This window comes from Paenibacillus dendritiformis (assembly GCF_015845845.1).
GTDB classification, from domain to species: Bacteria; Bacillota; Bacilli; order Paenibacillales; family Paenibacillaceae; genus Paenibacillus_B; species Paenibacillus_B dendritiformis_C.
Genome location: NZ_LDIG01000204.1, coordinates 1 through 46,212 on the forward strand (window position 1 = coordinate 1; position 46,212 = coordinate 46,212).

A 46,212-nucleotide genomic window follows, 5' to 3' on the forward strand; every position below is an offset into this window, starting at 1 on the left:
GGCGAAACGATGCTGGATCTGCTGCCGGGTAGGAAACTGGAGGAATTGCGTGCCTATGCCCAGGCGCATCCCGACTTCCTTCGGCTGAATCCCAAAGCAGTGGTCATGGATTTGGCCCAGGCTTACCATACCTGGATCAGCGAGTGTTTCCCGAATGCGATTCGCATCGCAGATCGCTTTCATGTCCACGGTTATGTAATCGAAAGCGTGCAAGAAGTTCGAAAAACGGTTCAGCATACCTTATCGCCGCGAGCGCGAGCGTATTTGAAAGCGAACCATCGTTTGCTGAATCCTCCAGCGGAATCGCTGAGTGAAGAAAGCAGAAAACGACTGGAAACGCTACTGAATTATTCTTCGCTTCTGCGCAGCGTGTGGGAGTGGAAAGAAGCCTTCACAACTTGGTATGACCGCTCGCCCAGCTATGCTGTTGCCCGACTCGGATTTGAGCGTTGGTGCGAGCAAGGCGATCAGATCGACCATGCAACGGTACGCAGCACGCTGGGGACGATGCGAAATTGGAAAGAGGAAATCGTGAATTATCATCAATGTCGCTGGACAAACGCGACCGTAGAAGGCCGTCATAATCGCATTAAAGCGTTTCAACGTCGCCATTACTTTATGCGAAATCCCAATCGTTATAAAGCAGGTATTCTTATCGAATGCAACCGTCACCGGTTGATATGCTGATAGTCAAGCACTGATTTTGAGATTGAGCCTTAAAATGGAATGATTTAAACTTTAATACCAATCAAATACGAATTACCAAAACGCTCTATAACGAAAAAAACAACATGAAGCTCTACGAACTTGTTACGCCGAAAACCAAAGGTTCCATACGCACCATCGATATAGATGAAAGCGTAATGAAATTACTTAAGGAGTTTCAGGAACGGCAAAATAAAATCATGGCCGAGGCCAAAAAGCTGACCCCTGATTTTCATGATGCAAACTTCGTATTCTGCCGAGAAAAAAGGATACCCATTCGTTCAGAAGAACGTCTTAATACGGATGGAAAGGCTGCTTAAAAAGACGTCTATAAAAAAAGAAGCTACACCTCACATCTTTCGGCATACACACATCAGTATGCTTGCAGAAGCTGGAGTTGATCTAAAAACGATTATGCAGCGGGTCGGTCACGATAATCCAGACACCACATTAAGAATTTATACCCACGTAACGGAGAAAATGAGAAAAGACGCGAATGAGAGAATTCGAATACACTTCGCCGATATTTTGAACTTCAATTTCAACAATATCGATTCCGCACCTGATCCGATTTTGCGAGAAATGTGATTTTTTCGTGATTTTATTGAAGAAGGCTCCCTTTCGGGAGCCTTCTATCATGCGGTATTACAGGGTTTTTAATCCCCTTATTACATCATGCCGCCCATTCCGCCCATGCCGCCCATGTCAGGCATGCCTGGCTTTTCTGGTTCCGGCTTGTCAGCGACAACCGCTTCGGTCGTCAAGAACATAGCCGCTACGGAAGCAGCGTTTTGCAGTGCGGAACGAGTAACCTTCGCAGGGTCGACGATACCCGCTTCGATCATGTTCACCCACTCGCCGGTTGCGGCGTTGTAGCCAATGCCTGTCGCTTCGTTCTTCAGGCGCTCAACGATGATGGAGCCTTCTTGGCCTGCGTTGTCGGCGATTGCGCGAACCGGAGCTTCCAGCGCGCGAAGAACGATGTTCACGCCTGTCAACTCGTCATCGGAAGCACTTACCGCTGCAACGGCTTTGTATACGTTCATCAACGCCGTACCGCCGCCGGCTACGATACCTTCTTCCACAGCCGCGCGAGTCGCGTTCAGCGCGTCTTCGATGCGGAGCTTGCGCTCTTTCAATTCGGTTTCCGTCGCAGCGCCGACTTTGATAACCGCTACGCCGCCGGCCAATTTCGCCAGGCGCTCTTGCAGCTTCTCTTTGTCGAACTCGGAAGTCGTTTCTTCCAATTGCGTGCGGATTTGGTTCACGCGAGCATCGATGTCGGCTTTGTTGCCGTTGCCGTCTACGATGATCGTGTTTTCTTTCGTTACGCGAACTTGGCGAGCGGAGCCCAGTTGATCGATCGTAGTCGATTTCAGCTCAAGGCCGAGTTCTTCCGTAATGACTTGGCCGCCAGTGAGGGCAGCGATATCTTGCAGCATTGCCTTGCGGCGGTCGCCGAAGCCTGGAGCTTTGACAGCCACGCAAGTGAATGTGCCGCGCAGTTTGTTCACAACCAAGGTAGCGAGCGCTTCGCCTTCTACATCTTCAGCGATGATGACGAGCTGCTTGCCTTGTTGAACGACTTTCTCCAATACCGGCAAGATTTCTTGGATGTTGGAGATTTTCTTATCCGTGATCAAGATGTAAGCATTGTCGAGAACGGCTTCCATCTTGTCAGTGTCTGTAATCATGTATGGAGAAATGTATCCGCGGTCGAACTGCATTCCTTCCACAACTTCAAGCTCGGTGTTGAAGCCTTTGGATTCTTCTACCGTGATTACGCCGTCTTTGCCGACTTTCTCCATCGCTTCCGCGATCAGCGTGCCCACTTCATCGTCAGCAGCGGAGATAGCTGCGACTTGAGCGATGCTTTGCTTGTTCTCGATTGGCTTCGCAATTTTCTTCAGATCTTCAACAGCGGCTTTCACTGCTTTCTCGATCCCTTTGCGAACGACCATCGGATTCGCGCCAGCCGTCACGTTCTTCAGGCCTTCGCGAATCATCGCTTGAGCCAGAACCGTAGCGGTTGTCGTACCGTCGCCGGCAACATCGTTTGTTTTCGTAGCTACTTCTTTAACCAGTTGAGCGCCCATGTTTTCAAAAGCGTCTTCCAGTTCGATTTCCTTCGCAATCGTCACACCGTCGTTCGTGATAAGCGGAGAACCGAATTTCTTCTCCAATACGACGTTGCGGCCTTTCGGTCCAAGTGTTACTTTCACCGCGTTAGCCAGAGCGTCAACCCCGCGAAGCATGGAACGGCGTGCGTCTTCCGAGAACTTGATTTCTTTTGCCATCGTGAAACCCTCCTCAATACATTCAGAATGATACGGCGTGCATATATGTCCGTCTGGGAGTCTTCCATATCCGGAAAGACTCGATCGTACCTATGTTGGTAAGGCTGTTCCGCCGGGCCGATTAGCCGATTACGGCGTGAACGTCGCTTTCTTTCATAATCAAATACTCTTTGCCTTCATACTTCACTTCAGTGCCGGCATATTTGGAGAAAATAACGCGGTCTCCTTCTTTCAGATCGAGCGGCACACGTTGACCGTCTTTCCATACCCCGTTACCTACCGCGACAACCTTGCCTTCTTGCGGCTTCTCCTTCGCCGTATCCGGCAGAACGATACCGAAAGCTGTAGTTTCTTCCTTCGCGATTGGTTCGATCAATACGCGCTCACCTAATGGTTTGATCATGAAAAATAGCCTCCTTTGAACAAGAGTTTATAAGGTGAAGAATTCTCCGGCGCCTGAGACAGACAGCGGTAGAATCCTCAAAAACGAAGCATTCGCCCGGTGTTAGCACTCGACGATGCTTAGTGCTAATAACCAATTCCTATGATACTGATTTTGGGTTTACATTGCAAGAGGGTTTCGCGTGAAAAAATTATTTTTCCGATCCGGCGCTCCGCAAGCACACCTTACCCATTTTATCCAAAAAGGCTCATAACATTCCACCCCGCCGCGCCCCGCGCGCCTGAATTCGCCCCCGGGCGCAAAAAATGCAGGCACAACAAGATGAACGCTCATGCGAACCTGTTATACCTGCACAACTGACTTCATGATTAGACCGCCGTCGTATCCGCGCCTTCTCCGAATTCCTTCTCCCAGGCCTCTTGCTCCAGCAGCTGCTTCCGGTAGACGATCGAGGACATGAACACGCTGATCTCATATAAAATGAGGAGCGGTATCGCCACGAGCAAATCCGAGACAATATCCGGGGGCGACAGCATCGTCCCGAGCAAGATCAGGACAAAGTACGCCACCCGCCGCATTTTCCGCAATCTCAGCGGGTTCAACAGCCGGATCCGGGTCAGGAACATAATGACGATCGGCAGCTCGAAGAGCAGCGAAATCGGGACCAGCAGATTGAACATGAACGAAAAATACTGCGTGATGCCGTACGTCTCGGTCAAGTTCATATGCTTGTTAATGCCCGACGTAAAAGAAAACGCCATCGGAAAGACGACGAAATAGGCGAAGGACAGCCCTAGCAAAAACAGCACAAATACAAAAGGGACGTACCGGAGGGCAGCACGCCGTTCTATTTCCCGGAGGCCGGGGCTGACAAAAGCCCACAGCTGGTACATCGCAAACGGAAGCGTTACAGCCAATGCAATAATGAAGGCGAACTTCATATATATCCCGATCCCGTCCCATAGCGAGAAGCCGTGAAGCGGCATCTGATTGGCCGGCTCCGTATTGCGCAAATATTCGTAAATCGGATCAGCGGCGAGGAATCCCGCCACCAAGCCAATGACGAGGACGATGATGATATAGACGACACGTTTGCGAAGCTCCGTAATATGCTCGACCAGTGTCATTTGTTCTTCCGTTACCTTCGACATGCCTCACCAACCTGTTCCTTCCATGGTAAAAGCGGGGCCGCCCCGCTGAACATAACAGACAACGTCTTGTTACTCAGGGAGGCGGCGCTGATTGGCGCTGTTCGCTTCGCCGGACGCCTTGGCCGGCTCCTGGCCAGCAGGTTCGACGTCCACCGTCTGAATTTCTTGGCGGGCAGGCTTCGCGCTCGGCTCATCCCCCATAATATCGCGAGCCCCTTCCTTGAATTCCCGCAGGGTGCGGCCGAAGGCCCGTCCCAATTCAGGCAGCTTATTCGGTCCGAACAATAATAGCGCAATGACCAAGAGCAGAAGTATTCCCGAGACGCCAATGCCGTTGAACATAGCGAAAATATCTCCTTTCTGCAGATCCTAGAATAGAGTGCTTGTGAACTACATCATATCATATGCGCCATCCGTAATATACCAAATAATCTGTAACAATATTATGAAGGGTTCTATTCCGCTCCCTTATGATCCCCGTTCAGCACGGCGAGCGCATGCGGAATCTGATCCATAATCGGCAGCAGATTCTCATGCACGCCCTTCGGGTCTCCAGGCAGATTAATGATAAGCGTCTGCCCCCTTACCCCGCACACGCCGCGGTTCAGCATCGCCCGGCGCTGCTTCTGCATCGAGGCGAAGCGCATCGCTTCCGCCATGCCCGGCACCAGCCGATCGACGACCTTGAGCGTCGCCTCCGGCGTCACGTCCCGCTCCGCCATGCCGATACCGCCTGTCGTAATAATCAAGTGGGCCTGAAAATAATCGGCCATCTCGATAAGCGACGCGGAGATCTCATTCATCTCATCCGGCACAATCCGGTATTCCACAATCTCACCATGGAGTTCTTCTTCGACGAGTTCCCGAATGACCTGGGCGCTCGTATCCTCGCGCTCTCCCCGGGATCCTTTGTCGCTCGCCGTCAATATTGCTACTTTCCAGCGCATCAGGTCTCCTCCTCCCGCCTAGCCGGCAACAACCGGCCTTCTTCAATATATTGGCATGCGCAGGAAGGACGTCCATCCTTCTTCCGCATGCGATGTCATCCTATCCACACTTACTCGCGGCCGCCGTTCTCCCCGGTTAGCGGCAGCTCTGCGCCGGCTGCGCAAGCGATGATCTCATCCTCGGTAATCAGCCACTCGACGGCGATATCATGCGCTTCCATCGGCACGCGCTCCGCCAGCTGCCACGCATAGATGCAAGCCAGCCGCACGGCCCGATCGCCGCGTCTGCGCTCAAGCGGCGCGCGGTCCAGCGCCTCCAGATAGGCGTGCCAGAACCGGTCATAATATCCTGCGCCCAGCCCGAGCCGTCCGCCCTGCCGATCGTAGGCGATGCCGGGAACGAAAATCGCGTCCAGCCTGTCCCAATGCTCCGGATCGAGCCGCTCTGCCTCGGGACCCGGCTCCTGCAGGCCGAAGGTCCCCGTCGTAAATGCCGTATGCTCTGTCCACGGGTGCAGCGACATCGTCCGCGAAGCTGCGTCCGTGCGCGGAAGATAGACGACATCGCCCCTCTTCCGGCAATCAAGCAGCAAGGCGGTAATATCCAGCTCATTGCCAAACGGAAAATAGGCGCACAAATGCAAGGGACGGCCATGCCGCTCTCGCAGCGCTTTCAAGAATGGGTAAGCCCGCCGGCATACGGCTTCGCTGCTGGCCTCCCGCTCCTGCGGGGCGACCGCCTGCCTGCGCGCCTTATATTGCAGACGAAGCATTCGCTTCTCCTCCGCTGCCGTCAACGTTCCCGCCCCTTTCTATTTCGGCCCTGAAGATGTATCGGAATTCCGCAGGGCAATCTATATGATATGTACTTAATTTTCATTCATTTTTCATTATTTTCAACCTTAGTTTACCATCCTTCCCCCGTTAGCGCCACCATCCGGCCCATTTTTGCGCGGCAAACCGATGCCGCATGTTCTCCGCGATTCATATACGCGAATAGAACGATAACTCAACCAATTCGAAAACCCCTGCGCAGCGCGCAGAGGGAGGACTCGCGATGCTCGGTTATTCCTAATCAAGCACGCCCTTATTTATCTCACATTGCCGCCAGTGTCTGCCGCCATGGCGATGTCGTCCTTATGAACATGGACGCTCAGCACCAATCCGATGGACAGCATATTCGCCAGCAAGGAGCTGCCCCCGTAACTGATGAACGGAAGCGATATGCCGGTCAACGGCATCAGGCCGATATGCATGCCGATGTTGACGAAGATTTGAAACAGCAGCATGCCGGCCAACCCGACAACGAGATAGGATCCCGCCAGATCCCGGCTCTCCCGCGCGATAAACAGCATGCGGAAAATAAGCAAATAAAATAAAAGCAGCAGAACCGAGGAGCCGATAAATCCGAATTTCTCGCCAATGACCACGTAAATGGAATCCGAATACGCGTACGGAATGTAACCGCGATCGACGTAGAAGCCGGAATTCCCGCTCATTTGACCCGATCCGATCGCGTTCATGGCGTTATTGACATGCCACGATTTATCAGGATCGAGGCCGGGTTCAAGAAACGTCTCGATTCTCGACAATTGATGGGGCTTCAACAGGTTGGCCAGGATGTCATAATTCGCAAAATACAGCCAGCAGACGCCCCCGACCGGCAAGGCCATCGACGCCAGCAGCAGCATATGCAAGAGGCGAATATTCCCCATCCACAGCATGACGGGCAGGACGGCGGCGAACACGAGCGCCGTGCCCAAATCCGGCTGCTTCATCACGATGAAGGCCGGAACGAGGAACACGGCGCCAGTCGGCAGCAAATCCTGAAGGAACCGGAGCTTGTTGCCGGATCGCTTTTGCAGCAGATTGCAGGTGACAAGCACGGTAGCGATTTTAACCAGTTCAGAGGGCTGAAGCTGGAAGCCTCCGATTCTTATCCAGCGTACCGCTCCGTTAATATTTTCTCCGGTGAACATCACGAAGAGAAGCAGGGCAAGTCCGATTCCATATAAAATATAAGCGGCTGCGCCTGTGAAAATCGAGTAGTCGAGCAACGCGATCAGCAGCATGGGGAGAAGGAAGAGAACGAAAAAGACAATGCTGTACATGTACAAGCCGTCGAGATTCGTGCCGGAAGTGGCTTGATCCACGGCTACCGTCCCTAGAATCATCAGACCGAGCAGCACAAGGAGCGTCGGTTTGTCCAATTTTTTCAGCTTGCGAATATAAAACATCATGTGAGTACCTCTAGTTCGCAGATTGTGTAAGAAGGCTTGCCTATTCGCGCTGTCTCCGATCATTATCGCGCGAAATATTTAACAGAATGCCGGTGCTGGCCATGCATAACAAGAGAGAAGAGCCTCCATAGCTGATGAACGGAAGCGGTACGCCCTTGATCGGCATCGCCCCGGTTACCGCCCCCAGGTTGAACGCGAATTGGGCAAATATCATCGTAATGATGCCGGTTCCGAGCATAATCCCGAAGGGCTCATCGCTGCGGAGGGCTGCCATAAGGCCCCGCCAAAAGAAAAGAAAAAAACAAAATAAAAGCAGTAATCCGCCCACAAAACCGAATTCTTCTCCGATGACGGCAAAAATAAAATCGGTGTGCGCTTCCGGCAAATAGAAAAGCTTCTGCACGCTCTGGCCGTAACCCGTTCCGGTCATCCCCCCGTGAGCCAGCGCGATCAAAGACTGAATCAATTGATAGCCGGCCCCTTGCGCGGCCTTGCTCCATTTGCGAAACGGAATATTCATGAACACGAACATAGCGACAAGACCGATGAGAGCGAACATGATTTGCTTCGACGCATAATAGGACGGATTCTCATATTTCAGGCTGACCACGGCCGAGCTTGCGCTGTATATCATCGCCAATCCGAACATGACCAGCAGCAAGGTCACAAAAAGCAGCAAAAAATCCGGCCGGCCTTTGATCGTTTGCTTCAAATGAACTCACCTCTTGCATCCCGCAAAATTAAACCGTGAAAATGATTGACGCTTCGCCCCGCGCCGCTCCCGCGACACTACTTCAGTGTATTGACTCCTCCCCCAAAAGAGGTTATGAAAAGGTTAAAGTTGTTCTCTGGAGGTTGACAACATCCGAAGCCGGTGTTAAGGTTGACAATGTCATAAAGACCTTGTTAGGTGAGGCTCCTATGCAAACATAGGCCACTGCCCAGAAATATCGAAAGATGCCCATGGGTAGAACAGGAATTGCCGGATTAAGGCTTTTCTTAACGTGGCTAAGAGAAGAAGGCTTCTCTTTACGTTGCATAGTGCTAAAACTCAACTAGGGGGCGCAGGAATGTTATATTTGCGTGCATTCATCGAACCCTCTAGGACTCCTGGAGGGTTTTTATTTTATTCTGCAAAGGGGGGAGAACACTCAATGGATAGTAGTTCCAGTATTCCGTCATCGAATCAAGTTCATAATCTTGTGAAGAGGGAGAACGAGGTTCTCTTTACCCTTAACTGTGATTCATACTGTATTCATCACGCTGTCCGCTATGGGGGCAGGTGTATTTAAGTATGCGTAGATGTAAGCAGTGAGCGTAATGAGAACAGGAACTACAAGCTCTTCCTAAGCGCAGGGAGAGCTTTTTTGTGTCTGTTTCACGAATCGAGAGTAAGCGACAAGACGCGAAAGGATGTTTGCGATAGGAGGAATAAACATGGTTCAAAAATGGATGATTGAAGACTTGAAAGATAGACTGGCCGAACAAAAGCGGGATGCCCTCAATGATTTCCTCGCCCGGTTCCAACCGTATGATTTAGCCGAGATGTTAATGGAGCTTGAGGAAAGCGAGCAAATTCAATTTATTGCCAAGCTCCCGGTTGCCTTGGGGGCGGAAATTTTGGAATATGCCGAGCCCGAATTGCAGTATCGAATTTTGGACCGCGGGACCAAGGAGACAGCCGCTTCCATGCTGAATGAGATGTCCAGCGATAAAGTGGCCGATCTGCTGCTGGCCATCCATCCTCACCAAGCCGGAACTTTATTGGAGCTGCTGCCTGCCGATTACCGGGAGAAAATCAGCGCTCTGATGCAATATCCGCCAGAGTCGGCGGGGAGCCTGGCTACGGTCGATTATATTGCGGTCCGGAATTATTGGACGGTGGAGCATACCCTGCAGCATGTCCGTAAAGTCGGGCAAGACGCGGAAATGGTTTCGTACTTTTATGTGCTGGACAATAACGGCAAGCTGGTCGGGATCGTGTCGCTCAAGCAAGCGATCCTCGCCAAGGCCGACGCCAAGCTGGAGGAAATCATGCTCAAGGATTTCGTGTCGGTGCCTGCCCGGATGAACCAGCGGGAGGTTGCGACGATTTTATCCAACTATGATCTGGTGGCTCTTCCCGTCGTAAGCGAGGAGCAGCGAATGATCGGGATTATCACGGTCGACGATTTAATTGACGTTATCCATGAAGAAGCGACGGAAGATTTTCAGAAAATGGGCGGAAGCCAGCCTTTAGAAGTGCCGTATTTTAAAAATTCCTTTTGGAAGCTATTTCGGAAGCGAATCGCATGGCTGCTTGTCCTATTCGTAGCCGAGGCCTATACGGGGAACGTGCTTCGATATTTTGAAGATACGCTCTCGGAAGTCATCGCGCTCGCATTCTTTATTCCATTGCTGGTCGGGACGGGAGGCAATACGGGAACCCAGACCGTAACGACTCTCGTTCGCGCTCTGGCGCTCGGAGAAGTGAAGCCGAAGGATATATTCAGAGTCGTTCGCAAAGAGGTGGCGACCGGTTTGGTTCTCGGACTCTGTATGGGCGCAGCCACGTTTCTTCGCGCCCAACTGCTCGGAGTAGGCTTTGATATCGGAAGCGTTGTTGCCGTCACGGCTATTTTCATCGTGATCTGGGCCTCCCTCATCGCGGCTGTGCTGCCTCTGGTCCTGCACAAGCTCAGAGTCGATCCGGCCGTCGTCTCCGGCCCGTTCATTACCACCCTGGTGGACGGCACCGGACTCATCATTTACTTTACGTTGGCTAAACTGATGCTGAACTTGTGATAGGGACCGATCCAATCCCGCATCTGCTCGCTCGCCATCACGAATCTCGCTTTATCGCTTTCACGGCCGGATTGATTAGACAAATTTCCCCCGATCGGCGAGAATAGAAAATGGGTCAGGCCGACGATAAGGAATCTCCGATTCCCCTCTGCCTGACCGCCTAGCCCCATGGCATAGCAACAGATTGAAATGATGTCATCACCGGCTATGGTATAATTTCATTATTTTCGAATCGCGATACGAGATTAGCTTGTGATTAACGGAGGAGATACCCCTATGCTGCTTCAAGTGAACGGCATGAGCAAGAGTTACGGGATAACTCCCGTATTGTCGAATATTACGCTGCAGATTCTGGAGCGCGAGCGGATTGGACTGGTCGGCGTCAACGGGGCCGGCAAATCGACGCTCCTGCAGCTCATTGCCGGAGAGATGTCCCCGGACAGCGGGACCATTTATAAAGCCAAAGAAACTCGCATCGGTTACCTGGCTCAGAACAGCGGACTGCAATCCGACCGCTCCATCTGGGACGAAATGATGCTCGTATTCGCTGCTTTAGTGGAAGCGGAGCAGGAGCTGAGACAGCTCGAGCAGGAAATTGCCGACCCGGAGACCGCCGCCGACGCCGCCCGCCATGAAGCGGTGATGCGCAGATACGCCGAACGCTCGGAATGGTTCCGCATGCAGGGCGGCTACGAGATGGAGACGCGGGTGCGGAGCGTGCTTCACGGAATGGGCTTCGGCCAGATGGATCCGGGGACGCCCATTCATACGCTGAGCGGCGGCCAGAAGACCCGGCTGGCCCTGGCCCGCATTCTGCTCCAGCAGCCGGATCTGCTGCTGCTGGACGAACCGACGAACCATCTGGACATCCATACGCTGACGTGGCTCGAGAATTATCTCCGCTCCTATCCGGGAGCGGTGCTGGTCGTGTCCCACGACCGTTATTTCCTGGATGCGATGGTCACCACCATTATCGAAATTGAACGGCATCAGGCGAAGCGCTACACCGGCAATTATACGAAATATATGGAATTAAAAGCGGCCGAGTACGAGCAGCAAATGAAGCTGTACGAAAAGCAGCAGGATGAGATCGCCCGGCTGGAGGATTTCGTCCAGCGCAACCTCGTGCGCGCATCGACGACGAAGCGGGCGCAGAGCCGGCGCAAGACGCTGGAGAAGATGGAGCGGCTGGAGAAGCCGGCCGGCGAGCTGAAGAAGGCGCATTTCCGCTTCGAGACGGCAAGGCAGAGCGGCAAGGACGTGCTGCAGGTGCAGGAGCTGTCGGCAGGCTATGACACCGCGGAGCCATTGTTCCGCCATGCCGAATTTGATCTGAAGCGCGGCGAGATGGTCGCTCTTATCGGTCCGAACGGAATCGGCAAGTCGACCTTGCTGAAGGTGCTGATCGGCAAGCATCCCCTTCGCGAAGGAAGCGTCCGCTGGGGCACCAATGTCTCGATCGGCTACTATGATCAAGAGCAATCGACGCTGAATCCGAACCATACGGTACTCGAAGAGGTGTGGAGCGCCTATCCTCATCTGGAAGAAGTGCGGATACGGACCGTATTGGGGAACTTCCTGTTCAGCGGGGATGATGTGACGAAGAAGGTCGCCTCCCTGAGCGGCGGGGAAAAGGCGCGTGTCGCCCTGGCCAAGCTGATGCTGCAGCAGGCGAACGTGCTGATTCTCGACGAGCCGACCAACCACCTCGATCTGTTCAGCAAGGAAGTGCTGGAATCGGCGCTGTACGACTATGAAGGCACGCTGCTGTTCATCTCCCATGACCGCTACTTCCTGAACAAGATGGCGGAGCGCATCATTGAGCTGGATGCGGACGGAACCCACCCATATCTCGGCAACTATGACGACTATATGGCCAAAAAGCAGGAGCTTGCCGAAGACGCGGCAATTCGCGCCTCCCAGCAGCCGGCGGCGCCAAGCAAGCCGGCTGCGTTCATGGGCCGCCCCGCAGCGGACAGCGCGGCTGATGCGGGCCTGAGCGCGGCGGAGGCCTATGAGGCCGACAAGCAGGCCAAACGCGAGGAGCGGGCCCGCCAGCGGAAGCTCGAGCAATTGGAGACGCAGATTGCCGCGTTGGAAGCGAAGATCGCCGAGCGCGAGCTGGAGCTTGCCGAACCGGACGTGTATAACGACTATGTCCGCGTCCAAGCGATCCAAGCGCAGCTTGATGAAGACAAGGAAGCGTTGAACGCGATATACGCCGAATGGGAACTGCTGATGGAAGCCTAGACAGCCTATAAGAAGAAGCTCGTCCATCTGCGTGCCGGCCTGTCCAAAGAGCAAAGGGCTGCCCGGGTCTTATCGGACCCGCAGGGCTGCCCTTGATTGTGTCCCGGAAGAATCCCCTCGGCAGCCTAGACGACCGGCATCACCCGTCCGCCCGTCATCCCGATGAGCTCCTTCGGCGTAAGCGGAAAAACGGCGTGCGGATGTCCCGCCGCGGCCCATATCTCCTCATATTGAAGCAAATCTTCATCGATCAGCGTCATCATCGTCTCCTTATGCCCGATGGGAGGGATGCCTCCGATGACGAATCCGGTATGCTCGCGCAGGCTCTCCGTTTTCATACGATGAAGCCGGGGACGGTCCGCGCACATGTAAATCACAACTTATACACAGCTCGCGAAGGAACGAGCGGCTGCTGGCTCCATGCTTCATGTTCATTTTATTACTGTCATACCAATGGTTTGCGGGGAATCCCCAGCATTATCCACTGTTTTATCCACATTATCCACAACTTACAGGGCATATATTGAAAAATCTATCCTCTTTTTCACCTGGATCCAGACCTTAGTCCCAGAGGGGAGTAAGCGTTTTATCCCCATTTTCAACAGGATATGTGGATAACTTTGTCCACATCCGCCTCAGGATGCATCGTGACGCCGGGCGGACACGAGCTCCGGCTCTTCCGCCGGCTCTCCATGAGCAGCGGCGCCTCGAAGCGCCTGATTGCAGGCGGCCATATAGGCTTGAGCCGCGGCAAGCACGATGTCCCGATGCGTCGCGCTTCCCTGATATACCTGATCATGGAGCGATACCGTCACGACCGCTTCCCCAGACGCCTCCTCCCCGGAAGAGAGCGAGTGCAGCTCCAGATCCTCGAACCGGACTGGCTCCCGGACAGCTTGGGACAAGGCGCGAATGACCGCTTCAATCGGACCGCTGCCCACTCCCGCATACGTCTGCTTCTTGCCGGTCGCCTGCTCCTGCACCGTCACGGACGCCGCCCGCTTGCGGTCATTGCCCGCCACCACTTCGACATCAAGCAGACTCAACGGCTCCAACTGCTCGTTCAGCGTCTCTCCGATGCATTGCAGCAGCTGATCGTCGGTCACGACCTTCTGCGCATCGGCTACGCGCTTGAAGCGGTCGTACACTTCGTTCAACTGGTCGGGATTGAGATGAACGCCGTACTGCTCCGCGCGGTGCTTCAGCGCGTGCCGCCCCGAATGCTTGCCGAGAATAATCATATGATGCGGAATGCCCAGCTTCACCGGATCCATAATCTCATACGTGTTGCGGTTCTTGAGCAGGCCGTCCTGATGGATGCCGGACTCATGCTGGAAGGCGTTGCGGCCGACCACCGGCTTGTTGTAGGCAATCGGGAAATGCATCATCCGGCTTACCGCGCGCGACGTCTCGTATAAATATTCCGGCCGAATGCGGGTCGCGGCCCGCAGGGCATCGCCGCGCGTGTCGAGCGCCATAATCAATTCCTCCAACGCGCAGTTCCCCGTCCGCTCGCCGACCCCGTTGACCGTAACCTCGATCTGGGTCGCCCCGGCTTGAATCGCCGCCAGGCTGTTCGCGACCGCCAGCCCCAGATCGTTGTGGCAGTGCGCGCTGAACACCGCATGCTCGGCCCCGCGAGCGCCCTGGCGCACCTTGCGGAACAGTGCCCCGTATTCCTCCGGCAGCGCATAACCGACCGTATCCGGCAGGTTGATAATCGACGCGCCTTCCTCAATCGCCGTCTCCACCAGCTCGATGACGAAGTCCGCATCCGAGCGCGTCGCATCCATCGCCGTGAATTCAATGCGATCGGCGAACTGCTTCGCATAGGCCACCGTCTCCCTCGCCATCTGCTTCACCTCGGCGCGCGATTTGCGAAGCTGATGCTGAAGATGGATATCCGACGACGAGATGAAAACATGAATCCGGCGCCGGGCGGCATCGGCCGTCGCCTTCACGGCCGCGTCGATATCCTCCCGAACCGCGCGCGCGAAGCCGCAGATTTCCACTTGCGGATAGAGGCGGGAGATGCGCTGCACCGCTTCGAATTCACCCGGACTCGAAATCGGGAAGCCCGGCTCAATCACATCAACCCCGAGCCGGACGAGCCGCTCCGCCAGCTCCAGCTTCTGCAGCAGCGTCAAGGCCGCGCCGGGAGCCTGCTCGCCGTCCCGCAGCGTCGTATCGAAAATCTGAATCATCCGCTTCTCCTGATCTTGCGGAACTCCTGCCTGCACCGAATTGCCTTGTGTATGAGTACCCATCGCGATTCCTCCCATAATCCATCTTTTCCTGAAAATAAAAAAGCCTGCCGTCTCAAAAGAGACGACAAGCTCTGCTCTGCCGCGGTACCACTCTCGTTGGAAGATCATCCGCAAACCGCAGGATCCTCCCCCTCGGCCTGATAACGGTCAGGTACCGTAGCCGCCTACTTCCCTTCGGCATCCTTCCGGACGCCATGAGCCTGTTCAGCCGCTCCACTCCCGGGCGAGTTCAGACATTCCGCCGCTGCGTCGCACCACCCCGCAGCTCTCTGATCGGCTTCCGTGTCTTACTGCTCCCGTTCTACGCGTTCGATATATGCATGCTCGTTGATAACAAAAAAACCTGCCATCTCGTTAGAGACGACAGGTAGATGCCGTGGTACCACTCTAGTTGACGACCTTCATCTTCGCGCTCAAGATGAAGCGTTCGTCCGCTTATGCGTCACACCGCCGGATCCGGATCATGGCGATGCGCGCGCCCGATGACGGGGGCTCCGTAACGGCATACCGCCGCGCTTGAGAGATCTGCGTCCGCTTCCGTACGCATCCCAAGCCGGCATTTCCGCCGTTCCGCTCCCAGGCGAGTTCAAGGCAACCGCCGCTGCGTCGCACCGTCCCGCAGCTCTCTGATTCCGACCGTTATCCTCTACTGCTCCTGTTCATTGCGTGTCAACCGATATTCCCATTCCATGGAAGGATTGAGGTTTGATGACTATTATATTGTCCCGGTACATACGAGTCAATACCTATTTTGAAAAAAGCTCGCTCCCCCCCTGCCGTCCGGCAGCGATGGGCAGCTATTCCACCGACCACGCCTCGAGCGAAAACAGCGGCTGCGCCTGGAAATCAAGCGGCGTAAACTGCCCGTGCTTCCACTTGAGATGCGCCGCGGCCGCGATCATCGCCGCATTGTCCGTGCAGTATTCGAACGGCGGAATCAAGAGCGGCACGCCTTCGGCCTCGCAGCGCTCGGCCAGCGCCGATCGCAATCCGCGGTTGGCGGCCACGCCGCCGCACAACAGCAATTGGGCCGCGCCGTATTCCTTCACGGCGCGCATCGCTTTCTCCGTCAGCACGTCGATGACGGATTCCTGGAACCCGCGGGCGACGGCAGCATACATCGGCGGCTCGCCCCGCATCTTCGCCTGATTGACGACGTTCAGCACGGCGGACTTCAGTCCGCTGAAGCTGAAATCATAGGAATCAGGCTCCAGCCAGGCACGCGGCAGTACGATCGCGTCGTCCGCGTCGACGGCGAGGCGGTCGATATGCGGACCGCCCGGATACGGGAAGCCGACCGCGCGGGCTACCTTGTCGTAAGCCTCGCCGACCGCGTCGTCGCGCGTGCTTCCGATGACGCGGAACACGCCCTCCCGCTCCAGATGAACCAGCTCCGTATGCCCGCCGCTGACGACGAGCGCCATGCATGGATATGCCAGCTCCTGCACGAGCCGGTTCGCATAGATATGCCCGGCGATATGATGCGTCCCGATGAGCGGCACATCCAAAGCCATCGCCAGCGACTTCGCCGCCACGATGCCGACGAGCAGCGAACCGACAAGCCCCGGCCCCTGCGTGACCGCGACGGCCGTAATGTCAGACAGGGCAATGCCTGCCTGCTTGACCGCTTCCTCCAGCATGACGGTAATCGTCTCCACATGCTTGCGCGAAGCGATCTCCGGCACGACGCCGCCGAAGCGCTGGTGAACGTCGATCTGGCTCGACACTTGGTTCGCCAGCACCTCGCGCCCGCCGCGAACGATGGCGACGGACGTCTCGTCGCAGCTTGTCTCGATCGCGAGTATGACGTCCGCTTCCGCCGGATTGGTATGAGAACTTGGTATATTCACGAATGTCACCTGCTTTATTCCGCTTGTTGAAAGGAAGAGGCGGCCAACGCCTTCAGGTCCGTCCACATAATGAGCGCATCTTCCTTGTTATCCGAATAGTATCCTTTGCGCACGCCCGCTCCCTGAAAGCCGAACTTCGCATACAGCCGCTGGGCGATATGATTCGACACCCGAACCTCCAGCGTCATCGCCTCCATGCCGTAGGCCATCGCCCGAACCACCATCTCCCGCAGCAAGCGCTCCCCGAGCTTCTGCCCCCGGAAATCGGGATGAACGGCAATATTGGTAATATGAGCTTCATCCACGACCGTCCACATGCCGGAATAGCCGATAATGCGATCGCCATGAAGCATCACCGTATATTTGGCAAAATGGTTCTGCGTCAATTCATTCCGGAACGCATCCATCGTCCACGGCACCGTGAACGAAGCGTGCTCCACCTCCAGCACGCCGGGAATATCCTCAAGCCGCATCGGGCGGAACTCCACTCCGCCGGATGCTTCCCGTCCATCCTCATCGTACTCAGGCCGTTGTCCCATCTGACATGCTCCCTTCTATTACTGCTGCCTCCGGTCCGCCCGTTCCTTCGCCAGCAGCTTCGCTTCCGCTTCCGCCAACTGCGTATAGTTCGGTTCGAGCCGATGGGTATCCGTCCGCTCGCCCGCGGCATAGGCGCGCAGCCCGAGACGGCCGATCCAGCTTGCCTCCATCCCGCACGGGATGACCCGAACCCGCTCTCCCCATTGCGCCTGCAGGCCATGTAGCGCTTCCTGCTGCGCTCCGGTATCGCCGACGAACCACACTGCGGCGGCCGCATGCGCATGATCAGCGCCTTCCGCCTCCGCTTCCAGCGCCCGGGACGCCTCCTCGGCGACCAGCGAGAACAGGCGAATCCCGTCCTCGCCATGCCGCTCCACGCCGTCCGTCAGGGTCTCGGCCCCGCTTCCGTTCCAGGCGAAGGGAGCCGTATAGACCTGCCCCCTTCTCGCATCCATCAGCGGGTAGACGAGGATGCGCCCAGCGCGGCCCGCTTCCCCTCCGATCTGCCTGGCCTGATGCGCGCCGGAGAGCGCCAAGGCCTCCAGACTGGATACGCCGAGGACCGGCTTGTCCCATGCCCAGGCCATCGTCTTCCCGGCCGTGACCGCGATGCGCACCCCCGTATACGATCCGGGGCCGACACCGACGGCGACAAGATCCGTCGACTTCCCGCTCCACCCGTTATCCGCCATCAGCGACTGCACCGTCGGCAGCAGCTTGATCGAATGATTGCGCTCGGCCTGGGAATGGCGCTCGTCCACGACCGCGCCCCCTTCGAGCAGGGCAACGGTCAGAGCGGCCGTCGACGTATCCAGGGCCAGCACCCGCGTTCTGTTATGATCCTGTTGATCCACGATGTCAGACTCCCATCCGTTTAAGTTCATTAACCCAGCTTACATAAGGCTCCCCGTAGGCGGTCAAGCGAATGATCCGCTCCGTCTCGCCTTCCGTCTGCATAAAAAGATGCAAATAACGCGGCGGCAGCAGCGGCGTAATCAGGCTTGACCACTCGACCAGCGACACGCCGTCGCCATACAGGTACTCATCCAGCCCCAGCTCATCCGCTTCCGCCATCGAGATGCGGTACACATCCATATGATAGAGCGGCAGCCGGCCGCTGTCATATTCCTTAATTATCGTAAACGTCGGACTGTTGACGATCCCCTCAATGCCGAGCGCACGGGCGACCGCCTGCGAGAACCGGGTCTTGCCCGCCCCCAGATCCCCATCGAGCGCGATGACCGTGCCGGGCTCGCAGCGTTCGGCCAGCTTCGCGGCCAGCCGTTCCGTATCCGCTTCGCTCGCGGAGTAAAAGGCGAATTCCGCTGATTGGTTCATAATTCCCTCCACGACATTCAACTGTTACTGACACCTCATTATAGCACAAAAATGCCGCCTCACCTTACAAGCGGCAGGACCAAGCAGAGAGCCCCCGCTGCTGACGGAGGCCCGTCCCCGGGAGTCTATGTTTTGCAAGGTGTCTTCCTTTTTACATTTATTCCCCTTATCTTGCAGCAAGATTGGAGCAGGAGCAAGATCGATCTTGAACTGGACTCGGAAGTGAAGCCCAACGGGAGCTGAGCCTCGGATTTTCTATCGCCAGTCCCCCTTTACACTACAGGATTCAAATGATATGATATTACTAACTAATTAGTTAGTTGGGAGGGGGTTGGCCTATGGCACGGAACACTGCGCAGGAGAGCAAGCGCAAGCTGATGGAATCGGCCGAGAAATTATTTGCCACCAAGGGGGTGCGCGGCACGAAGGTCAGCGACATCGTTGCCGGGGCGGGCTTGACTCAAGCCGCTTTTTATCTGTATTTCAAAAGCAAGGACGATCTTGCCGCTCAGCTTTTGCAGCAGTTCAATGAGCAGTTGCTGCGCCTGGGCAACGCCGGTTCGGAGGTGAAGCATCTCCCCGCTTCGGATGTCGAGAAGTTTATCGTCTCGGCGCTAACCGGCTTGTTCCGTTTGTTCGGGGAACACCCGCAGCTCACGAAGATCGCGCTGCAAATCTCCGACGACAGCGAGCAGGTGCGGGAACGCATCGTTCGCCAGATCGTCGCCAACATGCTTCATAATCAATCGCTTGACATCGTCAAACCGGATATCGATCCGGAGCTGGCGGCCGAATCGATCGTCGCCGCGATAGAGAGACTCGTCTACCGCTATATAGAAACCGGAGAGAGAACGCCGGAGGAGCTGGGCGCTCATACCGCACGCTTATTCCTTCAAGGCATGCTGCTTCATTCGGGGAAGGAGGGGAACCGATGAACGAGGCAATCATCGGCTGGATAGCCGCTCATCTCGATGCGGTCACGGTCATGTGGCTGTTTCCTATCGTGTTCATGTTCCATGATTTCGAAGAAATCCTCTATGTCGAGCCTTGGCTTCGCCGTCACGGCGACCGCATTCTGGGGAAGATGTCCCCTGTTGTCGGCCGCTTTGCCGCGAGCAGCTTGAAGATGACGACGCGGGATTTCGCGGGCGATGTATTCTGGGTTTTCCTCGTCGTCGTTGCGGCGACGCTGGCGGCCGTCATGTTTTCCTTATACGACCTGTATCTGATTTTGCTCCTTATTTTCTTCCTGCATGTCTTCACCCATATCGGATTGTCCGTCTATACCCGCAGCCTGATGCCCGGCGTCATCACCGCCGTACTGCTCGTCCTGCCTTACTCCGGCTATGCCTTCTTCCGCCTGTTCGCGGATCGGGTCATCGCGCCGGAACGGCTGCTGTGGGACGTTCTCGCCGCCATCGTGCTGCTCCCTGCCACGTTCCTCATCATTTCCCGCTGGCGCAGCCAATTCAGAATCGCGCGCTGACGACAAGACGGGAAGGCCGATGCCTGACAACGCGCCTTCCCCTGCTCCCGCTCCTGTGCCTGACGCGGAATGTCCAACTCCTGCCGTTCCCTTATTGCTGCGGCTCCTTCAACCGGTCAACCGCTACCGTCTCCGTATTGAGCGGGTTGTTCCCGACCTGCACCGTCGCCATCCCATTGGCGACATCCACGCTCTCAATCCAGACCGGCTGCTCGCCGTCCAGATGGACAGGGACGGTGTCCTTCATTTCCAAAATATGCTTCGCGCGATGTGCATCCATGTTCAAAACCTCCCTTCCCGTGCATCTAAGCCTTAACGTGACGCAAAGGCGGCTTTTTCATGCATGCGTAGAAGAAAGCGAACTATCGCATACTTACCTGTAGAGGTTGTCCAAAAAGTCGTATTTCGAACAATGACATACAGGCAGGAACTCCATGAATATGGTGATAGAGATGCCGCACAGCGATGTGCAGGCGAATGAGTGAAGAGGCGCAAGGAGGATAATTGATGCATACGGTCTGGAAAGGGGCAATCAGCTTCGGCTTGGTCCATGTCCCCGTCAAAATGCATACCGCCACCGAAGACAAAGACATCTCGATGCGAATGATACACAAGGAATGCGGCAGCCCGCTCTCGTATGTCCGCTCCTGCCCGGTCTGCAAGGAAGAGGTGGGCTGGGACGAGATCGTGAAGGGCTATGAGTATGAAAAAGGGAAATTTGTCCTGTTCGACAAAGACGAGATGGAACAACTGCAGGATGATGCAAGCCGGGCGATCGCGATTCTTGATTTCGTCGACTTGGCCGAAATTGATCCGATTTATTATCAGAAGACGTATTATTTATCCCCCGATCAGGCCGGGAACAACGCCTATCAGTTGCTGCGCGAGGCGTTGGTGCAGACAGGCAAGATCGGCATCGCCAAGGTGACGATCCGGGCCAAAAGCAGTCTCGCGGCCATTCGCGTCATCGAAAACTGCCTCGTGATGGAGACGATGTTCTATCCGGATGAGATTCGGGCGGTCACGCAGGTGCCGAATATTCCGGAGCATGTGGAGGTCAATCCGAAGGAGCTGGAGATGGCGAAGCTGCTTATCGGCCAGCTCTCGACCGCCTTCGAGCCGGAGCAGTACACCGATGAATACCGTCAGCGCTTGCTGGAGCGGATCGGGCAAAAGATCGCGGGCGAGGAAGTCCGCACCGCTCCGGCCGCCCAGCCGGCCGCCAATGTCGTCGACCTGATGGCGGCGCTGCAGGCCAGCATCGAGGCGATGAAGGGGCCGCGGCCAATCGGCACCGACCCGGGCCCGGCGGCGGCTACAGCCGCAGCGGCGGAACCGAAGCGGCGCAAAAAAGCCGCCCCTGCGGCAGCGGCCGATACGGCTGCCGAAGAAGCCGCCCCGCGGCGCAAGAAGACGGCCCGCAAGGCGGAAGCCGGCGCGCAGAAGGCGGCCAATGACGGCGAGGAGCCGGCTGCCACAGGCGGCACGCGGCGCAAGCGGGCGCGGACGGAGTCATAATGCCGCGGCCGCCGATGGAAGACTCGGGACAGCCGCCGGAGCGGGAGGACCGAAACGCCGGTTACTTCTCCGAGGCGCTCCCACCTTCTCTGGCGCTGCCCTCGGCGCCGATGTCCCCGCTTCGGAGCGACCGCATCCCCACGGGCGAGGAATGGCTTCATCAACTGAAATGGGACGGCGTCAGAATGCTCGCCGTGTGCGTGCAGGGCCGGGTGCGGCTCTTCTCCAAGCGGATGCTGGAGAAAACGTCCATCTATGCGGACGTGACGGCCATGATGGAAGCGCGGCCCGAGCTTCGCGGCCGGACGCTGCTGCTCGACGGGGAGGTCGTCGTCTTCGATCCGAAGCTGGGACGGCCTTCTTTTCCGTTGGCGCTCCAACGGGAGCGGATGCGCCAGCGGCCCGACGGCGCCCTTCCCGCCGTCTACGTTCTCTTCGACGTGCTCGGAATCGGAGAGCGGAATGTAAGGAGGCTGCCCTATGAGGAGCGGCACCGCTTGCTGCTGGAGCTGTTTCCCGAGAAGCATCCCGCCTGCTTCGTAGCGGATATTTTCGAGGATGGCGCTCCATTATGGGAATGGGTGGAGCAGCACGGCTGGGAAGGCGTCGTCAGCAAAAGGCGAAGCTCCCCCTACCAGGAGGGGAAGCGTCATCAGGACTGGTTCAAGCATAAGAAGGATCTTCTCGTCGATGCCTTGACGGTCGGCTATATGATCAATAACGGCCGTCCGGCCAGCGTCGTCCTGACCGACTTGGAAGGACGCTATATCGGCAAGGCGTCCATCGGACTCGATGAGACCCGCCGGCAGCTGCTGGAAGGCTGGGCAGGGCGTTATCCGGCCGCAGGCCCCCCCGGAGGACCGATTCCGTCTCTCCGCCGGGAGCCGATCGTCTGGATGAGCGTGCCGATTCCGTGCCGGGCCGCGGCCTTGGAATATACGCCGACCGGGCAGCTCCGCCATCCGCGCATCGATACGCTGCCGCTGCTGAAGTAATGGAAGAAGCGAATTCGCGTTAGAAGGAAAAAGTCAGATTGCGAGATTGCGAGAAACGGAATCAAGCAACAGGAAGGTGGGACTATGGCCAGCAAAGAACCGCCCGCGTCCTTAATGGTGGAAGGGCATGAAATCCAAATCACGAATCCGAACAAGCTGTTGTGGCCGGAGGCGGGCATAACGAAGACGGACTATATCCGGGAAATGATCCGGCTGAGCCCTTATTTGCTGGCGGCGTGCCGCGACCGCTTCCTGACGACGATCCGGTATCCGCATGGCGTTCCCGGGGAATTTTTTTACCAAAAAAACGTGCCGCCTGGGGCCCCCTCCTTCGTCGAGACGGCGATGTCCGGGGATATCCGCTATATCGTCCTCCAAAATGTGCCTACGCTGCTGTGGCTGGCCAATCTGGCCTGCATCGAGTTCCATCCCTCGCTGCACCGCATCGGCGACCCGCTCCCGGCCGAGTGGATTATCGACCTGGATCCGTCCGTTCGGGAAGAGGAACGCATTATGGAGGCCGCCTGGATCGTGGGAGAGGCGATGGAACGGATCGGGATCCGGACGATCCCGAAAACATCCGGCGCAACCGGCGTGCAGCTTATCGTGCCGATCAAGCGCGGCCCGACCTTCATGCAGCTCCGCGAGCTGGGCGAGATGCTCGCTATCTACCTGTGTGAACTGCACCCGAAGCTGTTCACGATCGAGCGGCTGAAGAAGAACCGGGGCACCCGCATTTATATCGATTACATGCAGCATGATGCCTCCCGGACAATCGCGGCGCCCTACACCCCGCGGGCGACGCCGTACGCTTCGGTCTCGATGCCGCTCACCTGGGATGAGGTAAAGCGCAATCCGAAGCCGCGCGATTACCATCTGCTCAATGCGGCCGATCGGCTTGCCCAGGTCGGCGATCTGATCCGCGAAGCCGAGCCGCTGGCCCTCGAGCCGATTCTGGAGGCCTTCTCCAGCCAGATTCAAGCCATCCGGTCACGAAAAGGCTAACTTCCGTACGTGCCTGTCAAGTTAGCGAAAGAAGCTAGAGCAGAGGCGACAGCAGCCGCATGACCGCTTCGGCGGCGCGCTGTCCGCGGGAACGGGTCACGAACTTGTTGTAATCGAGCTCGACGCTGTCTTCGAAATCGCGCAAAAAATCTTCCTCAATCCGATCGACCGCCGATGCTTCGAACAGCACCGCGTTGACCTCGAAGTTGCTGAAAAAGCTTCGCATATCGAGGTTCGCCGTTCCCACGCATCCCAAGGTCCGGTCCATGAGGAAGGTTTTGGCGTGGGCGAAGCCTTTCTGATACTGATAGAAGCGGACGCCCGCCTGCAGGAGCTCCTCCACGTATGACAGGGATGCCCAATCGACGAGACGCGAATCCGACTTCCCCGGAATAATGATGCGGACATCGATCCCGCTGACGGCGGCCGTCTTGAGCGCGAGCCGCACGCTGGCATCGGGTACGAAGTACGGCGTAATGATCCACATCCGCTCCCGCGCAGAACCGAGCACCCCGAAGAACAGCTCCTGAATGGCATCCCAGCTTGCGTCCGGCCCGCTCGAGATCATCTTCACCTGCTCCTTCCCCTTGCACTGATGGGGCGGGAAGAACTCCCCAAGCGACAGTGACTGCTCGGTCACGAACGTCCAGTCGTGCAAGAAAATGGCCTGGAGCGCATATACCGCATCTCCTTCGACCTGCAAGTGCGTATCGCGCCAAAAGCCAAGCTTGCGGTCCAGCCCCAAATAATCGTCACCGATATTCATTCCGCCGACAAAGCCGATCCGGCCGTCTACGATAAGCAGCTTCCGATGATTGCGGTAATTGAGGCGGCGGCGGAAAAACGAAACCGACAGCGGCAGGAACCAATGGAATTCCACGCCGGCTTCCTTGAACGTCCGCAAATATTTGCGCCTCAGCTCGATGCTGCCGACGCCGTCGGCCACGATGCGGACTTGGACCCCTTCCTTCGCCTTGGCGATAAGCGCCTGCTGGAAGACGGTGCCGATGCCGTCGTCCCGTAATATATAAAATTCCATATGGATATGATGCTTCGCTTCCCGGATAGCGGACAGCATCGCTTCGAACGTCGCTTGCCCGTTCGTCAGCACCCGCGTCTCGTTGCAGCTCGTAATCGGGCTTTCCGACAAAGAGGAGATGAGCGCGAACAACCGTTCCTGGGTATGCATTTGCGGGTTGTTCAGCTCGTCCGGACGGTTCACCGTCTGGATGCCGACGACACGGGTCCGGTTCTCGGGGTGCCCCCAGCCTCCCCTTTTCCGCACCCGCCGCCGGGCCGTATATTCCTGGGCGAGGAAGTAGTACATGACGAAGCCGATCAGCGGGAAGCAGAACAAGATCAGCAGCCAGGCGACCGCCTTGGAAGGCTGTTTGTACTCCAGCAGCACGATTGTAAAGATCTGAAATATATATATGAGCAAGGCGACTACCAGCCATAACATCAATTTTTCTAACCTCCGCCTGTCATTGACCTCGTTGCCTTTGCAGGGCTTATTTCATGTATTACATCAGAGCGGACCTCCTGTCAACTCTGCCCGTTCGGCATCCCGTTCCGGTTCGGCTTCCCATCCTTCCAATCCCCTCCGGCTGTCCCTGTCCTGCTCTTGCGGCCCCATTCTTCCACTCCTCCGGCTGTCTCTATCCTGTTTTGGTGGCTCATCCTTCCAGCCCCCCTCCGGTCACCCCTATCCTTCCAGTATTGTGTATTTTTCGGCGCAATCATACGTGCAAAATCGTTCATTCGGACAGATATCCGTTCTGTATAGCGGGACATTGGAATAGAGTGCAATAGGTAGACTTTGCAGGATTACGCGGAATCTGAGGTGATGTGATGAAAGGGCGTTGGTGGAATGGCCGTATGACACTGCTCGTCATCCGCGACGCGGAGCAAGCGGTCAAACAGATGAATGTGCCGAAAATGCTCGCTGTCTCCGTCCCGATTGCCGCCGTCTTGTCGATATCGGGTCTGGTGCTGAGCATGCAGTGGAAGGCCGCGGCGGAGATCCGCGAGCTGGAAGGCCTGCTGTCTAACCAGTCCGAGGCGCTTGAAGTTACGGTCAAGAATAAGGACGAAGCGATTCAACGGCTGCAAAATGAGATCATCCGCCTCTCTTCGGAGACCGAGACCGTCAAGCAGCGGATCAATCACATGAGCAGTCTGGAGAAGCAATTGGAAGACTTCGTGGAAGGAAATTCCGGGGGCTCCAAGGAAAGCGGCGAGAAGCAAGCCCGCTTCGCCCGCATCACCGGCTGGAACGAGCAGCGGCAGGTCGGCGGCGAGGAGATTGGCGTCGGTACGGAGCAGATGCTGGAGTTGGCCGAGCGCTCGCGGCTGGATCTCGTCCGGATGAAACGCATGCTCTCCTCCATACAGCGCAATGCGCCGGCCGTATTGAATCAAGCGCAGAAGAAGCAGGAACTCATCGCGGGAACGCCGTCCGTCTGGCCGACAAAGTCACGTCGCCTGACCTCCAGCTTCGGGTACCGGAAGGACCCGTTGACCGGATATGCCGCATTCCATGCCGGCATCGACATTGGCGGCGAGACGGGCGACTCCGTCCTCGCAGCGGCCGAGGGAGAAGTGATCGAAGCCGGGTTCAACGCTTCGCGGGGCAATTATATTATTATCCGGCATGTCAACCAATTGGACACCTGGTATATGCATCTTCAGCGGATTCACGTCTCCGTGGGCGACAAGGTCGGCAAAGGCGATAAGATCGGCGCGCTGGGCACGACCGGCCGCAGCACCGGGCCTCATCTCCACTTCCAGATTGTCCAGCGGGGCGAGCCGATCGATCCGCTTCCGTTCCTGACGGAGGCGTCCGCGGACACCCCGGCGGAGGGACGGCCCGTGAAAATCTCCGCCGCCTCCGGCGCTGCCGGGAGTTCTCAGGGTTCTGAAGGGGCCAGGATTTCCGGAGGCAAGAAGGGTTCAGACGCTTTCGGCGGTTCGGGGAGTCTTGGAAGTTCCCGGACATCCGGTTCCGGAAGTTCCGGTCCTGGGTATTCCCCGTCCTCACCGGCATCTGTCACCAGGCTGTCTCCCCTCCCGATGTGGATAACGGAAAATAGGCCAGCCTACGGAACATAAGCCGGACGCATGCAAGCCAAATCTGTCAAAGCAGGAGGGATTACGATGTTTCAACGCTCATCCCAACGCATCAAGCCGACGGACACGTTCATCGGCCACGGCACCGATATGAACGGCACCATTCATTCGCAGTCGAATGTGCGCATCGACGGCAAATTTACGGGCGAGCTGAGCAGCAGCGGCACGATCACCGTCGGCGAGCGCGGAGAGGCGCACTCCACCTTGATCGCCCGCCATGTCGTCGTCGCGGGCACCGTCGTCGGCGATATCAAGACGACGGGCAAGCTGCTCATCACCTCGTCCGGACAGGTGGTGGGCCATTGTACATCGGGGCTGCTGGTCGTTGAGGAAGGCGGCATCCTGAACGGCACGAGCATGGTGGATCGGGAAGCGAAGGAAGGAGCCTCAGCGAATGCCGCTGCCGCCCATGAGCCTCCCGAACGGGAACGTGAAGAGAAACAGGACGGCAAAGAGGCAGTCGCAGCAAAGCAAGCGGGGTAACCAAGCCGCTTGCTTTTTTTCTGGGCCTTATGCTTCCCAATCAAGATATGATGCGGCCCCGCTATGTAATTTCCGTCTTCCATCCGCTTATGCCATTTAGCTTAGCACTTGCTTGCTTCAAGTTCGCGTTCATAATGAGGCGAGTTTGTGCTTTTTCAATCACCTTTTGCGGTGATAGGGAATTGGCTTAACACTTGCAGTGCAAATGAATGCTTTGCTGGCATACGGCCGGCGGACATCACAGGTTATGTACTCTCAAAACAGACAAACCGGCGAAAATGTCCATACGAAAGTGGACATAAGGGGGGGTTATGATCTTATCAAGTAAAAATATCAATATATAGGTATGTCTCCGGATGAATACACTATATATAGGAGGAACAGAGATTGCGGGAACTATATCTCTTTTCAAAAACGTGTCCACTATTTGAAAGACATATTTTCTTATTTTCCACTATACAGAGACAATTTTCACTACCATCCAATATCGTAACCTTATACCCGCTCTCCCCAGGCTCTCCACACGCTTCCCGCCCGTACTATCTTCTCCATCCTCCAGCCGCCTCGGACCATTCCTCCTCGCTCCCTCTCCATCCTGCTTCCTCCACATCCTTTGCCCTCCCTATTAAGCCTTCTTTCACATCCCTGCTCCATCCTTCCGCACCCCTTATCCTCCATACGCTCTGGCCGCCGCCTCTCGGACTTCATCCTTGCCCTTCCGATGGGCGTCTTTCTTTCCGCGCCAACGGGACTCTTGCCGGGAGATGGCATGGCAGCCGCTGTTCCCGGCTACCGCACCGAATCATAGGGCAAGTCCGTCAGCCTGACGCGCCACAGCCGGTTCAACGGCGGATGCTTCGCGACGCATTGTTCGCACCCGCCGACCGGATCATCGCCGCGGAAGCCGGTCCGAAATACCAGCATTGCTTCCTCGTTGGCCAGCAGGCGCTGGCATCCCAGGCATTTCACTGCCGTGTGCAATTGCTTCGCTCTCATGTGCTTGCTCCCCTCGTCCGGAATTGATTCATTTCGATATCCCCTGAGGTGCCGGCATCTCGCCAGGGTCATTCCGCTTCACCGCCTAACTCATATCCGGCGCCGGCTTGGGCCAGGGCGGATAGCGCAACCGCTCCACCCTGTCCAGCTCCGGGCGGCAGCAGCTTCGCCACATCCGGCGGGCCTGTTCGTCCGCCGATTCGGCGGGACGCTCCCGCCAGAGGGGCACGCCGCCGCGCGAGGCCCAGCGCTGCGCGTATTCCGCCACCCGGTACGGCACATAGCGTACCGGCCGCTTCATCGGCGCGAACAGCTCCGCGAGCGCCGCCTGCGGCTGGCCGTCCGCCGTGCCAAGGAGGACGGTGCCGGTCGCCTGCAGCCAGGCGGGAGGCAGGTACGCGACATCGGTCGCGCGCATAGCCTTCCCGCTCCCGCGCAGGCGTTCCGTCGAGCCGGGCGCAGCCGCCGGCGCGGCCACGATGGCGAGGCGCGTCGCATTCGCCAGCGCCGCCCCGCCCGGCCAGGAGCCTGGCACGACGACGGCATCGGCACGGCGGACGGCGTAGTCCGCATGCACCGTGCACAGCATGCGGCTGGCGCAGACGCGGCGCCAACGCTCGGCCTCCTCGGCTTCCGGGAGGACGAGCCAGACGTCATGGCCGAGCTTTGTCAGCCGCCAGGCCAGGTCCAGGCCCCCATCCCGCGCTCCCAGTACGGCGCATCGCATGCCTTCCCCTCCTTTGCCCAGTAATTCCTAGCGAATCGGACCGCCCGCGGCATAGCGGCGCAAATAATCCGCCAGCGCTTCGCGCCAGGGGCGCATCGGCGGAAAGCCGTTCAAGCGCAGCGCCCATCCCTCCAGGGCCGAAAAAGACGGCCGCCGGGCCGGACGGGGAAATTGCGATGTCGGCACGGAACGCACCTTGACGGACAACCCCGCCTCCTCCATAATCGCAAGCGCGAATTCATGCCAGGAGCAAATCCCGGCATTCGTGACATGATATGTTCCAAAGCGGTTCGTCCGCAGCAGCCGCAAGATCATCTCGGCCAGATCGAGCGTATACGTAGGGCACCCCGATTGATCGTGCACCACCTTCAGCTCCGACTGGACCGCCGCTTGACGCAGGATCGTCTTGACGAAGTTATTGCCATGCGGCCCATATACCCACGACGTGCGAACAATGAAGGAGGACGGCTGCAAAAGCTGGACGAACCGCTCCCCTTCCCGCTTCGACGCGCCGTATACATTGATCGGGCGAGTGCGGGCCGTCTCGGTGTACGGCTTCGTCGTCCGGCCGTCGAACACATAATCCGTGCTGACGTAGACGAGCTTCGCGCCGACCTGACTCGCAGCCGCCGCGACATTGCGCGAGCCGAAGGCGTTGACTTGGTACGCCAGATCCGGGTTAAGCTCCGCTTCGTCCACCTTCGTATAAGCAGCGGCATGAATGACGGCGGATGGCCGATCCCGCAGGAACACCCGCAGCACCTCCTCCGCATCCGTCACATCCAGCTCGTGGCGGCCGTAGCCCCGGGCCGGCACGCCGTAGCGGCGGAGCACCGCCATCATATCTTTGCCAAGCTGTCCCTCCGCTCCGGTAACGAGTACAATCCCTCCCTGATTCATCATCTCACCCACCTCGCTCCAGACTGGACAGGGAGAACGTCTCGGCGTCTTCCAGCAGCGGCATCACCTTGTCCTTGTCCGACATTATCGGATTCGATGCCGGCCACGGGATTCCGATGGCGGGATCATCCCACCGGATTCCCCGATCCCATTCCGGAGCGTAGTAGGCATCCACCTTGTACATCACCTCGGTATCATCCACCAAGGTGCAGAAGCCGTGGGCATAGCCCGGCGGAATAAGGAGCTGCCGCTTGTTGGCCGCGCTCAAAATCACGCCAAACCATTGACCGAACCGCGGAGAACCGCGGCGGATATCGACCGCCACATCATAGATGGCGCCGGCGAGAACCCTCACCAGCTTCGTCTGGGCCATCGGCTCCAACTGATAATGCAGCCCGCGAATCGTCCCGGCCCGGGCAGAGAGCGAATGATTATCCTGCACGAACGTTTGCGGAATACCGGATGCCTCCCATTTTTCGCGATGATAGCTTTCCATAAAAAAGCCGCGGCCGTCTTCAAACACCTTCGGTTCCAACATCAAAACGCCGTCCAGCGGCGTAGATACGATTTTCATCCATCCCAACTCCTTGTTCTGACGAATCGGACGATTCAGCCGCTTGGCCGCGCCCTATCGCGGGACGCCTCGCCGAGCGCGCTGGAATACCTATGTCCTCATCCTATGCAGAACCGCAACGCAGCGTCTGTATAGCTGGAATTATAGCAACGTCTACTCATATATATGCCCGCGGATCCTGAACGATGATCCCGGGCCTGCGGACGGTCTCAGCGCGTTGAGACTCTTGTGCAGAGCCGATGATCCGGTAACCGGCCACCGTTCTCCGTACGGCTTCGAAGGGCTGTGCCATTCGGAAGCCGGTGCATCCTGAAGCGCGCCTTGTACGCGGGGAAGGGTCCCCGAACAGGCCAGACCGGGACTGCAAGCCAACCCGGGACCGCAAGCCAAGCCAGGACTCAAGCCGAACCGGGACTCAAGCCAAGCTAGGACTCAAGCCAAGCCGGGACTCAAGCCAAGCCGGGACTCAAGCCAAGCTAGGACTCAAGCCAAGCTAGGACTCAAGCCAAGCCGGGACCGCTTACTCATTGCGCCCCGGACGCAACCGGCCTATAATGAGACGGACCCTGGCGGACAAAAGACGGACCCTTCAATGGGGACCGCACGTCTGGCCGGAGCGTTGGAACGGCGCCGTTTCATCTCGCCCCCATCTCCGGAGCCGCATACCGGACGGGGCATATGTATCCAAAGCAAAGGAGGGGCAACACTATGGAGCTGGGAAACCGCCTGGGACAGTTGCGCGAGCGCAGCGGCTGGACGCAGGAAGAGATGGCGGAGAAGCTCGGGATTACGCGCGCGGCTCTGTCGCATTATGAGAAGAACCGGCGCAAGCCTGACTTCGACACCTTGATACGGGCCGCCGATCTATTCGGCGTCTCGGTTGATTATTTGATCGGCCGGCTTCCTCGCGGGGGCACTCGGCCGGATTCAGAGCCAGTTGAAGCCGCCCCCGGCATCGAGCTGTCGGATCCGGCGGCGTTGAGCCGCCTTCGCTTCGAGGTGGACGGGGAGCCATTGACTTACGAGGAGGCGCGCCGGTTCGTCGCCTTCGTGCGGGCGGAGCGGATGATGCGGTAGGACGGACGACCAGGGGCGATTGACACTGATGCAAGGTAAATCACGCCTGTACAGGAACAAATCACACCACACGGGCGCAGGAAGAACCCCCGCCAAGGCAGAGACGAATCACTCTAGGACAGGAGCTAATCCCGCTAGTGCAGTGACCAATCACACCAGTGAGCAAGCCCGCTAGTGCAGTGACCCAATCAAAGCCAGTGAGCAAGCCCGATAGTGCATGACCAATCAAAGCCAGTGAGCAAGCCCGATAGTGCAGTGACCAATCAAAGCCAGGGCAGGCAGGAGGCACGCTAGTTAGAGATGAACCAAGGCCGCAGCGAGCCCCCTTCAGGAGCTGCAAAAATCCTGCAAAATTACAGCATTGGTGCCATACCCGCTTTTCAAAAACAAAAATGCTGCAAATGTACATCAATTTTCCCTCTTATCGTCTGGAGTGGGATAGAATGGACGAAAATCCTGTATTTTCGCAGGAATCGTACTGAAAAGCCCCTGTATAGCGGTAAAATGCTGTAAAATTGCAGGATTGCTCTCCTCGGTGCATCATACGTAGAACAGCGGACCCAAAAGAACAGACTATGCACATGGTAAGATATAAAAAAGACACCCCCGCCTTTCAGACGGGGATGTCCCAGTGAGTTAACCAATGCTGCTTAAGATAGGTTTGTAAAGGTATGTTCAGCTACGTTCCTCAAGTTAAGTTTGTAAAGCTGTGCTTGTTCTCTGCCTTAACCGTGCATCATCATGTCATGCTGCGGAGAACGCTCCTTGCGCTGCATCGCCGCATGCGTGACGAAGCTAAGGACGGCCAGCACCGCGATGAGGACGGAGATGAACGATACCCCGTCGAGGCCGCCGTGATCATAGGTCAGGCCAAGCACATACGGGCCGATCATGCGCCCGATGGAAGCAATTCCCCCGGACACGCCCATATAGAAGGGCGCCTCCCGCCCCGCCCGGGCCGCCAGGAAGGCGGGCACCGCCGGGGAGACCAGCATCTCGCCCAAGGTGGCGAGCGCCATCGCCAGCAGGAAGCCGCTGTAGAAGGGCAGGAACCAGATGACGACATACGCCAATCCGTAAAAGATCGCGCTCCAGGTCAACTGCGACGTCAACGGCGCCGCGATCGTCCGCTTCATCCACGTCGTGATCGGCTGCGCCGCGAAGATAAGGACTCCGTTCAGCGTCCACAGCAGGCTGTACATGGAGAAGTTCATCCCTTGATCCGCAATATGCGGCGCCACCCCGGTGCCCCAGAGGGAATTGGCGAGCCAGATGAACAAGGTGCCTACCGACATGAACAGATAGATCCGGTAGGCGGACAGCTTCTCCCACAGACTGCGCTCCGGCAGGACGCCCCGTTGGGCGCGGGCGGCAGCCGCCTTCGCCCCCCCGTTGCCTCCATCCGCAGGGTTACCCTTCACGGACGCTCCATCCGCCATCGAACCATTCACCGTTGCTCCATTAATTAGCGCTCCATTCACCGTCGCTCCATTAATTGGCGCTCCATTCATTGTCACTCCATTAATCGGCGCTCCATTCGCTGACGTTCCATTCACCGTCGCCCCATTCACTGACGTGCCATTCACCGGCGTGCCATTCACCGACGTGCCATTCACCGTCGTTCCCGCGGTTCCGTTCACGGCGCCGGCAGCAGCCGCCTCCTCGTTCTGTCCCCGCAGGAAGCGGTAGAAGAACAGGGCGAAGCCGGCGGACGTCAGCCCGTTGAGCGCGAACGTCAGATTGAAGGAGATATCCGCCAACACTCCGCTCAGCGCCGTGCCCAGCGCGACCCCGACATTGTTCCCGACGTAGATGACGTTGAACAGCTCCTCCCGCCGATCCGCCCAGCGGAAGCCGACGAACGATTGAATCGCCGGCATCGAGGCCGAGTTGGTCAGGCCAAGCACCGTCATCGTCGTCACGTACAGCCACCAGTCGGCATGCGCCGTCACGACCAGCGACAGCTGCAGCAGCGAGGTGGCGGCCAGCGCGCCGATTAGCAGCCTCCGCACCCCGAGGCGGTAATACAGCCCCCCGCCCAGCAGTTGGCCGAAAAATCCGCCCATCATTTGCATTAAAATGACAAAGCCCGCATCCGCCAGCGACCGGTTCAACTGCGTATGCACGAACAGCGTCGTCAACGGCCACATCAGCGCGCCGCCGGTCGAGTTGATCATGCTGGCCCAAATAAATACTTTCATTTCCCCTGTATATTTGCTCATCATGCCGCGCGGCATCAGTTTCATGCAGATTCACCGTCAGTTCCCCGGAAGATAGGCCTTCCCGCCAACGGGCAATAGCCTTGTTCCGCCGCCGGCCCTCCGGGAGGACCGCACTGCGAAACAAGGCTATCGTAACATATTTTAGTTGCCTCCGGCACGTGTTAAATCTTTTACATTGGCCATAAAAGCCGCGTGCAGCGCATCCTTGCCCGTCATTCCGGACGCTTCCGCGAGCGCGATATGCTCCCGCATCCGCTTGTAATCCTTCGGAATGACCCGGACGAATTGCTGGCGCGTCAATTCCCACCGCGCCAGCAGACATTCGGCAAGGACGCTGCCGGTGTAGGCCGCATGCCGCTCCAGCATGCGGCGAATCTGCTCTTCCTCCGCCTCCGAATCCAGCCGCTCCAGCAGGACCATCTCCAGATTGCAGCGTCCGGCGAAGACGCGTTCCGGATCGAGCACATAGGCGATGCCGCCGGACATTCCGGCCGCGAAGTTGCGTCCGGTCGGGCCGAGGACGACGACCGTTCCGCCGGTCATATATTCGCAGCCGTGATCGCCGACGCCCTCGACGACCGCTTCGGCGCCGGAGTTGCGCACCGCGAACCGCTCGCCCGCCACACCGCGAATATACGCCTCGCCGCTCGTTGCCCCGTACAGCGCCGTGTTGCCGATGATGACATTGTCCTCCGGCCGGAACGTCGCTTCCGCCGGCGGCTGCACGATCAGCTTGCCGCCGGACAGCCCTTTTCCGACATAGTCGTTGCAGTCGCCCACGACCGTCAGCGTCACGCCAGGCGGCACGAACGCGCCGAAGCTCTGCCCCGCCGAGCCGTGGAAGCTGTACCGGATCGTGTCCTCCGGCAAGCCGGCGGCGCCATGGCGGCGCGTAATCTCGCTGCCGAGCAGCGTGCCGGTCGCCCGGTCCTCGTTACAGATGGCGAACACCCCTTCCACCGGATGGCGGTGCTCCAGCGCCAGCTTGGCGCGCGGGATCAGCTCCCGGGCATCGAGGGTCGCGGCCAGCTCCCGCTCCTTCCGCTCCGCCATCGCTTCCTTGCCGTCCGCGGCGCCGGTCCCTGCGGCGCTCATCGGGCGATGGAGGAGCGGCGACAGATCCAGATGCCGCAGCTTCTCATGGCGCTGCATGTCCGCACTGGCCTGCAGCAGATCGGTGCGGCCAATCATCTCCTCCAGCGAGCGGAAGCCAAGCTCCGCCATCAGCTCCCGCAGCTCCTCGGCGATGAAGCGCATGAAGCGCACGACATGCTCCGGGTCGCCCTTGAAGTTTTTGCGCAGCTCCGGATTCTGCGTCGCGACCCCGACCGGGCATGTATCAAGCTGGCAGACCCGCATCATGACGCAGCCGAGCGCGACCAGCGGCGCAGTGGAGAAGCCGAACTCCTCGGCCCCGAGCATCGCGGCGACCGCAACATCGCGGGCGGTCATCATCTTCCCGTCCGTCTCCAGCACCACGCGCTCCCGCAGACCGTTCAGCAGCAGCGTCTGATGCGTCTCGGCCAGGCCGAGCTCCCACGGCAGACCCGCATGGCGGATCGAGCCTTGCGGCGACGCCCCCGTGCCGCCGTCGTAGCCGCTGACCAGGATGACATCGGCCTTGCCCTTGGCGACCCCGGCGGCGATCGTTCCAACGCCCGCTTCCGAGACGAGCTTCACATTGATGCGGGCGCGCGGATTGGCGTTTTTGAGATCGAAGATCAGCTCCGCGAGATCCTCGATCGAATAGATATCATGATGTGGCGGCGGCGAGATGAGTCCGACGCCAGGCGTCGAGCCGCGCACTTCCGCGACCCACGGATACACTTTGCGCCCCGGAAGCTGTCCGCCCTCGCCCGGCTTCGCGCCCTGCGCCATCTTGATCTGAATCTCATCGGCCTCGACCAAATATTGCGAGGTGACGCCGAACCTCCCGGATGCGACCTGCTTGATCGCGCTCCGCCGGGAGTCCCCGTTCCCATCCCGCTCGTAGCGCGCCGGGTCCTCGCCCCCTTCGCCCGAGTTCGAACGGCCGCCGATCCGGTTCATCGCGATGGCCAGACTCTCATGCGCCTCCTTCGAGATCGAGCCGAACGACATCGCCCCCGTCTTGAAGCGGCGCAAAATGTTCTCGGCAGGCTCCACTTCCTCCAGCGGAACCGCAGGGCCGTTCGGCTTCAGCTCCAGTAAGGATCGCAGCGTGTAATGGCGCTCGCCCTCGCCCTGCACCCGCTTCGAATAAATCTTGTACTGCGCATAATCGTCGTTGCGGCATGCCTGCTGCAGCGCATGGATCGTGCGGGGATGGTACAGATGCTCCTCCCCGTCGCGCCGCCATTGGTACTCGCCGCCTGGATCCAGGGTCCGGTCGCGATGCTCCGCCGCGGCGAACGCCCGCTCATGCGGCTGCAGCGCTTCCCGGGCAACCTCCTCGATTCCGATTCCCCCGATGCGGGACGGCGTTCCGGTAAAATACTGCTCCACGAACGCCTGATCGAGGCCAACCGCTTCAAAGATTTGCGCTCCGCGGTACGATTGGATCGTCGAGATCCCCATTTTGGACAGCACTTTGACAATGCCTTTGATGGCCGCTTTCCGATAATTTTTCACAGCCTGCTTCGGCGAGACGCCAGCGAGCAGCCCTTCCCGGATCATATCCTCGATCGATTCGAACGCCAGATACGGATTGATCGCGCTTACGCCGTACCCGAGCAGCAGCGCGAAATGATGCACTTCCCGCGGCTCGCCCGATTCCAGCAGCAGGCTGACCTTGGTCCGCGTTCCCTGCCGGATGAGATGGTGATGCAGGCAAGATACCGCCAAGAGGGCCGGAATGGCCGCTTCCTCTTCGCTGACGCCGCGATCGGACAGGATAAGCAGGTTATGCCCCTTCGCAATGACCCGATCCGCCGCTTCGCACATCGTCTGAAGGGCCTCACGGAGACCGTCTGTTCCCCGGGACGCCGTGAACAGGATCGGCAGCGTGATCGCCCGGAAGCCCGGCAAGCGGATATGCCGCAGCTTCGCGAATTGCTCGTTCGACAATATCGGATTCTCGATCTTGATCTGGCGGCAGCTCTCCGGCCCCGGCGCCAGCAAATTCCGCTCCGGACCGATGGTCGTGCCCGTCGCCGTCACGATTTCTTCCCGAATCGCATCGATTGGCGGATTGGTGACCTGGGCGAACATCTGCTTGAAATAGTTGTACAACCGCTGGGGACGGCGGGAGAGCACGGCCAGCGGCGCATCATAGCCCATCGAGCCAATCGGCTCCACCCCGCTGGACGCCATCGGCACCAGCACCTTGCGCAGATCCTCGAACGTGTAGCCGAACGCCTGCTGGCGGCGGCGCACGCTCACATGCTCCGGCGCGGGCATCCGCGGGGCTTCCGGCACCTCTTCCAGATCGACGAGATGCTCATCGAGCCACTGCCGGTACGGCTGTGCCCCCGCGATAGCGGATTTCACCTCTTCATCGGAAATGATCCGGCCCTGCTCCGTATCGACCAACAGCATCCGTCCCGGACGGAGGCGATCCTTGCGGAGCACCTGCTCCGGCGCGATGTCGACGACCCCGGTCTCCGAAGAGAGAATAATCACGTCATCCTTCGTCACCCAGTAGCGGGAAGGGCGCAGCCCGTTTCGATCGAGGATCGCCCCGATCTGGACCCCGTCGGTGAACGCCATCGCGGCCGGTCCGTCCCACGGCTCCATCAGACAGCTATGGTATTCATAGAACGCCCGCTTCGCCTCGTCCATCCGCTCGTCATTGGCCCATGGCTCCGGCACCATCATCATGGCGACATGGGACAACGGCCGGCCAGCGAGATAGAGAAACTCCAGCGCATTGTCGAACATGCCCGTGTCGGAGCCGTCCCCTTGGATGACCGGGAGGACCTCCTCGAGTCCGACGCCGAACGCCTCGGATTCGAATTGCTTCTCGCGGGCATTCATCCAATTGACATTGCCCCGGAGCGTATTAATTTCCCCGTTGTGGAGCATATAACGGTACGGATGGGCCCGCTCCCAGCTCGGGAACGTATTCGTGCTGAAGCGCGAATGAACGAGCGCCAGAGCCGTATCCAGCGACTCCTCCTGCAAATCCAAATAAAAACGGCCAAGCTGCTCCGTCGTCAGCATTCCTTTGTACACAATCGTGCGGCTGGACAGGCTCGCGATATACATCGCGCCGTCCCCTGCGCCGGCCGCGTAACGAATCGTGCGCTCCGCCCGTTTGCGGATCACATACAGCTTCCGTTCGAAGTCAAGCGGGCTTCCCGCTCCTTCCCGCAGCGCTTTCCCGCGGCCGATAAAAACTTGACGGATGCACGGCATCGCTCCGAGGGCGGTGGCTCCCAATCCGTCCGGATTCACCGGCACCGTCCGGAAGCCGAGCAGCGTCTGGCCTTCTTCCTCAATCAGCTTGCCGAGATCCGCCTCCTGTCCGGCACGAACCGCTTCATCCCGGGAGAGAAAAAGCATGCCGACGGCATAGTCTCCGGGGGGAGGGAGTTCTACTCCTTGCGCGGCCATCGCTTGCGCGAAAAATGGATGGGGAAGCTGAAGCATGATTCCTGCGCCGTCCCCGGTGTTCGGCTCGCTGCCTTGGCCGCCGCGATGCTCCATCCGGACGAGCATGCCCAACGCTTGCCGGACGATATCATGGGACCGCTTGCCCTTGATATGAGCGACAAAGCCCATGCCGCATGCATCTTTTTCGAATTGGGGATCATACAAGCCTTGCTGTCGAGGGAAACCATTCGGCTTCATGAGGGCACCGTCCTTTCTTGATGAAAATGTATTCTGTACATACGAAATCACATATTTATGCATTTGTATTGTTTCATCATTTTATCATCATGTTTTTTTTAGAGCAATTGAATGTTTTTATGGATCCGATAACTTCTTCGGATAGCGGGATAAAGCCTATATTATCACTATTCAACACTAAATTTGCATGCAGGAACACCCTTGTTACCGTTTTGCATCCATTGATAATTATTTTGCACAATCCTACATATTATTAATTAATTCACAAGAATACTACTAATCATTTCCTGTTTAAATTGAATTTTTATTCATGTAACTGAATAAAAAACTGCGCCTCCCGTTTTGCGAAAGACACAGTCTCCGAAAATATTCTGCTATCGATTTTGTCCCGCTCAGCCCCACATGCTGATCAAGGCCATTCCGGCCGCGACAATCGTCGATCCGACCAGCCGCTTCTTGCCCTGCTTCTCCTTCAGAATCCAATACCCGAGAAGGGTACCGATAACAATGCTGAATTCGCGTATCGGTGCCAGATGAGCCAGCGGCCCCAAGGTCATCGCGAACAGGAAGAGCAGATAAGAGCCTGGCGAAATAATGGCGCCGAGTCCGATCGTGCTCCAGTTCTCCCGCCACTCGCGCCGCAGCAGCCCGGCCCTCTTCACGGCAGGAGCCAGGAAGATAACGGCCCCGATGTTCGAAATCTCGATCAGCCCCAGCGGGCTGAAAAATTCGACGACGGCTTTGTCGGTCAAGGTGTATGCCGCGGTGCACATGCCGACCGAGGTGGTCAGGGCAAGCGCAATCCACCACGACTTATCCTTCTGCTTCACGGAAAGCATGCCGCTCAGGCCGAACAGCCCTCCTACGATCAGGCTCCACCCTATCCAGCCGGTGACCGACATGCTCTCGCCGTATAGGGAGACGCTGACGAGCGGCACGAGCAGCGCGGCCGTCCCCCGCATCATCGGATACACCTGCGACAGTTCGCCTGCTTTGTAGGCCTGAGACACCAGATACAAATAGGTTCCCTGGAGCAGGAAGGAGACGATAAGCAGCAGCGCATGTCCCCATGTCCAGTTCATCACGATCAGATCGCGGATAAAAAAAGGCAAAAACAAAACCGTGGCAACCGCATGCAGCGAGAACAAGAACGATTCCTTGTGCAGGCTGCGCTTGGCGAATAAGTTCCACAACGCATGCGTGAATGCGGATGCAATGACGAGCAAGAGGCCATATACCATCATGTTTTGCGTTCCTTCTTTCGTGTCGCCATCCCTTGGCCAGGGACGAATAGTCCGGTACCATGAAATAATGCTATTGTATCACATCTGCCGTGAACGACAAGACGGGATTTGAATCCGCTGCCAATGTAAAAACGCCGGCATGCGGTTTTCCTTCCACGCCGAGGCTGGCCCGTCATATACGGAAGGCCTGCCGCTTCTCAGGAAGCCGGCAGGCCGTGCATGTTTGCTTTATTTCACGCTGACACGCAGCGACGTGCTCTTGCCCTCGAAGCTCAGCTTTACGCTGGTCGAGCCTTTGGACACGCCCTGCACGCTGCCCCGCTCTACCTTCACCTTCGTGTTGGACGGCACGAACGTGACGGAGGAAGTGACATCAAGGACTTCACCGGTGTCGTAGATCGCCTTCACCTTCCAGTTCGCTTTCTGGCCGGCGGTCAGCTTCAAGCTGCCCGGCTCGGCTATCAGCTTCGTCAGCTTCGGCTTCACCGTCACCGGCACTTCCAGCTTCTGTCCCTGGAACTCGCCGGTCAGCAGCGTGCTGCCGATGGCGACGCCCTTGACGGACGAGCCTTTCACCGTCGCTACCTTCTCATTGTCCGACTTCCAACCCACCTTGGATCCGAGCGAGATCTTCTTTCCGTTTTTGTAGTAGCCCGTTACCTTGATGCTCTGGCTTTTCTTCACATTCAAGGTGACCTGCTGCGGTTCAATCTCGAAGCGGACGACCTCTTCTTCAACGGTAACTTTGACCGATATTTTGACATTGGCATAGGTTCCGGTCAACGTCACCTTGCTTGCCACCAGTCCCTTGATCTTTCCATTTACGACAAGCAGATTCGGGGAGCTCGACTCCCACTTCACTTCGGAGGTGATATTTTCCTCATCCCCGTTCATATAGATGACCGTCACATCCGGGACCGCCTGCTCGCGTCCCGCCACGATATTCATCTCCGTCGTGTTGGACTGTAGAATGAGCGCCTTGCGCATCACGGTCACTTCCATCGAGATTTCATGACCGCGGACGGTCGCGGTAAGAGTCGCCGTTCCCCGGCTCTCCGCCTTCATCTTCTCATCTTTAATGGAAATGACGCCCGGATTGGAGCTTGTCCATACCGCCAGATCGGATACATCTACGGTCTCTCCCCCCAGCGTAACCGCGCTTACCTTCGGCAGGCTCTGGGATTCTTCCATATAAATATCCATTTTACGGATGCCGTCTTTATCTTTATCCTTGTCTTCCTCCGACCATTTCAGCTTCTCAATCGCCGGAATGACATTGATCTCGACCGATTTGGACAGTCCTTTGTACTTCGCTGTCACAGTCGCCGATCCTGCTGCCTTGGCATAGACCCGGCCCTGTTCGACCGTCACCGCCATCACATTGCTCGATGTCCATTCCGCAAGATGCGTGACCTCTTCCTGCGTGTCCGCCGAGTTCAGCACGAATGTCTGCACCTGGAGCGGCTCGTCGCCCAGGAGCATCGTCTGCTTCTTGTCCGGCGAGATGCGCATCGCCTGGTACGATGGACGCACGACGACCGTAACCGACTTCGCCGCGCCCAGATAAGTGGCCGTAATCGTAGCCGTGCCGACGCCGATCGGCTTGACGGAACCGTCCTTCACTTCCGCGACGCCGCTGTCGCTCGTCGACCAATCCGCCTTATCAGTCACATTCTCCAGATCGCCATCCTTCGTCTTCGCCTTCGCGATTACGTTGACCGCCGCATCGCCGAATTCGAATTCAATCAGCTTGTCCGGAGATAAGGTCAGCTCTTCGTACGGAAGCTCGACCTTAATCTTGATTTTGCTGCTTAAGCCTTTATACTTCACCGTGATCTCGGCTTCGCCCTTTTCCTTCAGCGTGAGCTTGCCTTTGTTCACTTCGACGACGCTCGAATTGGAAGAAGTCCAGGAAGCGTCGGAGGTCACATCGTTCTCCGTATTTCCATCCTTGTCAAAAGCAAACGCCTTCCAATTCGGCTTCATCCCGAGGTAAAGAGTCGTTTCTTTGTCGATATCTACGCCGGTGGCTGCGGAACGTACGCTCAATTCATCATACATATAATTGGAGACGACCGTCTTCTTCAAGGTATACCCTTGGTACTTCGCCGTAATCTCCGAAGTCCCCTTCCCGGCGCCCTTTACCCAGCCCGCGTCTACCGTGACCGCGCTCGGATTGGAGGAGCTCCAGTCCGCCATGCCGGTCACATCCTTCTGTTCTCCCTTGATCGTGCCGATCAGCTTCAATTGAACGGACTGCCCCTCCACGATGACATGGATCGGCGATACATCAGATTCAAAGTGGACGTCGGTTACCGTGTCCGCTGCGCTAGCCACCCCATGAAACGGCAGCAAGCCGATCACAAGCGCGCATACCAACACGATGCTGAGCCACGATGTTTTTTTCCACGTTGGGTTCACTCGTTATCTTCTCCCTTCCCGCCTTGCTTTGCACTCAATAGACAAATTAACTGACAGTTAATATAACGGACAAAAGACGCCAAAATGTTACCTCATGGCATAAAAATATAAGCCCCGTTTTTGGATTTAGGGCTTCTTTCCTATATCCATCCGCTTAGAGGCCATCATCGGACGCATTCCGCATCATTTCACAGCAAAAAAACCGCGGCACACGTCAGGTTATCCGCGGGGGCTGTTCGCTAGTCTATGCTCGGATCGGGAGTCCTCTCCGTCCGCAGGCTGGCGGGACCCGCCCGTATGTCTTGTTCCCGTATGTCTATGTCGAAGATGCGTTCGCATAGGAACGAGGCTCCCGCCTGCCCCCGGCGGAACCACACAAAGATACCCGGCCGGCAGCCTCGTCAGCCGCAGACCGGGTATCTCCTCTATAGTAGCCGGCCGATTTTACGGAGCAAGCCCTTCCATAAAATGAAGCCGGAAATGGTACTTAATCTCTTCCTTGTCAAGCGGATCGTACAGCTTGTTCCATTCCGTCGTCAGCGCCTTGTACATCTGCAGCATGACGAAGCTGACAATCTTCGGGTTATGCCCCTTCACTTCGCCCTTCTCCATGGCGAAGCGCACCTGGCGCTCAATGTAGGTGAGCAGCTCGTTCTCCAGCTTCTGAATCGCCTCGCGGGCCATCGGCGTGCCCAAGTCTCGAACTTCCTGCGAGAGCTTGATGGCCAGCTCATGACGGCCCCGGAATTCAAGCACCCGATCAAGAACGCGATACAGATTGTCGAAGAAAGGCTTGTCTTCCTGAATTTCTCGGTCGGCAATCCCTTTCATTTCCATAATTAACTGTTGTAAAATTTCATCAAAGAGTTCTTCCTTGTTCGTGAAGAACGTGTAAATTGTCCCCTTCCCTACCTTGGCAATCTTGGCGACTTGATCCATCGTGGTCGCCTTATAGCCGAACAAGGCAAAGGATTGGGCAGCCGCATCTACGATGAGCTTACGGCGGTCAACGGACATGTACTCCGCCTCCTTCCCCCCGACGGGAGGCTGATATGACTAAATGACCAATATAATTTTTCGGTCATTTCCTTTATAATATTGAACATAGCATAAATCGGCCCTGTTTTCAACTTTGACAGCTTCCGGGACCGCGTCTGCCCCTTGACATTTCCGTATGCAATAAGATGCTTCCTTTTCATTTTCCGGTTATAATGAGGGTAGGTGAGAATATGCGAAAGAAAAGAATTCTTCTGTTGTCCGAAGGCTTCGGAACCGGACATACGCAGGCAGCCTATGCATTGTCCGTCGGGATTAGGCAGTTGGCGCCGGAAGTGCAGACCCGCGTCATGGAGCTGGGCAAATTTTTGAACCCAACGGTCGCTCCCTTAATTTTTGCGGCCTATCGCAAGACGGTGAGCGTATCTCCGAAGCTGGTCGGCCTGCTCTACCGCAAGCAATATAAAAAATCATTGAACCGGGTTACGCAATCGGCTCTGCATCGCATATTCTATACGCAAGCTTCTCATGTTATCAGACAGCTGCGGCCGGATGCCATCGTCTGCACTCATCCGTTTCCCAATATCGTCGTCTCCCGCCTGAAGCGGGCCGGATTCGACATTCCTTTGTATACGCTGATAACCGACTATGATGCGCACGGCACCTGGATCACCCCGGAAGTGAGCAAATATCTCGTCTCGGCACCCGAGGTGGAGCAGAAGCTGATCCAACGGGGCATTTCCCCCGAGCATATCATCGTTACCGGCATTCCCGTCCACCCGAAGTTCTGGCAGCGCTGTCCGCAAGCGGAAGCGCAGCAGCGGCTCGGCCTGAAGCCGCTCCCGACCGTCATGCTGATGGGCGGAGGCTGGGGACTCGCTCTGGACGAGGAGCTGCTGCGTTATATGACGAAGTACCGGGACCAGATTCAGCTTCTCCTCTGCATGGGAAGCAATGAGAAGGCGATGCACCGGATCGAACAGGATCCGATCTTCCAGCATCCGAATATCCGGATATTCGGTTACACGCAGGAAGTATCGATGCTGATGGACGCTTCCGACTTGCTTATTACGAAGCCGGGAGGCATGACCTGCACGGAAGGGATGATGAAGGGCATCCCGATGCTCTTTCATGCGCCGATTCCGGGGCAGGAGGAGGAGAACTGCGACTTCTTCATCGAGCATGGACTCGGCGAACTGCTTGAATCGAGGGAGACGATCGACCGCTGGTTCCATGATTTGAGTCAACACTACGAGACGCTTCGGCAGAAGCGGCAGCTCGAGCCTTCTCCGGCGGTGAAGCCGGACCGCTGCCCGCGCGCCGTCATTGATTTGCTCTGAAGCAGCATCCGCCATACTGAAGATAAAGGAATGATTCGATTATGATGTTCACCCCGGTAGGGTTCGCAGGCTATATTATCATTGGACTGGCCCTGCTCGCCAGGACGCTCGGCTGGATAACCAATTCCTTCCTGTTCGCCGCGCTGATTATTGCCGGCTTCATCTGCTTCGGCGTCGTGGAGAGCCGTTGGGGACGGCGGCACTGGCTTGTCCGCTATCTCGATTACACGCCGCTCATGGTTCTCGTTATTGCCTATGTCGTGGCAGGGACCGCGACGCCTCAATATGTGGCGATTGCGCTGCTGCTCCCGCTCGGCGCCGCCAGTTCCTACGGAGCGGTCCGGCTCGCGCGCACGAAGAAGTACCGGACGATGCCGGTCATCGACGAGCATAAGAAGGAACCGCCCAAGTTCCAGTAACCTGCCGATCATATCCACATGCGCGAATGATATCGCGAACGAGAAAAGAGGCCCTGTGGGGCCTCTTTTCACACTGTCGACAGTTGAACCTCAGACGGAGTAAGGGTCTGAGGCTGGTTTGCTTAAAATAACTTCTATAAACTATTAATTAATGTCCTTTTCCGATTGTAAAAGTGCTATCCCAATACCACTTATCACCAAAACCAGAAAATGTAATTCCGGCTATACCTATATTTTATACCTATATTTAATGTAACGTTATTTACAGGGAGCCAAGAATGACCATAAGCTGAGGCAAACATTCCAGTTTCTAGATCATGCCTAGTAGGAATGCGGACCTCATTTTGAAGCCAGCCGTAGTGGGGACCATCATTATGGTCGTTAATATCAATGTATCCTCTTGTACCATAAACTGAACTCACATCAATCGATGAAAAACCAGGCTCAAAAATACTATTTCCATAATCATACTGGTATAATCCACTATAATCTACACGTGTGGTGTGACTTTGCCATGCTGTACTGATGGTGTCAACATAAAAATTAATTGGCCGATTATCCCATCTAAAAATCGTTCGATATATATATTTAAACTCTTTACCGCTAGAGGTTTTCCCTAAGTACGTTATCATTGCCCCGCCGCTGAAAATACCATCTCTTACTGAACCCATGTCATAAGTGGTAATTTCATCGAGTCCAATTCATTAGATTGTTCGACACTTACATTATTCAAATCGACAGTTGTAAACACATCATTATTCGAAGTTGCTTCAACTTTAAAAGTCCGGTGAATTAGTGCAGTTGTAGCCGTCTGATGGACATGCAAAACGAGTAAAACAACTCAGCCAGCGCTGAAATGAGTAGGCGTGACAACGCCTCTGTCATCACGGATTTCGTTTTTTGGCATGCCGACATACCAGTTCGAGATCGCTTTTTCCCAAACCGGCATAGTCTTTTCAGATTTTGAACGATCGCCGTCAGTAGCGCCTGTTCTTGCATGCAGTCGAGTCCGCGGCTCCGTGCACGATCCATGCCATGCGCAACTTTGCTTTCAGCAAACACATGCTCACAGCGGGTTCGTAACTTTTGCAGATGACGGTAAGAACCCGTTAGCTGAATCCGTTTAGCTCTGTTTCGG

42 protein-coding genes, 1 pseudogene, 1 riboswitch and 1 other annotated feature are annotated in these 46,212 nt (G+C 57.1%); of the genes and pseudogenes, 15 read left to right on the forward strand and 28 right to left on the reverse strand.

Annotation, left to right across the window (positions count from 1 at the left end):
- Both ABD76_RS20665 and ABD76_RS31430 read left to right on the forward strand, forming a co-directional pair.
- The coding region (locus ABD76_RS20665) for a transposase (protein ID WP_197256362.1) at window positions 1-687 on the forward strand (687 nt) is incomplete at its 5' end.
- Window positions 688-713: 26 nt separating this feature from the next.
- A pseudogene (locus ABD76_RS31430) lies at window positions 714-1,293 on the forward strand (site-specific integrase); the annotation flags it as partial.
- An 80-nt stretch (window positions 1,294-1,373) separates the two neighbouring features.
- On the opposite strand, the gene groL reads toward ABD76_RS31430, so the two are convergent.
- The 8 genes from groL to ABD76_RS20710 form a co-directional block, all read right to left on the reverse strand.
- Window positions 1,374-3,002, reverse strand: coding sequence for a chaperonin GroEL (groL, locus tag ABD76_RS20675; RefSeq protein ID WP_197259011.1), 1,629 nt, complete (start codon window positions 3,000-3,002; stop codon window positions 1,374-1,376).
- A gap of 121 nt (window positions 3,003-3,123) precedes the next feature.
- Window positions 3,124-3,405, reverse strand: coding sequence for a co-chaperone GroES (groES, locus tag ABD76_RS20680; protein WP_168181894.1), 282 nt, complete (start codon window positions 3,403-3,405; stop codon window positions 3,124-3,126).
- A gap of 368 nt (window positions 3,406-3,773) precedes the next feature.
- Window positions 3,774-4,556 carry a twin-arginine translocase subunit TatC gene (gene tatC, locus ABD76_RS20685; RefSeq protein WP_197259012.1) on the reverse strand — a complete coding sequence of 261 codons (783 nt, stop codon included), beginning with the start codon at window positions 4,554-4,556 and terminating at the stop codon, window positions 3,774-3,776.
- Between the two features lie 69 nt (window positions 4,557-4,625).
- Window positions 4,626-4,898: a twin-arginine translocase TatA/TatE family subunit gene (gene tatA / locus ABD76_RS20690; protein ID WP_133379884.1), complete on the reverse strand. Its 273-nt coding sequence runs from the start codon at window positions 4,896-4,898 to the stop codon at window positions 4,626-4,628.
- A gap of 113 nt (window positions 4,899-5,011) precedes the next feature.
- Complete coding sequence (locus ABD76_RS20695; protein WP_197259013.1) at window positions 5,012-5,503, reverse strand: MogA/MoaB family molybdenum cofactor biosynthesis protein; 492 nt, start codon at window positions 5,501-5,503, stop codon at window positions 5,012-5,014.
- A 110-nt stretch (window positions 5,504-5,613) separates the two neighbouring features.
- Entirely contained in the window at window positions 5,614-6,300 is a 687-nt protein-coding gene (locus ABD76_RS20700) for a 5-formyltetrahydrofolate cyclo-ligase (RefSeq protein WP_242069688.1), read from the reverse strand.
- 294 nt (window positions 6,301-6,594) lie between these two features.
- Window positions 6,595-7,740, reverse strand: a complete 1,146-nt coding sequence (locus ABD76_RS20705; protein WP_197259044.1) for an FtsW/RodA/SpoVE family cell cycle protein — start codon at window positions 7,738-7,740, stop codon at window positions 6,595-6,597.
- Window positions 7,741-7,783: 43 nt separating this feature from the next.
- A complete protein-coding gene (locus tag ABD76_RS20710) occupies window positions 7,784-8,455 on the reverse strand; it encodes an FtsW/RodA/SpoVE family cell cycle protein (RefSeq protein WP_197259014.1) in 672 nt (223 codons plus the stop codon).
- 183 nt (window positions 8,456-8,638) lie between these two features.
- Window positions 8,639-8,813: riboswitch (M-box (ykoK) riboswitch) on the forward strand.
- Window positions 8,814-9,195: 382 nt separating this feature from the next.
- On the opposite strand from ABD76_RS20710, the gene mgtE reads away from it, so the two are divergent.
- Together mgtE and ABD76_RS20720 are read left to right on the forward strand one after the other, a co-directional pair.
- Window positions 9,196-10,527: a magnesium transporter gene (mgtE, locus tag ABD76_RS20715; RefSeq protein ID WP_197259045.1), complete on the forward strand. Its 1,332-nt coding sequence runs from the start codon at window positions 9,196-9,198 to the stop codon at window positions 10,525-10,527.
- A 276-nt stretch (window positions 10,528-10,803) separates the two neighbouring features.
- Complete coding sequence (locus ABD76_RS20720) at window positions 10,804-12,777, forward strand: ABC-F family ATP-binding cassette domain-containing protein (protein WP_197259015.1); 1,974 nt, start codon at window positions 10,804-10,806, stop codon at window positions 12,775-12,777.
- Between the two features lie 125 nt (window positions 12,778-12,902).
- Here ABD76_RS20720 and ABD76_RS20725 read toward each other — a convergent pair whose 3' ends face one another.
- From ABD76_RS20725 to tsaE, 6 genes are all read right to left on the reverse strand, one after another.
- On the reverse strand, window positions 12,903-13,115 hold the full coding sequence (locus tag ABD76_RS20725) for a YbaK/EbsC family protein (protein WP_242069690.1): 213 nt from the start codon (window positions 13,113-13,115) through the stop codon (window positions 12,903-12,905).
- 297 nt (window positions 13,116-13,412) lie between these two features.
- Complete coding sequence (locus ABD76_RS20730; RefSeq protein ID WP_197259016.1) at window positions 13,413-15,044, reverse strand: 2-isopropylmalate synthase; 1,632 nt, start codon at window positions 15,042-15,044, stop codon at window positions 13,413-13,415.
- Window positions 15,045-15,098: 54 nt separating this feature from the next.
- Window positions 15,099-15,357: a binding site (T-box leader), on the reverse strand.
- 484 nt (window positions 15,358-15,841) lie between these two features.
- Window positions 15,842-16,894, reverse strand: coding sequence for a tRNA (adenosine(37)-N6)-threonylcarbamoyltransferase complex transferase subunit TsaD (gene tsaD / locus ABD76_RS20735; protein ID WP_197259017.1), 1,053 nt, complete (start codon window positions 16,892-16,894; stop codon window positions 15,842-15,844).
- 14 nt (window positions 16,895-16,908) lie between these two features.
- Complete coding sequence (rimI, locus tag ABD76_RS20740) at window positions 16,909-17,433, reverse strand: ribosomal protein S18-alanine N-acetyltransferase (protein WP_197259018.1); 525 nt, start codon at window positions 17,431-17,433, stop codon at window positions 16,909-16,911.
- Window positions 17,434-17,451: 18 nt separating this feature from the next.
- Window positions 17,452-18,288, reverse strand: a complete 837-nt coding sequence (gene tsaB, locus ABD76_RS20745; RefSeq protein ID WP_338125164.1) for a tRNA (adenosine(37)-N6)-threonylcarbamoyltransferase complex dimerization subunit type 1 TsaB — start codon at window positions 18,286-18,288, stop codon at window positions 17,452-17,454.
- 4 nt (window positions 18,289-18,292) lie between these two features.
- The gene (gene tsaE, locus ABD76_RS20750; RefSeq protein WP_197259020.1) at window positions 18,293-18,772 is read right to left on the reverse strand and encodes a tRNA (adenosine(37)-N6)-threonylcarbamoyltransferase complex ATPase subunit type 1 TsaE; all 480 of its coding nucleotides are present in this window, start codon (window positions 18,770-18,772) and stop codon (window positions 18,293-18,295) included.
- A 338-nt stretch (window positions 18,773-19,110) separates the two neighbouring features.
- On the opposite strand from tsaE, the gene ABD76_RS20755 reads away from it, so the two are divergent.
- Entirely contained in the window at window positions 19,111-19,707 is a 597-nt protein-coding gene (locus ABD76_RS20755) for a TetR/AcrR family transcriptional regulator (protein WP_197259021.1), read from the forward strand.
- The gene (locus ABD76_RS20760; protein WP_197259022.1) at window positions 19,704-20,258 is read left to right on the forward strand and encodes an HXXEE domain-containing protein; all 555 of its coding nucleotides are present in this window, start codon (window positions 19,704-19,706) and stop codon (window positions 20,256-20,258) included. The genes ABD76_RS20755 and ABD76_RS20760 overlap by 4 nt, the downstream gene beginning before the upstream one ends.
- A gap of 91 nt (window positions 20,259-20,349) precedes the next feature.
- Here the strand turns inward: ABD76_RS20760 and ABD76_RS20765 are convergent, their stop codons facing one another.
- Window positions 20,350-20,538 (reverse strand): H-type small acid-soluble spore protein, encoded by a 189-nt coding sequence (locus ABD76_RS20765; protein ID WP_197259023.1) that lies wholly within the window; start codon window positions 20,536-20,538, stop codon window positions 20,350-20,352.
- Between the two features lie 227 nt (window positions 20,539-20,765).
- On the opposite strand from ABD76_RS20765, the gene ku reads away from it, so the two are divergent.
- The 3 genes from ku to ligD all read left to right on the forward strand — a co-directional run bounded on the left by ku (window position 20,766) and on the right by ligD (window position 23,776).
- Window positions 20,766-21,776, forward strand: coding sequence for a non-homologous end joining protein Ku (gene ku, locus ABD76_RS20770; protein ID WP_197259024.1), 1,011 nt, complete (start codon window positions 20,766-20,768; stop codon window positions 21,774-21,776).
- A complete protein-coding gene (locus ABD76_RS20775) occupies window positions 21,776-22,771 on the forward strand; it encodes an ATP-dependent DNA ligase (protein WP_197259025.1) in 996 nt (331 codons plus the stop codon). The genes ku and ABD76_RS20775 overlap by 1 nt, the downstream gene beginning before the upstream one ends.
- Window positions 22,772-22,855: 84 nt before the next feature.
- Complete coding sequence (ligD, locus tag ABD76_RS20780; RefSeq protein WP_197259026.1) at window positions 22,856-23,776, forward strand: non-homologous end-joining DNA ligase; 921 nt, start codon at window positions 22,856-22,858, stop codon at window positions 23,774-23,776.
- 34 nt (window positions 23,777-23,810) lie between these two features.
- On the opposite strand, the gene cls is transcribed toward ligD, so the two are convergent.
- A complete protein-coding gene (gene cls, locus ABD76_RS20785) occupies window positions 23,811-25,238 on the reverse strand; it encodes a cardiolipin synthase (protein ID WP_197259027.1) in 1,428 nt (475 codons plus the stop codon).
- Between the two features lie 83 nt (window positions 25,239-25,321).
- The gene (locus tag ABD76_RS30240) at window positions 25,322-25,456 is read right to left on the reverse strand and encodes a hypothetical protein (protein WP_275100842.1); all 135 of its coding nucleotides are present in this window, start codon (window positions 25,454-25,456) and stop codon (window positions 25,322-25,324) included.
- 198 nt (window positions 25,457-25,654) lie between these two features.
- Here ABD76_RS30240 and ABD76_RS20790 point away from each other — a divergent pair, with 198 nt between their 5' ends.
- Window positions 25,655-26,887 (forward strand): M23 family metallopeptidase, encoded by a 1,233-nt coding sequence (locus ABD76_RS20790; protein WP_197259028.1) that lies wholly within the window; start codon window positions 25,655-25,657, stop codon window positions 26,885-26,887.
- 45 nt (window positions 26,888-26,932) lie between these two features.
- The gene (locus tag ABD76_RS20795) at window positions 26,933-27,388 is read left to right on the forward strand and encodes a bactofilin family protein (protein ID WP_197259029.1); all 456 of its coding nucleotides are present in this window, start codon (window positions 26,933-26,935) and stop codon (window positions 27,386-27,388) included.
- 789 nt (window positions 27,389-28,177) lie between these two features.
- Here ABD76_RS20795 and ABD76_RS20800 read toward each other — a convergent pair.
- The 4 genes from ABD76_RS20800 to rfbC all read right to left on the reverse strand — a co-directional run bounded on the left by ABD76_RS20800 (window position 28,178) and on the right by rfbC (window position 30,585).
- Complete coding sequence (locus tag ABD76_RS20800; protein WP_197259030.1) at window positions 28,178-28,384, reverse strand: diaminopimelate decarboxylase; 207 nt, start codon at window positions 28,382-28,384, stop codon at window positions 28,178-28,180.
- 85 nt (window positions 28,385-28,469) lie between these two features.
- Window positions 28,470-29,111, reverse strand: coding sequence for an ATPase (locus ABD76_RS20805; RefSeq protein ID WP_197259031.1), 642 nt, complete (start codon window positions 29,109-29,111; stop codon window positions 28,470-28,472).
- Between the two features lie 27 nt (window positions 29,112-29,138).
- Complete coding sequence (rfbD, locus tag ABD76_RS20810) at window positions 29,139-30,011, reverse strand: dTDP-4-dehydrorhamnose reductase (RefSeq protein WP_197259046.1); 873 nt, start codon at window positions 30,009-30,011, stop codon at window positions 29,139-29,141.
- Window positions 30,012-30,015: 4 nt separating this feature from the next.
- A complete protein-coding gene (gene rfbC / locus ABD76_RS20815; protein ID WP_197259032.1) occupies window positions 30,016-30,585 on the reverse strand; it encodes a dTDP-4-dehydrorhamnose 3,5-epimerase in 570 nt (189 codons plus the stop codon).
- Between the two features lie 708 nt (window positions 30,586-31,293).
- On the opposite strand from rfbC, the gene ABD76_RS20820 reads away from it, so the two are divergent.
- Both ABD76_RS20820 and ABD76_RS20825 read left to right on the forward strand, forming a co-directional pair.
- Window positions 31,294-31,662 (forward strand): helix-turn-helix domain-containing protein, encoded by a 369-nt coding sequence (locus ABD76_RS20820; protein WP_197259033.1) that lies wholly within the window; start codon window positions 31,294-31,296, stop codon window positions 31,660-31,662.
- Between the two features lie 300 nt (window positions 31,663-31,962).
- Window positions 31,963-32,175 carry a hypothetical protein gene (locus ABD76_RS20825; RefSeq protein WP_197259034.1) on the forward strand — a complete coding sequence of 71 codons (213 nt, stop codon included), beginning with the start codon at window positions 31,963-31,965 and terminating at the stop codon, window positions 32,173-32,175.
- Window positions 32,176-32,387: 212 nt separating this feature from the next.
- Here the strand turns inward: ABD76_RS20825 and ABD76_RS20830 are convergent, their stop codons facing one another.
- The 5 genes from ABD76_RS20830 to ABD76_RS20850 form a co-directional block, all read right to left on the reverse strand.
- Entirely contained in the window at window positions 32,388-33,908 is a 1,521-nt protein-coding gene (locus ABD76_RS20830) for an MFS transporter (protein WP_197259035.1), read from the reverse strand.
- 117 nt (window positions 33,909-34,025) lie between these two features.
- The gene (gltB, locus tag ABD76_RS20835; RefSeq protein WP_197259036.1) at window positions 34,026-38,654 is read right to left on the reverse strand and encodes a glutamate synthase large subunit; all 4,629 of its coding nucleotides are present in this window, start codon (window positions 38,652-38,654) and stop codon (window positions 34,026-34,028) included.
- 392 nt (window positions 38,655-39,046) lie between these two features.
- The gene (locus ABD76_RS20840; RefSeq protein ID WP_197259037.1) at window positions 39,047-39,898 is read right to left on the reverse strand and encodes an EamA family transporter; all 852 of its coding nucleotides are present in this window, start codon (window positions 39,896-39,898) and stop codon (window positions 39,047-39,049) included.
- A gap of 228 nt (window positions 39,899-40,126) precedes the next feature.
- On the reverse strand, window positions 40,127-42,319 hold the full coding sequence (locus tag ABD76_RS20845; RefSeq protein WP_197259038.1) for an Ig-like domain-containing protein: 2,193 nt from the start codon (window positions 42,317-42,319) through the stop codon (window positions 40,127-40,129).
- Window positions 42,320-42,763: 444 nt separating this feature from the next.
- Window positions 42,764-43,336 carry a TetR/AcrR family transcriptional regulator gene (locus ABD76_RS20850; RefSeq protein ID WP_197259039.1) on the reverse strand — a complete coding sequence of 191 codons (573 nt, stop codon included), beginning with the start codon at window positions 43,334-43,336 and terminating at the stop codon, window positions 42,764-42,766.
- Window positions 43,337-43,548: 212 nt separating this feature from the next.
- Between ABD76_RS20850 and ABD76_RS20855 the strand changes: the two genes are divergently transcribed.
- Both ABD76_RS20855 and ABD76_RS20860 read left to right on the forward strand, forming a co-directional pair.
- Entirely contained in the window at window positions 43,549-44,655 is a 1,107-nt protein-coding gene (locus ABD76_RS20855) for an MGDG synthase family glycosyltransferase (RefSeq protein ID WP_197259040.1), read from the forward strand.
- 41 nt (window positions 44,656-44,696) lie between these two features.
- A complete protein-coding gene (locus tag ABD76_RS20860; protein WP_197259041.1) occupies window positions 44,697-45,074 on the forward strand; it encodes a permease in 378 nt (125 codons plus the stop codon).
- A 194-nt stretch (window positions 45,075-45,268) separates the two neighbouring features.
- Here ABD76_RS20860 and ABD76_RS20865 read toward each other — a convergent pair whose 3' ends face one another.
- Complete coding sequence (locus ABD76_RS20865) at window positions 45,269-45,745, reverse strand: hypothetical protein (protein ID WP_197259042.1); 477 nt, start codon at window positions 45,743-45,745, stop codon at window positions 45,269-45,271.
- Between the two features lie 121 nt (window positions 45,746-45,866).
- The coding region (locus ABD76_RS20870; protein WP_197253583.1) for a transposase at window positions 45,867-46,212 on the reverse strand (346 nt) is incomplete at its 5' end.

Bases quoted from the DNA above. Each gene is read 5' to 3' on its own strand.
- groL (WP_197259011.1), bottom strand. From the start codon at position 3,002: ATGGCAAAAGAAATCAAGTTCTCGGAAGACGCACGCCGTTCCATGCTT.
- groES (WP_168181894.1), bottom strand. From the start codon at position 3,405: ATGATCAAACCATTAGGTGAGCGCGTATTGATCGAACCAATCGCGAAG.
- tatC (WP_197259012.1), bottom strand. From the start codon at position 4,556: ATGTCGAAGGTAACGGAAGAACAAATGACACTGGTCGAGCATATTACG.
- tatA (WP_133379884.1), bottom strand. From the start codon at position 4,898: ATGTTCAACGGCATTGGCGTCTCGGGAATACTTCTGCTCTTGGTCATT.
- ABD76_RS20695 (WP_197259013.1), bottom strand. From the start codon at position 5,503: ATGCGCTGGAAAGTAGCAATATTGACGGCGAGCGACAAAGGATCCCGG.
- ABD76_RS20705 (WP_197259044.1), bottom strand. From the start codon at position 7,740: ATGTTTTATATTCGCAAGCTGAAAAAATTGGACAAACCGACGCTCCTT.
- mgtE (WP_197259045.1), top strand. From the start codon at position 9,196: ATGATTGAAGACTTGAAAGATAGACTGGCCGAACAAAAGCGGGATGCC.
- ABD76_RS20720 (WP_197259015.1), top strand. From the start codon at position 10,804: ATGCTGCTTCAAGTGAACGGCATGAGCAAGAGTTACGGGATAACTCCC.
- ABD76_RS20725 (WP_242069690.1), bottom strand. From the start codon at position 13,115: ATGAAAACGGAGAGCCTGCGCGAGCATACCGGATTCGTCATCGGAGGC.
- ABD76_RS20730 (WP_197259016.1), bottom strand. From the start codon at position 15,044: ATGGGTACTCATACACAAGGCAATTCGGTGCAGGCAGGAGTTCCGCAA.
- rimI (WP_197259018.1), bottom strand. From the start codon at position 17,433: ATGGGACAACGGCCTGAGTACGATGAGGATGGACGGGAAGCATCCGGC.
- tsaE (WP_197259020.1), bottom strand. From the start codon at position 18,772: ATGAACCAATCAGCGGAATTCGCCTTTTACTCCGCGAGCGAAGCGGAT.
- ABD76_RS20755 (WP_197259021.1), top strand. From the start codon at position 19,111: ATGGCACGGAACACTGCGCAGGAGAGCAAGCGCAAGCTGATGGAATCG.
- ABD76_RS20760 (WP_197259022.1), top strand. From the start codon at position 19,704: ATGAACGAGGCAATCATCGGCTGGATAGCCGCTCATCTCGATGCGGTC.
- ABD76_RS20765 (WP_197259023.1), bottom strand. From the start codon at position 20,538: ATGGATGCACATCGCGCGAAGCATATTTTGGAAATGAAGGACACCGTC.
- ku (WP_197259024.1), top strand. From the start codon at position 20,766: ATGCATACGGTCTGGAAAGGGGCAATCAGCTTCGGCTTGGTCCATGTC.
- ABD76_RS20775 (WP_197259025.1), top strand. From the start codon at position 21,776: ATGCCGCGGCCGCCGATGGAAGACTCGGGACAGCCGCCGGAGCGGGAG.
- ligD (WP_197259026.1), top strand. From the start codon at position 22,856: ATGGCCAGCAAAGAACCGCCCGCGTCCTTAATGGTGGAAGGGCATGAA.
- cls (WP_197259027.1), bottom strand. From the start codon at position 25,238: ATGTTATGGCTGGTAGTCGCCTTGCTCATATATATATTTCAGATCTTT.
- ABD76_RS30240 (WP_275100842.1), bottom strand. From the start codon at position 25,456: ATGAGCCACCAAAACAGGATAGAGACAGCCGGAGGAGTGGAAGAATGG.
- ABD76_RS20790 (WP_197259028.1), top strand. From the start codon at position 25,655: ATGACACTGCTCGTCATCCGCGACGCGGAGCAAGCGGTCAAACAGATG.
- ABD76_RS20795 (WP_197259029.1), top strand. From the start codon at position 26,933: ATGTTTCAACGCTCATCCCAACGCATCAAGCCGACGGACACGTTCATC.
- ABD76_RS20800 (WP_197259030.1), bottom strand. From the start codon at position 28,384: ATGAGAGCGAAGCAATTGCACACGGCAGTGAAATGCCTGGGATGCCAG.
- ABD76_RS20805 (WP_197259031.1), bottom strand. From the start codon at position 29,111: ATGCGATGCGCCGTACTGGGAGCGCGGGATGGGGGCCTGGACCTGGCC.
- rfbD (WP_197259046.1), bottom strand. From the start codon at position 30,011: ATGAATCAGGGAGGGATTGTACTCGTTACCGGAGCGGAGGGACAGCTT.
- rfbC (WP_197259032.1), bottom strand. From the start codon at position 30,585: ATGAAAATCGTATCTACGCCGCTGGACGGCGTTTTGATGTTGGAACCG.
- ABD76_RS20820 (WP_197259033.1), top strand. From the start codon at position 31,294: ATGGAGCTGGGAAACCGCCTGGGACAGTTGCGCGAGCGCAGCGGCTGG.
- ABD76_RS20825 (WP_197259034.1), top strand. From the start codon at position 31,963: ATGAACCAAGGCCGCAGCGAGCCCCCTTCAGGAGCTGCAAAAATCCTG.
- ABD76_RS20830 (WP_197259035.1), bottom strand. From the start codon at position 33,908: ATGAAACTGATGCCGCGCGGCATGATGAGCAAATATACAGGGGAAATG.
- gltB (WP_197259036.1), bottom strand. From the start codon at position 38,654: ATGAAGCCGAATGGTTTCCCTCGACAGCAAGGCTTGTATGATCCCCAA.
- ABD76_RS20840 (WP_197259037.1), bottom strand. From the start codon at position 39,898: ATGATGGTATATGGCCTCTTGCTCGTCATTGCATCCGCATTCACGCAT.
- ABD76_RS20850 (WP_197259039.1), bottom strand. From the start codon at position 43,336: ATGTCCGTTGACCGCCGTAAGCTCATCGTAGATGCGGCTGCCCAATCC.
- ABD76_RS20855 (WP_197259040.1), top strand. From the start codon at position 43,549: ATGCGAAAGAAAAGAATTCTTCTGTTGTCCGAAGGCTTCGGAACCGGA.
- ABD76_RS20860 (WP_197259041.1), top strand. From the start codon at position 44,697: ATGATGTTCACCCCGGTAGGGTTCGCAGGCTATATTATCATTGGACTG.
- ABD76_RS20865 (WP_197259042.1), bottom strand. From the start codon at position 45,745: ATGGGTTCAGTAAGAGATGGTATTTTCAGCGGCGGGGCAATGATAACG.